Consider the following 56,603-nt stretch of genomic DNA (forward strand, 5'->3'; position numbering starts at 1 on the left):
AGCTGGCACCGTGCCTCCCGTGCGTTCGTGGTCGCGTCTCAGGCCGCGGCGATGCGCGCCGCCGTGTCGCGGATCGCCGCGACCACCGCCGCCCGCACCTGTTCGGGGTCGGAGCCCTCGTGCCGAGCGGCACTGCGCAAGCCCGTCATGCACATGCCGAGGAGCATCTCGGCCGCCTGCGGGGTCGCGGCGTCCGGCCCCCAGGCCGGGTCGCGTTCGAGGATCGTGCGCACCGCGCCGGTCATCGCCTCGGCGACCGTGGTCATCCGCGCGACCTGCCGACGCATCAGCTGCGGGAACCGCACGATGACGGCCTTGCGCTCGAGCCGCTCGTGCTCGTCGCCGAACGACGACCCGAACACCAGGAACGCCAGGTCGACGACCGCCTGCGCTGCCGGCTCCCCCGAGACGGATTCCAGGTGTGCCTGGAGGGCGGCGGGTTCGAGGTCGAGTTCGGTGTGCCCGAGGACCGCGTCCTCCTTGCTCTCGAAGTAGTTGAAGAACGTCCGCGGGGACACGTCGGCGCGGGCGGCGACCTGCTCGATCGTGGTGCCGTCGACGCCCTGCTCGAGCACCAGGGACCGAGCGGCCTCGGCGATGCGGTTGCGGGTCTCGATGCGCTTGCGGTCACGGAGACCGAGTTCTGACGGCGTCGCGGAGTCGGGCATGGCCCGACTGTAACCGGAACGTCACATGATCTACAGCAAACGCAAACTTGCAGTCGTGCACCGGACTACGGTGAACGCATGACCACTCCCGTGCTCGAGGCCCGTGACCTCGCCAGGACCTACGGCCGCGGCGCGACGCGGTTCGACGCGCTCAAGGGGGTGTCGCTGGCGGTGCACCAGGGCGAGAGCCTGGCGATCGTCGGCAAGTCCGGCTCCGGCAAGTCGACGCTCATGCACCTGCTCGCGCTGCTCGACAAGCCGTCGGCCGGACAGGTGCTGCTCGACGGCACCGACGCCGCGACGCTCGGTGCCCGCCAGGTCAACCGCACCCGGAACAGCACGTTCGGCTTCGTGTTCCAGCAGTTCTTCCTGACGCCGAAGACCTCGGTGCTCGACAACGTCGTGCTCCCGCTCAAGATCGCCGGCGTCTCCGGGGCCGAGCGGAAGCGACGGGGCATGGCGGCGCTCGACGCCCTCGGGCTGGCCGACAAGGCGAAGAACGACGCCAACGACCTGTCCGGCGGCCAGAAGCAACGCGTGGTCATCGCCCGCGCGCTGGTCGGTGAGCCCAGCGTGATCTTCGCCGACGAGCCCACCGGCAACCTCGACACGAACACCGGACAGGTGGTCGAGGACATGCTGTTCGGGCTGCAGCGCGAGCGGGGGATCACGCTCGTCGTGGTCACGCACGACGAAGAGCTCGCCGCGCGCTGCGACCGCAGCGTGAACGTCCGCGACGGCCTGATCGTCGGCGGACCCGACGACGCGGTCGACGCGTCCGCCACGCACGGAAGGCACTCCGCATGAACTTCCTCGACCTCCTGCGCACCGCGGTCTCGAACACCTTCCGCTCGAAGCTGCGCACGACCCTGACCGTCATCGCGATCTTCATCGGCGCCTTCACGATCACGCTCACCTCGGCCATCGGCACGGGCGTCAGCAACTACATCGACACCCAGGTCTCGTCGATCGGCGACACCGGTTCCCTGACCATCACGAAGGCGGTCGACACCAGCTCGACCGACAGCGGCCCGGCGAAGTACGACCCCGAGGCCTCTGGTCAGAGTGTCGACCGTGGCCCGGCGTCGTTCTCCTACCTGTCGCAGTCCGACGTCGACGCGATCGAGAAGACCGACGGCATCAAGAGCCTCCGCCCCGCGGTCGCTCTCGCGCCGAAGTACGCCGAGTACGGCGACCACGGCAAGTACGTCGTCTCGCTCACGGCCAACGCCGGCGAGCTCGACGCCGACCTGGCGAGCGGCAAGCAGCTCGACGACCAGACCGACGCCAACCAGGTGATGCTGCCGACCGACTACCTGAAGAACATGGGCCTCGGCAGCGCCTCCGCCGCCGTCGGCAAGGAACTCACGATCGCCGTCGACGACTACCAGGGCAAGGCGCACACGCTCACCGCCACGGTCGTGGGCGTGCAGAACGAGTCGCTGTTCGGCAGTGGGGCCGGGGCGAACGCCGCGCTGACCGACGCCATGCAGGCCGCGCAGGAGATCGGCAAGCCCGACTCGATCGCGACCTCCTACGCCAGCGCCACCGCGACGCTCGATCCGGGCGCCTCCGTCACCACGGTCAAGAAGTCCCTGGCCGACGACGGGTTCCTCGGCCAGACCATCCAGGACCAGCTCGGTCAGTTCCAGACCGTCATCAGCGGCATCGTCGGGGTCCTGAACGCCTTCGCCGTGATCGCGCTCATCGCCGCCGGCTTCGGCATCATCAACACCCTGCTCATGAGCGTGCAGGAGCGCACCCGCGAGATCGGCCTGATGAAGGCGATGGGCATGGGCGGCGGCAAGGTCTACACGCTGTTCTCGCTCGAGGCGGTCTTCATCGGGTTCCTCGGCAGCGCCATCGGCGCCGGGGTCGCGATCGCGCTCGGCACCGGGATCTCGAACGTCCTGGCCGGCACGCTCCTCAAGGACCTGCCGGGGCTGCAGATCATGCAGTTCGCTCCAGGGTCCGTCGCCACGATCATCCTCGTCGTGATGTTCATCGCGTTCCTGGCGGGCACCCTGCCGGCACGACGAGCCGCACGGCAGAACCCGATCGAGGCGCTCCGGTACGAGTGACAGGCAGGGCTGCCTAGTGTCGGAGCGGTGACGACGTTCGGACGCGACCTCGGTGACGGCTCCACGCTGACGCTGCGCGACCTGACGACGGTCGACCAGGTGCTCGCACTCGTGCACGCCAACACCGATCGTCTGCGGGCCGCCGAGCCCTGGGCGTGGGACCCGCAGACACGCGAGGCCATCGCCCTGCACACGGAGCGGCTGCTCGGGCAGTACGCGATGGACCGCTCGCTGCCCTGCGTCATCCGCCACGACGACCGCGTGGTCGGGGTGGCCTCGCTGACGTTCGACCCGTACCTGGGGCAGGCATCGCTCGGCTACTGGGTGGACGCCGGACAGGAGGGCCGTGGTGTCGCCCGGCGGGCCGCCACCGTGCTGATCGGCGTTGCCCGGGCCCGCGGCGTGGCCCGGGTGGAGATCCGGACGGCGGTCGACAACGTGCGGAGCCGGCGGCTCGCCGAGCGGCTCGGCTTCACCCACGAGGGCACCCTGCGTGGCGCCTTGCCGCTCGGCCCCGAGCGGGTCGACGTCGCGGTCTACGGCCTGCTCCTCTGAGGTCCGCCGCCCCCGTGCAGACGGACCGACACCGGTCGCCGGTATCGTCGGAGCATGGCCTTGTTCGGACGACGCAACCACGACGTGCGCGATCGACCCATCAGCCAGGTCGAACTGAAGCGTGCGGTCGACGAGGGCTTCCTCATCGCGAAGGCCGCCGTCACCATCGCGGTGGCCAACCGCATCATCACGAACGCCCTGCGTGACCAGGGGTACTTCGACCACGCACTCATCGCCGAGGCCACGCGCGAGGAACTCCACCGCATGGCCGAGGAACAACGGGGTGACGCCGCACGGATGCGCGACATCCGTTCCACCTCGAGCAAGCAGAAGGGCCGTTCCCGCCACCAGCACGACTACCGGCGCGGCGACGACCTGAAGCTCCGGATGCGCGAGGCCACGTACGAGCAACTCGCTGCCATGCTCGACAAGCGACGCGACGACCAGCACTTCGTCGACGGGATCGTCCTCGCCGCGCGGGCCCGCGCCTGGGACGACATCGGCACCACCGTCGTCGGACGCCTCGGCTGGGCACAGCGCCCGGCGGACGACTACGAGATCGGCCGCGACGACCGGTTGCAGCAGATGCTCGACGAGGACTTCGCCGAGTTGCTCGCCGAGCACCCCGTCGGATCGACTCCGGTCGACGCCGACGAACCGGACGACGCCGACGGTGACCAGGACGAGTCCGACCCGGCCGACCCCGACACCTCGCGCACCTGACCGACACCACACGCAGTCACGAGTCCCTAGGCTCGGGGCATGGTGGATGCGGTGGTCGTCGGAGCGGGACCGAACGGACTCGCGGCGGCGGTGACCCTGGCCCGCGCGGGCCTGTCGGTCGAGGTCGTCGAACGGAACGACACGATCGGCGGCGGTGCCCGCACGGCCGAGCTCACCCTGCCCGGGTTCCTGCACGACGTCTGCTCCGCAGTGCACCCGATGGCCCTGCAGTCCGAGTTCTTCCGGCGCTTCCGCATGGAGGACCGCATCGAGCTCCGCCTGCCCGAGGTGCAGTACGGCCACCCGCTCGACCACGGTCGCGCCGGCATCGCGTACCAGGACCTCGACCGCACCGCCGCTGAACTCGGGGTGGACGGACCGGCCTTCCGGCAGCTGATGGCGCCGCTGGCGGAGAACGCCGACCAGGTCGCGGACTTCGCGACCGACGCGCTGCTGCACGTGCCGCGGCACCCCCTGACCGTCCTGCGGTTCGGGCTGCGGGCGCTCGAGCAGGGCACCGCCGCGTGGAACCTGCGCTTCCGCGGCGAGGCCGCCCCGGCGATGGTGTCCGGCGTCGCGGCGCACTCGATCCAGCACCTGCCGTCCCTGTCCACCGCGGCGGCGGCACTGTCGCTCGGCTCGTACGCGCACGCCCGCGGCTGGCCGGTGCCGATCGGTGGCAGCCAGGCGATCGTCGACGCGCTCGCCGCCGACCTCGTCGCGCACGGCGGCCGCATCGTCACCGGACACGAGGTCCGGTCGCTCGGTGACCTCACCCCGGCGAAGGCGGTGCTGTTCGACACGAGCGTGCCCGGCATGCTCCGGATCGCGGGCAAGCAGATCCCGACCCCGAAGCGCGGCGCACTGCGACGCTTCCGGTTCGGCAACGCGGCGGCGAAGGTCGACTTCGCGCTGTCCGACCCGGTGCCGTGGACCAACGAGTCGCTGCGGAAGGCCGGGACCGTGCACATCGGCGGGACCCGGCAGGAGATCGCGGCCGCCGAACGTGCCGTCGCGAACGGGCAGCACGCCGAGCGTCCGTACGTGCTCGGCGCGGAGCCCACGGTGGTGGACCCGACCCGCGCCCCGAAGGGCAAGCACGTCTTCTGGGCCTACGCGCACGTCCCCGCGGGCTCGGACGTCGACCCGACCGAGGCCGTCACCCGTCAGATCGAGCGCTTCGCGCCGGGGTTCCGCGACACGATCCTGTCGTCGAGCTCCCGCACCGCCGTGCAGATGGGCGAGTACAACCCGAACTACGTCGGTGGCGACATCGCCGCCGGTGCCGCGAGCTTCTGGCAGCTCGTCAAGCGCCCCGTCCTGTCCAGCGACCCGTGGCGGATGGGCGGCGGCATGTACCTGTGCTCCGAGTCCGCGGCACCCGGCCCCGGCGTGCACGGCATGGCCGGCTGGCACGCGGCGAAGAGCGCGCTCCGGCACACCTTCGGACTGCCGGAGGACGTCGACCTCACCCCGGAAGGCTGAACACCATGGCGAAGAACGTCCGCATCCTGCACTGCCGTCCCGAAGCCGTCTTCGACGTGCTCGGCGACGGGTGGCTCTACACGACCTGGGTGGTCGGGGCGTCGCGTATGCGCAAGGAGGAGTCCGGGTGGCCGCATGTCGGCACGCGGCTGCACCACTCGTTCGGCGCCTGGCCGATCGTCATCGACGACGTCACGACGTCGCTGGTCTGGGAGCCGCCACACCGCATGGTCATCCAGCCCAAGGGCTGGCCCATCGGCGAGGCCCGCGTCGAGCTGACGGTCGAACCGCACCGGCACGGCAGCAAGGTCACGATCACCGAGAACGCGGTGGCCGGGCCGGGTTCGCACGTGCCGGACTTCCTCATGCAGCCGCTCATCTGGATGCGCAACCGCGAGACGCTCCGCCGCCTCGAGTGGGTGGCCGTCGGGCGCTCGGCGACCGCCTGAGACGTCCCCACGAACGGACGGGAGGCCCGTGGCGGCGCCGCCACGGGCCTCCCGTCACGGCCGTCGTGCCGCTGGCGCGTCACGCCGGAACCGGCGGGTGGGGCCCACCTCCCGTCCGCCCTGTGGGTGCGTCGACTACTCGGCGCGCGAGAACTCGCTGGCCCGCGCCACCTGGTCGTCGGTCAGGGCGACGCCCGTGTACCGCTCGAACTGACGGGCTGCCTGCAGGGCGATGGCCTCGGCGCCGGTGATGACGTGCTTGCCGGCGTCGCGGCCCGCCCGCACGAGCGGGGTCTCCGACGGGAACGCGACCACGTCGAAGACGGTGTGGGCAGCCTCGATCCGCTCCGGCGCGAAGGCGAGTGCGTCCTGCTGGTCGCCGCGCATGCCGAGCGGGGTGACGTTGACGACCAGGTCGGTCTCCCCCGCCTCACGCTCGTCGGCGACCCACTCGTAGCCGTACTGCGTCGCCAGGGCCGGGCCGGTCTGCTCGTTGCGGGCGACGACCGTCAACCGGTCGAAGCCGGCGCCTCGGAACGCCGCCGTGACGGCCTTGGCCATGCCGCCGGAGCCGCGGAGCAGCACCCGCGAAGCCGGGTCGACCCGGTGCGACCCGAGCAGTGCGGCGATCGCCTCGTAGTCGGTGTTCGACGCGGTGAGCACGCCGTCGTCGTTCACGACCGTGTTGACCGACTGGATCGCGGCGGCGGAGTCCTCGATGTGGTCGACGAGCGGGATGATCGCCTCCTTGAAGGGCATCGACACCGAGCACCCGCGGATCCCGAGCGCACGGATGCCGGCGACGGCGCCGGGCAGGTCCGTCGTGGTGAACGCCTTGTACAGGAACTCGAGACCGAGCTCGTCGTACAGGAAGTTGTGGAAACGGGTGCCGATGTTGCTCGGTCGCGCGGCCAGCGACATGCAGACCTGCATGTCCTTGTTCAGGATGGGCATGCTCTCAGTCTCGCACTGTCGCACGCTCACACTCTCCTGCTCTTGCAAGGATGGAGCGGTCCAAGCAGGCCGGGTGCGGCGCTCCGGGGTAGCGTCGGTCCCGATGACTGAGATCCCGGAGACCATGCGCGCTGTCCGCTTCGACGAGTGGGGTGACCGATCGGTCCTGCACGTCGCCGAGGTGCCCGTGCCCGACGTGACCGCCGGGCGGGTGCTCGTCCGCGTGCGCGCCGCCGGGATCAACCCCGGTGAGTCGGCGATCCGCCAGGGCGCGTTCGGCGGCGACCTGCCGTCCGGGCAGGGCACCGACTTCGCCGGCATCGTCGTCGCCGTCGGAGCCGAGGTCGACGGCGTCGACGAGGGCGAAGAGGTCATCGGCTGGTCGTGGGACCGCGCGAGCCAGGCCGAGTACGTCTCGGTGCCGGCCGTGCAGGTCGTCCAGAAGCCACGCCTGCTCGACTGGACGGTGGCGGGTGGCCTCGACGTCATCGCGACCACCGCGGCGGCGGCCGTCCGCGCGGTCGACCCGCGTGCCGGTGAGACCGTCGTGGTGTCCGGTGCCGCGGGCGGGGTCGGCGGCTTCGTCACCCAGCTGCTCGCGAACGAGGGCATCGACGTCATCGCCGTCGCGTCCGAGGTGAACCACGAGTGGCTCCGCTCCAAGCGCGCACGACCCGTCGCGTACGGCGACGGCCTGCAGGAGCGCATCACGGAACTCGCGACGAACGGTGTCGACGCCGTGATCGACACCCACGGCGCCGAGTACGTCCGGCTCGGCATCGCGCTCGGGGTGCCGGTCGACCGCATCGAGACGATCATCGCGTTCGACGAGGCCGCCGAGGTCGGGGCGAAGACCTCGGGCAGTGCGGACACGGCCGATCCGGAGATCCTCGGCGCGCTCGCACTCGAGGTCGCGAACGGCGCGATCGAGGTGCCCGTCGCCGCGACCTACCCGCTCGACCGCGTGCAGGACGCCTTCGAGGAGCTCGAGCACGGCCACACGCGCGGCAAGATCGTCCTCATCCCCTGACCCCACGACCACGCGGGTCCGGGGGTTTCCCCCACCACGCTCGGGGTGCGTCCCGGATGCGCCGGACCGGCGGCGTTGCGTAGCGTCGTCGGTATGAGCACACTCTCCCGTCCCCGCAACGGTCGTCTGCTGGCCGGTGTCTGCGCCGGTCTCGCCGACCGCTTCACCCTGTCCCGCACCCTGGTCCGGGTGATCTGGGTCATCCTGAGCCTGTTCCCCGGGCCGCTGTGGATCGCCTACGTCGTGCTGTGGTTCGTGATGCCGCCCGAGGGTGGTCGGCGGCGCTGAGCACCGGTCCGTCCGGACGGGTTAGTGTGGCGGCGTGCCGGTCTCCGTCTTCGATCTGTTCAGCGTCGGTGTCGGCCCCTCGAGCTCGCACACCGTCGGCCCGATGCGGGCCGGTGCCGAGTTCGCGAGCCTGGTGCGTGGCCTGCCCGTCGCCTCCGTGGTGGTCGACCTGTACGGGTCCCTCGCATCGACCGGGCAGGGCCACGGGACGCTCGGCGCCGTCGTCGCGGGGCTCATGGGCTCGCACCCCGAGACCGTCGACCCGGATGCCATGGCCCGCGCACTCGAGGCGCTGGAACGCGACGGCGTCCTGCGGCTCGACGGCGGAGCGAGCGTGCCGTTCCGCATCGCCGACATCGTCCTGCACCCCCTGACGATGCTGCCCCGCCACCCGAACGCCATGCGGCTGCGAGCCCGTGACGCCGCGGGTGTCGACCTGGCCGACGAGACCTACTACTCGATCGGCGGCGGGTTCATCGCGCGGGACGACGAGGCCGAACCCGCCGTGGACGCACCGGCTGCCGTCGCCGGTGCCGCGATCCCGGTCGACGACGCCGTGCCGTACCCGTTCTCGAGCGGTGCCGAGCTGCTCGCCGCCTGCGCGGATTCGGGCCTGCCGATCAGCGGCGTCGCCCTGGCGAACGAAGCCGTCACCCGGACGGACACCGAGGTCCGCTCGGGGCTGCTCGGGATCCACGGCGTGATGGAGTCGTGCGTCGACCGATCCGTCCGCCGGGGCGGGTGCCTGCCCGGCGGGCTCGACGTCCGTCGTCGCGCGGCCACCTGGCACGAGCAGCTCACCCGCGAGGACCCCGACCACGACCCGCTCTTCGCGATGGAGTGGGTGAACCTCGTCGCCATGGCGGTCAACGAGGAGAACGCCACCGGTGGCCGCGTCGTCACCGCCCCGACGAACGGTGCCGCCGGCATCATCCCCGCGGTGCTGTACTACGCGCGCACCTACGTCCCCACGGTCGCCGACGCCTCCGCGGACGAACGGGACGACGCCGTCGTGCGATTCCTGCTGACCGCCGGGGCGATCGGGTCGATCTACAAGGAACGGGCGTCGATCTCCGGCGCCGAGGTCGGCTGCCAGGGCGAGGTCGGTTCGGCAGCGTCGATGGCGGCTGCGGGGCTCGCCGAGGTCCTCGGGGGCACGCCGGAGCAGGTCGAGAACGCCGCCGAGATCGCGATGGAGCACAACCTCGGGCTGACCTGCGACCCGATCGGCGGGCTGGTGCAGATCCCGTGCATCGAGCGGAACGCGATCGCGGCGAACAAGGCGATCAACGCCGCCCGGATGGCCCTGCGTGGCGACGGGGTGCACCACGTGTCGCTCGACCAGGTCGTCGAGACGATGCGGCAGACCGGGGCGGACATGTCCTCGAAGTACAAGGAGACCGCGATGGGCGGGCTCGCGGTGAACGTCCCGCTCTGCTGAGCGTCGCGGTCGCGCGTGCTCGTCTGCTCCGCTCGCTCGTCAGGCGTGCAGGAGCGTCAGCAGCCGCGCCGTCTCGGTGGCGATGGCGTCCCGGCCCGCTGCGACGTACTTGCGCGGGTCGACGACGTCCGGCCGCTCGTCGAGCACGGTGCGGAGCGCACGGGTGAACAGGCCGTTCAGGTGCGTCGAGATGTTGATCTTCGTCATCCCCGCGTGCACGGCGCCGCGGAGTTCGTCGTCGGACAGGCCCGAGGAGCCGTGCAGCACGAGCGGCACCGGCACCGCAGCACGCAGGCGCTCGACCAGGTCACGGTCCACCGACGCCTCGCGGGTCTGCATCGCGTGCGACGTCCCCACCGCGACCGCCAGGGCATCGACGCCGGTGTCGGCCACGAACGCGGCGGCGTCGGTCGGATCGGTGCGGACGCCGGGTGCGTGCACGCCGTCCTTGCCGCCGACCTCGCCGAGCTCGGCCTCGATCGCGACCCCCGCGGCGTGACACCGAGCAGCGAGTTCCCGCGTTGCAGCCACGTTCGCGGCGAAGTCCAGGTGCGAGCCGTCGTACATGACCGAGTCGACGCCCAGGTCGACGCCGGCCGCCACCAGCTCGGGGTCCTCGATGTGGTCGAGGTGCACGAGGACCTCGACGTCGGCCGCACGTGCGACGGCCTGGGTCGCGGTCGTGATCGGTGCGAGGCCGCCGTGGTACCGGACGCAGTTCTCGCTGATCTGCAGGATCACCGGCAGCCCCGCCAGCTCGGCACCGGAGACGATCGCCTCGGCGTGCTCGAGCAGCACCACGTTGAACGCGCCGACCCCGCGGCGTGCCGTGCGGGCGGTGTCGAGCAGGCCGGTGAGGGCGAGGTCGGTGATCATGCGGAGGTCCTCGTTCGGTCGTGTGCGGGAGCAGGAGCGGGCGGGGTGGACAGGAAGCGGTCGACGTCAGCCGGGTCGACCGCGCCGGCCACCGGCTGGAGGACGGCGGCAGCCCCGTGTGCGGCGGCGGACCGCAGCGCGCGGAGCAGGGTGGCGTCGTCGGGGGCGCTGACGCTGCCCTCGGGCGTGGGGAGGCCGGCAGCGACGAGCGCACCGACGAGTCCGGCGGTGGCTGCGTCGCCGGCGCCGGTGGGGTTGCCTGAGACCCCGGGGACCGCAGGCACTTCGAGCACGTGGTCGGCGGTGTGGGCGGCGATGCCCTCGGAACCCCGGGAGACCACGACGACCGCGGCGCCGAGCCCGAGGAGTCGGAGCGCCCCCGACCGCTCGTCGTCGGCGCCGGTGGCCTCGACCAGTTCCTCGCGGTTGGGCTTGCAGACCGTCGCCCCGGCCGAAGCGGCAGCCAGCAGCGCGGTGCCCGAGCAGTCGACCACGGAGAGCACACCGCGGCGACGGGCGGCGGTGACCCAGCGGGCGACGACCGCGGGGTCGGTGTCGCGGGGCAGGGAACCCGACACCACCAGGGCCGCGGCGTGCGGGGCATCGGCGGCACCGTCGGCACCGGCGGCACCGCCGACGAGCAGTGTCTCGACCGCGGTGGTGACGGTGTCCCACTCGCCGGGGCTGAGCACGGGCCCGGGCTCCCCGAACATCGTCGGGTGCGCGGTGTCGTCCACCACCGTCACGGTCGTGCGGGTCTCGCCACGGACAGCGACGTCGGTGTGGACGAGCCCGAGGCCGTCGAGGGCGTCGGCGATCCAGTGCCCGCCGTCGCCGCCGAGGGGCAGCACGGCATGGGTCGGGACACCGGTGGCGGCGAGGACCCGGCCGACGTTCAGCCCCTTGCCGCCGGGGCGTCGCTCGACCCCGAGCACGCGCTGGGTCTCGCCGATGCGCTGTTCGGCGACCCGGTAGGTCACGTCGACGGCGGGGTTCGGGGTGACGACGAGGATCACGAGACCACCGCCGTCGGCAGGGCTCGGACGCTGCCGTGCTCCGGGTCGAGCACGAGCAGATCGGCGGGGGCGCCCACGCTGAGGGGCGCCGGTGCCCCGAGCAGGCGTGCCGCACGCGCCGCGGAAGCAGCGACGACCTCGGGCAGGTCGGTCCCCGCGTCGAGCAGGCGGCGGACGGCGTCGGCGACCGTGATCGTGCTGCCCGCCAGCGACGAACCGTCGGCGAGCACGGCGAGACCGTCGCGGACGGTCACCGCCGATCCGGCCACCGTGTACGCCCCGTCGGGGCAACCGGTCGCGGCCATGGCGTCGGAGACCAGGACCATCCGGCCCGGTGCGCTGCGCTGGACGACGTCGACGGCGACCGGGTCGAGGTGGTGGCCGTCGACGATGCACTCGAGCAGCACCCGGTCGTCGGTGAGCGCGACCCCGACCGGCCCGGGCGCGCGGTGGTGCAGCGGTGGCATCCCGTTGAACAGGTGGGTGACGAGCGAGGCGCCGGCGTCGACCGCGCGGCGGGTCTGCTCGGCGGTGGCGTCGGTGTGGCCGATGGCGACGACGACCCCGGCTCCGACGAAGCGGGCAACGGCGTCGAGGGCACCGGGCAGCTCCGGCGCGAGCGTGACGATCCGCAGGGCGCCACCCGCGGCGTCGCAGTAGGCGTCGACCTCGGCGGGGTCCGGGGCGTGCAGCAGGTCGACGCGGTGCGCCCCGCGACGGGCGGGCGCGATCCACGGCCCCTCCAGGTGGAGCCCGGCGAGCGTGCCGTCCGCGACGAGCGGTCGGAGCCGGGTGAGGGCCGCCACGGTGTCCGCGCGCTCGCCCGTGGCGATGGACCCGACCAGGGTGGTCGTGCCCCGTGACCGATGGTGCCCAGCGGCGGCACGGGCGTCCTCGGCGGAGCACCCGGCGAAGTCGTGCCCGAGTGCGCCGTGGGCGTGCAGGTCGACGAACCCGGGCACGATCGCACCGTCGACGGTGACGGCGGTGTCCGTGCGCATCGGGGACCCAGTGCCGGTCGCCAGCACAGTGTCGTCATCGCCGATGACGAGCCAGCCGTCGTGCAGGTCCGACTGGGCCGTGACGATGCGACGGGCCCGGACGAGGGCGGTCACAGCAGGACCCCGGTCTCGGTCTCGAGCAGCTCGCGTGCGAGGATCCCCGCACCGATGGCGCCGGCTGCGTCGCCGTGCCGGGCGGGGACGATGACGGGGACACGGACGCCCCGCAGACGCTCCGCGACGGCAGCGCGCAGCGGGTCGAGCAGCAGCGGTCCGGACTCGGCGAGTCCCCCGCCGACGATGATCGTGTGGTTCCCGGCGACCGCGGTGGTCCAGGCGAGCGCATCGGCCAGGACCGCGACGCAGTCGTCCCAGACCGCACGGGCGGCTGGGTCGCCCTGGCGGACCAGGAGCATGGCGGCGTGTGCGGACGGAGCAGCGGCACGACGTGCGACTCCCCCGGCGGACGCGATCTCCTCGACGCGGTGACCCGCGTGCGGGCCGGTCTGGATCCGGACCTGCCCGATCTCCCCCGCCCAGCCACCACCGGACACGACGACACCGTCGACCACCAGGGCGCTCGCGAGCCCGGTGCCGACCGGCACGAACGAGACCGACCCCCGAGACAGTGCCGGGTCGCCGGCCCGGACCTCGGCCAGGGCACCGGCTCGGACGTCGTGGCCGAAGGCGAGCGGGACGTCGATCGCCTGTCGCAGGAGCTCGGCACGGACGAGGTCACGCACCGGAACGTCTCGCCATCCCAGGTTGACGGACAGGTCGACGGTGCCGCGGGTCTCGTCGACGACGCCGGGGGTCACCAGCCCGATCGCTCCGAGCGGCGCCCGTCGCGTGGCCTGGGCAGCCAGTCCGGCGACGACCACGGCGAGGCGCTCGGCGTCCGGGTCGTCACGCGGCGTCGGTACCCGGGTCTCGTCGAGGACGAGTCCGTCGGCGGTCGTCAGACGGGTCTTGATGCCCGTGCCGCCGACGTCGACCCCGAGCACCGCGCCTGCGCCACCCATCAGGTGAGGATGACCGACCGGGTGAGCGACCGGGGGTTGTCCGGGTCGAGCCCGCGTCCCTCGGCCAGGGCGACGGCGAACCGGTGCACGACGACGAGTCCGGCGAGCGGGTCGAGGTCGTGCTGGACGAACCGGGCACCGGTGGCGGCGACCTCGGCGGCCAGGCCCTCGGGTGCCGCGCCGAGCGACCAGACGAGTCGGCCGGGCTGCGCGATCGCGATCGGGCCGTGCCGGTAGTCCATCGCCGGATAGGACTCGGCCCAGAACTGCGCGGCCTCGCGCGTCTTGAGCGCGGCTTCGAACGTCAGACCCACGGCGGGCCCACGACCGACGAACGAGACCTGCTCGGCGTCGAGCAGGTCGTCGATCGGCACCGTCAGTGCGGTCTCGGCCTGGGCTGCGAGCGCGTCGACATCGTCGCCGATGGACGCTCGCAGCAGTGCGAGCGTCGTGGTGGCGAAGCGGGTCTGGACGACCGAGCGCTCGTCGGCGAAGGGTAGTGCGACCACCTGGTCGGCGACGGCCGCGGCGGGGCTGTCGGCGACGGCGGTGACCAGCACGGTCCGCTGGGACGGCAAGGCCTGCAGCAGGTCGACGATCTCGGTCGTCGTGCCCGAGCGGCTGATCATGAGCACGCGGTCGTACTCGCGTGACGCGGGGTACTCGGACCCGGCGAAGGCGTCGGTGACGCCGAGGCCCGCCTGCTCACGGGCGACGGCGTAGCTCATGGCGATGAACCAGCTCGTCCCGCAGCCGATCACGGCCACGCGTTCGCCCGGCTGGGGGAGCGCGTCGGCGAAGGTCGGCAGGAGCGCGGCGGCTGCACGCCAGGTCTCCGGCTGCGAGGCCAGTTCAGCGCTCACGAAGGTGTCGGTCATGGGAGCCTTCCGGGTCCGGATCGATCCGGGTGATCGATGATCAGGAAGCGTAGCGAGCGATCGTGCGCAAGGGAAGGGCAAAACGTCATTTCCGATCACCGAGGGACGGCGGCGACGCCGTAGGATGACCGTCATGACCCCCCAACAGCGGCTGAACGCCCTGCTCGAACTGGTGAGCGAACGCGGCAACGTGTCGATCGCCGAGATCGGGGAGCTGCTGGGGATATCCGCCGCGACTGCCCGCCGTGACCTCGCCATGCTGGCCGACCAGCGACTCGTCACCCGCACGCACGGGGGAGCGGCCGCACTCGGTGCCGGCTACGAGCTGCCGCTGCAGTACAAGATCGCCCGGCAGGCCGAGGCCAAGACCGCGATCGCCCGTGCCGCCGCCCGGCTCGTGCAGCCCGGCGAGACCGTCGGGCTCAACGGCGGGACGACCACGACCGAGGTCGCGCGCGAACTCGGCAAGAGCGAACGGTTCATCCGCGCTGACGGCGAGTTCGGCATCACGATCGTGACGAACGCCCTGAACGTCGGGTACGAGCTGTCCGTCCGTGCCAACGTGAAGATCGTGGTCACCGGCGGCGTGGCCCGACGCCAGTCCTACGAGCTGGTCGGGCCGCTCGTCCGGGACACCCTCGACGAGTTCGCCCTCGACCTGGTGGTGCTCGGCGTCGACGGACTCACCGGGCAGTACGGCGCGACGACCATGCACGAGGGCGAGGCCGAGGTCAGCAGGCACTTCGCCTCGGTCGGTCGACGGGTCGTCGTGGTCGCCGACTCCACCAAGATCGAACGCTCCACCTTCGCCCGGATCTGCCCACTCGACCGCATCGACGTCCTGGTCACCGACCAGCCCGTGCCGGCCTCGTTCGCCGCCGACCTGGCCAGCGCCGGCGTGGAGCTCGTCGTCGCCGACTGAGCCCTCCGTGCGTCCGGCCCCGGGTGGGCCGGACGTTTCGATCGTGTAAAACCCTTCCCTGCGCGGATGCGTGAGCGATCCGTGAGCGCCTATTGTGCATTCATGAGCGATTCGGCATCATGGACGTCACATTCACGCAAGGGAGCGATGAGCATGGGCGTCGACAACGCAGGACTCCGCGTCGCGGTGATCGGGATGGGCCAGCGGTCCGCCATCGCGCGCCACGTGGCCGAGGCCACCGCCGCCGACGCGTCGCTGCAGGCCCGGGTCGTGGCCGTCGCGGACGTCACGGCGGCGGGCCGCCGGCGCGGACTCGACGAGTACCCGGATGCCCTGGTGGTCGAACACCACCTGGACCTCACCGGTCACGTCGACGCCGCCATCGTCACCACGCCGGACTGGACCCACGCCGAGATCGCGATCGACCTGCTCCGCGCGGGCATCGCCGTCTACCTCGAGAAGCCGCTCGCCATCACGGTCGAGGACGCCGACGCGGTGCTGAACACCGCGGCCCGGACCGGCACCCCGCTGTACGTCGGACACAACTTCCGGCACGCCGCCGTCGTCCGCCTGATGCGCGAGATCATCGGCCGTGGCGAGATCGGCCAGGTCAAGGCCGTCTGGTGCCGGCACTTCGTCGGCAACGGCGGTGACTACTACTTCAAGGACTGGCACGCCGACCGCAGCAAGGTGAACTCGCTCCTGCTGCAGAAGGCGAGCCACGACCTCGACGTCATCCACGCGCTCGGCGGGGGCGACACCGCCCGGGTCGTCGGGATGGGCTCGCTGTCGGTCTACGGCGACGTCACCGACCGCCGCGACCGCAGCGGTGAACTGATGGGGGACTGGTTCTCCCACGACAACTGGCCACCGCTCGCCCAGACCGGGCTGAACCCCGTCGTCGACGTCGAGGACGTCTCGATGGTGATGATGACGCTCGACAACGGCGTGCAGGCCAGCTACGAGCAGTGCCACTTCACGCCGGACTACTGGCGGAACTACACCGTCATCGGCACCGAGGGGCGCCTCGAGAACATCGGTGACACCGGTGGTGGCGTCGTGAAGGTCTGGACGCACCGCCGGGGCTGGGACACCGCGGGGGACCGCGAGTACCCGATCGACGGCGTCGAGGACGGCCACGCCGATGCCGACCTGCTCACCATGACCGAGTTCCTGCGGTCCGTCGCCCTCGGCGAACCGTCGGAGCTGTCCCCGATCGCGGCCCGCGCCGCCGTCGCCGCGGGCGCGCTGGCCACGCGCTCGCTCCGCAACGGGTCCGTCCCCATCGACGTCCCGCCCCTGCCGGCCGAGACCATCGCGCACTTCACGTCGAACGCCCTGCACTCCACCCCCTCCACCCCGCATCCCGCCCAGACCGTCGGCTCCTGACGGCCGTGCGAAAGGACACCCCGATGACCGCACACATCCCCACCCGAGGAACCGGCGTGCGCCGCGTCCTCCTCGGCGCCGTCGCCGCCCTCGGCGCGGCCGCACTCCTGGCCGGCTGCTCCTCGTCGTCCGGAGCGTCCGGCTCCGGCGGCGACTACGAAGCCGCGCCGAAGGACACCAAGGCGTCCCTGACCTACGCCGTCTGGGACGAGAACCAGGTGAAGGCGATCAAGGCCAACCTGAAGGGCTTCAACGAGGAGTACCCGGACATCAAGGTGAGCGTCGACGTCACACCGTTCGCCAACTACTGGACGAAGCTGCAGACCCAGGGGTCGAGCAACACGCTGCCCGACCTGTTCTGGATGAACGGCCCGAACTTCCAGCTGTACGCGGCCAACGGCAAGCTCGCGCCGATCACCGGCGAGGTCGAGTCCGGGGACATCGACGCGTCGAAGTACTCGAGCGCCCTCAACGACCTGTACACGTACGACGACACCCAGTACGGCGTGCCGAAGGACTTCGACACCATCGGCGTCTGGCTCAACAAGTCGCTGTTCGAGCAGGCCGGCATGGACCTGCCGTCCAAGGACTGGACCTGGGACGACTTTCAGCAGACCGGCGCCGAGCTGTCCGAGAAGCTCGAGTCGAAGGGCGCCTACGGAGCGGCCGGCGGCATGGACGGCCAGACGACCTACTACAACACGATCCTGCAGGCCGGGGGATCGGTCCTGAACGCTGACGGCACCGAGTCCGAGTACGCCACGAAGGCGTCCGAGGACGGCCTGCGGTTCTGGACCGACCTGATCGACTCGGGGGCATCGCCCTCGATCAAGCAGCTCACCGACACCACGGCCGACCAGTGGTTCACCTCGGGCAAGCTCGCGATGTACCAGGGCGGCAGCTGGTTCCGCTCCGCGCTGACCGGCACCGAGCTCGAGAAGGACGTCGTCGCCTACCCGCTGCCGAAGGGCAAGGAGCAGGCGACCGTCATCCACGGCGTCTCGAACGTCGTGTCCGAGGCCAGCAAGGACAAGGCCGCCGCCCAGGCGCTGCAGGTCTACCTCGCGGGCAAGACGGCCCAGCAGCAGCAGGGCGACATGGGCGCGGTCATCCCGGCGTACGAGGGCACGCAGGGCACCTTCACGAAGACGATGCCCGACGCCGACCTGCAGGTGTTCCTCGACGCGGTGGACTACGCGAAGCCGCTGCCGGTGTCGAAGAACACCGCGGCCTGGAACACCCTCGAGACCACCCTGCTGCCGAGCGCTTTCGACGGGTCGAAGCCCGTCGACCAGGTGGCCGAGGACCTCGCACAGAAGATGGACGCCGCCCTCGCCAAGGAAGAGTAGGACCCGCGCGTGACGATCAACACCGAGCGGCCCCCGGCCGCAGCCGCCCCCGCCCGGACGACACGTTCGTCCGGGCGGGGTGCCCCGGCTCCGCGAGGCGGCGGCGGCCGAGCACCACGACGGACCGACGGCTGGTGGCCGTGGCTCTTCGTGCTCCCGATGCTCGTCGGCGTCGGCACCTTCTACATCTGGCCGATCATCCAGACGTTCTGGTACTCGTTCACCAGCTGGGGCGTCTTTGGCGGTGCGACCTTCACCGGCGTCGCGAACTACGTCCGGCTCGTCGGTGACCCGCAGCTGTACCAGTCGCTGCTCAACACGGTGATCTACACGGCCGTCGTCCTGGCCGGGATCCCGATCGCGGTGTGGCTGGCCAGTCTGCTGAACACCCCGGGGCTGCGGTTCGCGCAGTTCTACCGGGTGCTCTTCTTCCTGCCGTACGTCGCCATGCCCGCGGCGATCGCGCTGGTCTGGCGCATCATGTACAACGGCGACTACGGCATCGTGAACTGGTTCCTCGGGAACGTCGGCATCGACGGCCCGTACTGGATCTCGACGCCCGGCTTCGCGCTGGTCGCGGTGAGCCTGGTCGGCCTCTGGTCGTCCCTCGGCTTCTCGATGATCATCCTCGGCGCCGGGCTCAAGGACATCCCGCCGGAGCTCTACGAGGCCGCCGAACTCGACGGCGCGAGCCGGTGGCGGCAGTTCCGCTCGGTGACCGTGCCGTTGCTCAGTCCGAGCATCTTCTTCGTGGTGATCGTGACGACGATCTCGAGCTTCCAGCTGTTCGACCTGCTGTACGCGATCCTCGGCAGCACCAACCCGGTGATCCCGAAGACGATGTCGCTCGTCTTCTACTTCTACAACGCCGGGTTCATCGACAACGACAAGGGCTTCGCGGCTGCGATCGCGATGGTGATCTTCCTGCTCATCGGCATCGTCACGCTCGTGCAGTTCCGCGTCCAACGGAAGTGGGTGCAGGGATGACCGCCACCGTCACACCACCCCGGGCAGCACGCCGGCCCGGCCGTCGAGGCGGCAGCCACTGGTGGATCCACGTCGTGCTGGGCATCGGCGGCTTCGCGATGGCGTTCCCGTTCCTGTGGCAGATCATCATGTCGCTGTCGACGAACGCGCAGGTGCAGTCCGTCACGCCGGTCTTCTGGCCGGGGGAGCTGCAGTGGCAGAACTACGCGCAGGTCTTCGAACGCCTGCCGTTCCTCAGCCAGCTCGGCACGTCGGTGTCCGTCACGATCATCCGCACGATCGCGCAGATCGTCCTGTGCACGCTCGCCGGGTACGCCTTCGCCCGGATGCGGTTCCGCGGCCGGGCGGCGCTGCTCGCGATCGTGCTCTCGATCCTGCTCGTGCCCTCGCAGGTCTACCTGATCTCGCAGTACCAGATCGTGCAGGGCCTCGGCTGGCTCGACACCCTGATGGGGATCGTCGCACCCGGGCTGTTCAGCGCCTTCGGCACGTTCCTGATGCGGACCGCGTTCCTGAACATGCCGCCCGAGCTCGAAGAGGCCGCGCGGATGGACGGCGCGAACCCGTTCCAGACGTTCTGGCGGATCATGCTGCCCCTGGCCCGTCCGTCGATCAGCGTGCTCGCGATCACGACCGTGCTGTGGTCGTGGAACGAGCTGCTCTGGCCGCTCGTGGTCTCCACCCGCGCCGAGGACATGCCGCTCGCCGCCGGCCTCGCGACGCTGTCGAGCGACCGCACGATCGACTACCCGGTGCTGATGGCCGCGAGCCTGATGGCGATGGCGCCGGTGCTCATCATGTTCGTCGTGCTGCAGCGTCGGGTGATGGACGGGCTCGCGTCGTCCGGTCTGAAGTGACCACCGCGACCCCCTGCCTGGAGGCCCGTCCCGCGTCCGTCGCGGTCCTCGCCGCCGCCGTGGGGTCACCGGACGACTCCGCGACGGTGGCGGCCGCAGTGGCCGCCACCGTCGCCGACGCCGGACCCGCGGAGCGGGACGCACTGCTGGTGGCGGCGCTCCGCGCCGCGGTGCCGCACGCCGCCGTCGCGCTCACGGAGCGGGGCCTCCCGCGCGCGCTCGCCGCGGCCTCCGTCGCCGACGTCGACCGCAAGCTCGCGCGCTACGGGCCGCACGGCACCGGGGTGGAGTGGCTCGTCGCCGTGGTGACCGGGCGCGTGGTGGCCGTGGGGCGCCTCCAGTTCGAACTCGGCGACCACCTGGCGGACGGCACGCCGGCCTGGGGTGTGCACGTGCCGGAGACGGGGCCGCTCGACCCGGCGGCCTGCGACCGCTCGTTCGCCGGCGCACCCGAGGTCCTGCGCGGCTTCGCGGGGCACCTCGCTGCGGACCGGTGGCAGTGCCGCTCCTGGATGCTCGACCCGGGGCTGCCCGCCGTGCTCGGTCCCGATGCCAACCTCGTGCGGTTCGCCCGGCGCTTCAGACTCGTCCCGCCGGGGGAGCACGATGCGACCGAGGGCGACGCCAGCGTCGCGAAGTTCGTCTTCGGGGTGCCGCTGGCGACCGCTCGGTCCGCGGCGCCGTCCGGTCGGTTGCGTGCGGCCGTGCTCGACCGGTGGGCTCGCGGTGGGCACTGGACCGAGCGGACCGGAACGGCGCCGGTCGCGTGACCGTCCGCAGCCGCGGCCGCGTACCGTGCACGGCATGACGAAGCCCGACCACGACCACCTCGACGACGGCGTCGACATGACGTTCGAGGAACGCCGACAGGACACGTTCCGTCGCATGTCCGGATCCGACGAGCACGACGCCGATCCGCGGGTCGAGGTCTCCCGTGCCGAGGACGGCGACGTCCGCATCGACGTCGCCGACACCGCGGCGGTCCGACCCGGCGAGTGACGCCCGTTCCGGCCCTGGTCCGCCGGGGTCGGTGGGGCACGGCATGATCGTGTCGTGCACCTCGTCCTCCGCCGCGTCGACGGCGGCGTCCTCGCGACGCCCCTGACCGACGCGGGGACCGCCGGGGGTGCGCCGGTCCGCCTGGACGAGCCGGGCCTCCCGGCCTTCGTCGCGGCCCACGGCGCACCGGGCGTGCGCTGGGTGTGGGACGACACCGCGCGCTGGTACCCGGCCGTGCTCGCCGCTGGCGGTCGGGTCGGTCGCTGCGTCGACCTGCGCCTCGGTCGTCGGGTGCTGCGCGCGGCGCTCGCTGCACGAGGATCCGCGCTCGCCGCTGCGCCGGCCGACGGCCTGGACGCCCCGGTCGCCGAAGCCCGCGTGGTCCGCCCGACGCAGGCCCAGCTCTTCGACGACGCGTTGTTCACCGCCGCCGTGCCCGACGACGAGGTCGACCCGGTGGCAGAGTTCCGCGCGCAGCTCGCCGCCGTTGCGGGGTCGAGCGCGCCCGGCGCCCTGCGCCTGCTGCTCACCGCGGAGTCAGCCGGTGCGCTCGTGGCGGCCGAGATGCTGCACGCCGGGCTGCCGTGGCGCGCCGACGTGCACGAGCGCCTGCTCGAGGACGCCCTCGGGCCGCGCGTGCCCTACGGCGTGCGGCCGCGACGGCTCGAGGAGATCGCCGCCGTCGTGCGAGAACGCCTCGACGACCCCGGTCTCAACCCGGACTCGCCCGCCGACGTGCTGAAGGCGCTCCGCCGCGTCGGCCTGATGGTCACCAGTACCCGGAAGTGGGAGCTGCAGGAGATCGAGCACCCCGTCATCGAGCCGCTGCTCGAGTACAAGCGCCTGGCGCGACTGCTCACCGCCAACGGCTGGACGTGGCTCGACGACTGGATCCGCGACGGACGGTTCCACCCGAAGTACGTCGTCGGCGGTGTCGTCACCGGTCGTTGGGCGGCCGACGGCGGGGGAGCGATGCAGCTGCCGAAGGGCATCCGCGGGGCCGTCATCGCCGACCCCGGGTGGAAGCTCGTCGTGGCCGACGCCGCACAGCTGGAGCCCCGGGTGCTCGCCGCGATGTCCGGCGACCGGGCGATGGCCGCGGCCGGCGACGGACGCGACCTGTACGACGGCGTGGTGGCCTCGGGCGCGGTCGAGACCCGGCAGCAGGCCAAGGTGGCGATGCTCGGCGCGATGTACGGGGCGACCCAGGGCGAGGGCGGTCGGCTCGTGCCGCGCCTGGTCCGGGCGTTCCCGCAGGCGCTCGACATGGTGGAGCGCGCGGCCCGTGCGGGGGAGCGCGGCGAACCGGTGACGACGCTGCTCGGGCGGACGTCACCGGTGCCCGAGGACTCGTGGTTCGAGGCCCGGAACCAGGCCTACACGGTCGAGGGGACCCCGGCCATGCAGCGTGCCGTCGAGTCCCGCGCCCGGAGCTGGGGGCGGTTCACCCGGAACTTCGTGGTGCAGGGGACCGCGGCGGAGTGGGCGCTCGCGTGGATGGGGTCCCTGCGATCGCGGCTCCTCGCGCGGTTCCCCGGTGACGTGACGGACGGGCCGCACCTGGTGTTCTTCGTGCACGACGAGATCGTGGTGCACGCCCCGGCGGAGCATGCGGACTGGGTGGCACAGCAGATCCGGGAGGCCGCCGTCGACGCCGGACGGCTGCTGTTCCAGGACTTCCCGGTGACGTTCCCGCTGTCGGTCGCGGTGGTGGGGGCGTACTCGGAGGCGAAGGACTGACGCTGCCGGGACGGCTCCCGGCGGCTTCGGGCAGGGTGGACGGATGCACACCGAACGCGGGGACGCCGCCGACCGCACCGTCGGCGAAGTCGACCTGACCCGCTGGCGCTCCCGGGTCGGCCGCGGTGTCGCCGGTGCGTGGACCGCACTCGGCAAGCGCTTCGGTGCCATGCCCGTGCTGCTGCTGACCCTCGCCGTGGGTCTCGGTGTCGCCGTCCTCGCCACGTGGATCGCCTCCGAGGTCTACGACGCCGTCCGTGAAGCCGACGACGTCGCGGTGCTCGACCGGCCCGTCCTCGACTGGGCCCTCACGCTCCGATCACCAACGGCCGACACGGTCGTCACCTGGTGGACCGACATCGCGGGCACGATCGGGATGCCGATCGTCGCGCTCGGGTTCCTGGTCGGCTTCACGATCCAGCGCCGTGCGTGGACGCCACTGGTGCTCCTCGTCGCCGCGAGCGGTGGTTCGCTGCTCATGACGATCGCGGGCAAGGACCTGATCGGTCGGGCGCGTCCGCCGCTGTCCGACGCGGTGCCGCCGTACGAGACGTCGCCGTCGTTCCCGTCGGGGCACACGCTCAACTCCACGGTGATCGTGGGCACCATCGTGTACCTGCTGCTCCTGCGGCAGTCGCGCGTCGTCACCCGGGTGCTGACGATCGTCGTGGGCACCCTCTTCGTGCTGTCGGTCGGTGCGTCGCGCGTGTTCCTTGGGCACCACTGGCTCACCGACGTGCTGGCGGCGTGGGCGCTCGGGCTGGCGTGGCTCGCGCTCGTGATCACGGCGCACCGGCTGTACCTGACGGCGATCCACCACGGTGCCGAGCCCGCGCCGGACGTCGACCGCGTCATCCACTGAGCAGAAGAAGTCGGGTGGCCGAGAGCGACCCGACATCTTCTGCTCACTCGACGGCCGCCCGGGCCGCGCCGCCGCGCTCCGGCAGAGCGCCGTCAGCCGCGACCGGTAGGTTGCCGGGCATGGAAGAACGGGTCTTCGGCGGCAGGTACCGCGTCACGGGCACGCTCGGACACGGTGGCATGGCGTCCGTGTACCGGGCGGTCGACGAGCAACTCGGTCGCGAGGTCGCGGTCAAGGTGTTCCGCATCGGCCCCGTCGACCGCGGTGAGCGCGCCCGCGCCGAGGCGGAGATCCAGACCCTCGCGACGCTCCGTGCCCCCGAGCTCGTCACGCTCTACGACGCCGCCCTCGACGACGTCGACGGCGACTCGTACCTCGTCATGGAACTCGTGCCGGGCAGCGACCTGGCGACGCGTCTGCGCGAGGGGCCGCTCGGCCCCGCGACCGCCGCCCGCCTGGGTGCGCAGGTCGCCGACGGCCTGGCTGCCGTGCACGCGCAGGGGATCGTCCACCGTGACGTGAAGCCCGCGAACGTGCTGCTCGAGAGCGACGGCCGGCACGTCAAGCTCGCCGACTTCGGGATCGCCCTGCTCCGCGACGCCTCGCGCGTGACGGGGACGGGCACCGTGATGGGCACGGCCGCGTACCTGGCACCGGAGCAGGTCCTGGCGCAGGAGATCACCGGCAAGGCCGACGTCTACTCGCTCGGACTCGTGCTGCTCGAGTGCCTGACCGGCCGCCAGCCGTTCCCGGGCAGCGCCGTCGAGTCCGCCACCGCCCGGCTCACCCGCTCACCCGAGATCGACCGACAGCTGCCGACGGCCTGGCGGACCCTCCTGCACGTGATGACGGCGCAGGACCCGGCGGAGCGCCCGACCGCCGCCGAGGCAGCCGAGCGCCTGCGTGCCCTGGGCCGCGACGAGCCCACCAACGCCACGCAGCTCCTGCCCGGTGCGCCCGGTGCGGTGACGGCCGCGGCCGCCGGCGCGGCTGGTGCCGCAGTCGGCGCCGCCGCAGCGGCGAACGCCGACGACCGGACGCGGGCGATGCCGGCGAGCGAACTACCGAACGGTGGCGCGCAGCCGGGTGACGACGCCACGCGCGTCCTCGACACCCACCGTCCGAACGCCGCTGACGACGTCTCGACGACCGTCCTCGGCGCCCAGGCGAACGGCCGCGGTGCATCGGGCCCGAGCGGGCCGACCCCGCCGCCGGTCGCGCCCCGCCCGGTCCGGGGCGACCAGCCGGAGGACCAGCCGGCGAAGAAGAAGCGCGGGCCCCTCATCGCCGCGATCATCGTGATCGTCCTGGTGCTCATCGGCATCGGTGTGGCCGTGTTCGCCCTGAACGGTGACGGTGACGGCACGCCGGCTCCGACGGACACCACCTCGACGGCTCCGACGGAGCAGCAACCGACCGAGGACCCGGGGCAGGAACAGCAGCCGAGCGAGCCGGCGGAGCAGCAGCCGTCCCAGGAGCAGCAGCCGTCGCAGCCGGCCGAGGAGCCCAGCGAGCAGCCGAGCGAACCGACCGAGCCGGAGCAGCCCACGCAGGACCCGCCCGTCGGCCCGGAGCCGAGCACCCCCGCCTCGAACCCGGTGCAGGCGCCCCAGGACGGCACCGGCGCGGTCGACACCTCGTCGGACAAGGGCCCCGGTGCCGGCCCCGGCAAGTCCGGCAGCGCCCCCGGGCAGAACAAGGACTGACACGCCGGGGTTTTCGTCCAGTTCCTGGAGCAAATAGGCTCGCACGGTGCGAGAACTGCAACGGAGCGGTGGTCCGACGACGGCCGTGGCCGCTCGGAACGGTGTCGGCTTCGGTTCCGCCGCGGGCTGGCTCGTCGAACGACCAGCGGGCGCGGCGGTGGCCGAGGCGATCGTCCCCGGCCTCGCCGGACGCACCATCGCCCCCGGCGACGAGCTGTCCTGGGTCTGGTTCCCCGAGCGGACCCTGCCCGACGGGGCGACGGAGCCGTCGGAAGCGGACCTGCCGCACTTCTGGGACGCCACGGCCTTCGCCGTCGACGTCCTCTTCACCGACGGCTCGCGGCTGCGTGAGCACGCGGGGGCCCGCGACCAGTACGGCGACGTGGTCACCCCGGGCGCGCAGGACACAGCACGCAAGCAGTGGGTGGACCAGTGGAACCGCCGAGCGGTCGACCTCACGCCGTTCGCGGGGCTGGTCGTCGACCGTCTGGAGGCCCGGCTCGGCTCCGACACGTCGGCTGCGGTCACCGACGGCGAGCGTCCGGCACTGCGCGGCTGGCTCGACGCCGTCCGGATCGGTCCCGCGCGCCCGACCCCGACGACCGCGCTCGGCCACGTCCGGACGACCCGCGGCACCCAGGCGTCGTCCCGGTTCTCCCGCGGCAACAACGCGCCGCTCGTCGGCGTCCCGCACGGCGGGGTGTTCGGCCTGCCGATGACGGACGCCTCGAGCAACCGCTGGCCGTACGCGTACCAGGAGCACGACCGGCTCGACGACCAGGGGCGGCTCCGCCCGGCGATCCAGGCCTTCGCGACGAGCCACATCCCGTCGCCGTGGATGGGCGACCGCGGGGTGTTCCAGGTGATGCCCTCGCCGCTCGACACCCCCGACGTCGACCGGGCCGCCCGCGCGCTCGGGTTCGACCACGAGGACGAGCAGGACGGCCCGCACCGCTACCGGGTCGCGCTCGACCACGGTGTGACGGCCGAGCTGACCGCAGGGGAGTTCGCCCTCGGGTTCCGGTTCACCGGTACCCGCAGCGTCGTGCTCGACCACCACGGCCGGGTGTCCGACGTCTCCGTGACGGTCACCGACGGCACCGCCGTGGTCGAGGCTCTGCTCGACGACCGCCCCGGCACCCCGCCGCACCACGTGCACCTGCGGGTCGCCGGGGTCACCGCCGACCACACGACGATCGGCGAGCACGAGCTGCGCGGCTGGCTGTCCGTGGGGGAGCCCGGCGGCACCGGCGGCCCGGTCGACGTCCTGCTCGGCATCTCGACCGTCTCGATCGAGGACGCCCGCGCGAACCTCGACGACGCCGGCTCGTTCGACGCCATGTGCTCCCGTGCCGAGGCGCTGTGGACCGAGAAGCTCGCGACGCTGTCCTTCGACGGCGCGAGCCCCGACCAGCTGACGAGCCTGTACTCGGGTCTGTACCGGCTGTTCCTCTACCCGAACCGTGCCGGGGAGACCGCCTTGACCGGCGCCCCGCGGCACCGTTCTCCGTACGGCGACGTGCTGGCGGACCCGATCCGCGACGAGCCCGGGCCGGAGATCGTCGACGGCCCGTTCACCACCACGAACGGCTTCTGGGACACCTACCGCACCGCCTGGCCGCTCCTCGGACTCCTGACCCCCGACACCGCGGGCGAGCTGGCCCAGGGCTTCGTCGAGCACCACCACGACGGCGGGTGGACCCCGCGCTGGAGCGCGCCCGGCGCCGAGGACTGCATGACCGGCACCACGAGCGACACCGTCTTCGCCGACCTCGCGGTGAAGGGCGTGCGCGGCTTCGACCTGGGCGAGGCGTACCGGAGCGCGGTGCGGAACGCGACCGTCCCGCCGCGGGACGAGCGCGTCGGACGCAAGGGGAGCCTCCCGGGTGCCTTCCGCGGCCACGTCGACACGGCGACCCACGAGGGGATGTCGTGGACCCTGGACGCGGCCATCAACGACTGGGGTCTGGCCGTCATGGCGGGCCTGCTCGCATCGCGTGCGCGGACGCCCGCCGACCTGTCCCGGTACGAGGCCGAGGCCGAGTGGTTCGCCCGCCGGTCCCTGCAGTACCGGCACGTCTTCGACTCCGAGCGCGGGTTCTTCATCGGCCGCGACCCGGACGGCTCGTGGCGCGTGGGAACCGAGTTCGACCCGCGCGACTGGGGCGACGACTACACCGAGACGAACGCGTGGGGCACCGCGTTCACGGCGCCGCACGACGGCGCCGGCATCGTCGAGCTGCACGGCGGGCCGGAGCGCTTCGACGCCGCCCTCGACGCCTTCTTCGCGACCCCCGAGACCGGCGCCCTCGCACGCTCCGGGTCGTACGGGTTCCCGATCCACGAGATGACCGAGGCCCGCGACGTGCGGATGGGCATGCTGGGGCTGTCGAACCAGCCGGCGCACCACATCCCGTTCTTCCCGATGTTCACCGGGCGCCACGACGACGCGCACCGCATCGTCCGCGAGTCGCTCGAGCGGCTGTTCGTCGGGTCCGACCTCGGCCAGGGCTACCCCGGCGACGAGGACAACGGCGAGATGAGCGCCTGGTACGTCTTCGCGACCATCGGCCTGTACCCGCTGGCGCCGTCGACCGGCACCTACGTGCTCGTACCGCCGTCGGTCCGCAGGACGGTGCTGCGGCAGCCTGGGCCCACGCCGCCGGTTCCTGACCGACGCGCCAGCGGCGGGCAGGCCGTGCCGGTGGGGAGAGGAACGGAGACGGTCATCGAGATCGCCGCCGGCTCCGCAGGCGCGTACGTGGCGTCGGTGACGGTCGACGGCTCGCCCTGGACCTCGGTCACCATCCCGCACAGCGTGGTCGTGGCCGCGTCGCGGATCGAGTTCACACTGTCCGACGAACCGCAGGGCTGGGCGTCGGACACCCGCCCCGTCTCGGCCTCCGACGTGCACGGCTACCGGGACGCCCCGGTGGACGTCCTGCCCGTCGGGGTCTCGGCGCTCACCGACGACACCGGCCGCACCGTCACGGCGCTCGCCGCCGGGGAGTCCGTGTCCTTCGACGTGTCGTGCGCCGCCGCTTCGCTGTACACGGTGACGGTGGCATCGCCGGGGTCCTACTCGTGGCAGGTCGGCCTCGACGACACCGTCACCGCGGTCGACGGCGCCGAGTTCACGTGGGCCGGCCAGACCCGGGTGTTCCGCATCATCGGCGGGGGTTCGTCGTTCACGTTCACCGCCGGCACCGACCTGGCGCTGACGCAGCTCGAACTCATCGCGGCCGACGGACAACGCTGACCACGCGTTCACCGAGCGGGAGCATGCTCCCACCATGTCGATGAGCGCACCGTTCGATCCCGAACAGCAGGGCCGGTCCATCCCCGTGGACGGCAGTGACGAGTCCGAACTCGAGATGGAGGAGGACCGCGGCGCCGACGTCGGCGACGACTCCGCCGACCCGAGCGTCTCGCCCGTCAGCCACCACGACGAGGACGAGGCCGGCGGCGGCCCGGTGTTCCGGCGTCCGCACGCCGGCGAACGGCTGCACCCGGACGACCTCTGACCGTTCCGGGGGTCCTCCGGGGATTCGTGGGCGATTGCCAAGCGGCTCGGGCATGCTCGTGCGCATGTCGATCGCGAACTCGTGGGACCCGTCCGGTGGCCGTGCAATCCCGGAGGACCAGGTCCGTCAGGACGGGCTCGAACTCGACGAGGACCCGGCGATGCTCGGGATCTCGTTCGACGTCGTGGGTGGTGCCTCCGCCGATCCCGCCGGGGTGTCCCCGGTCGACGTGAACGTTCCGACGCCGAGGTCTGCTGGTTCCGCCTCCGACGACTAGCGCGGCTTCGGTCGGATCGGCCGTGCGTCACTGTCTGACCGGTAGTATTCCGGAATGGTACCGACGGCCTCCGTGGACGAGTCCGAGCCTGGAGACGAACGTGACCCCGGCGCGTACATCCTCGGGGCGGTGACAGTCGCCGACCGCGATGCTGAGCGGTTCCGGGACTCGCTCTGCGCCATCAAGCCACGATCGGCGCGGAAGCTGCACTGGTCCGAGAGCGACGCCCGGCACCGCACCGGGATCGTCGGGATGCTGTGCGACCATCCGTTCGAAGCCATCGGGGTCGTGAGCGTGACTGACCGATCCGTCCGGAGCGAGCGCCGTCGCCGTCTTGCTCTTGAGCACTTGATCCTCGAACTCCGCGCGGGCGGTGTCGACCGAGTCGTCCTCGGATCTCGCGGGCCCTCGGACCGGAACGATCGCGCGCACCTCGACGCCCTGCGGTCACGCAAGTTGGTTCACGGGCTGGTGTTCGAGCACCTGCCAGGTGGCCGCGAGCCACTTCTCTGGGCGGCGGATGCGGTCTGCGGCGTGGTCGCGCTGGCTCGGCGAGGGGAAACGGCCTACCTCGAGCAGCTGGACCATGTGCTGAGCGTCCACGAACACCGTCGGTGAACGCGCGAATCCCCGGGCCCCGCTATACCGCAGGATCTCCCGGGGATCACTTCCGCACCCACCTCGATGGGGCGACTGGTCTCAGTGTGACATATCAGGCGGGATGGCGGAAGGGTCGGAGACCCGGTACTTGAACCCGACGTGCGAGCCGGTGAAGCCGAGACGCTCGTAGAACCGGTGCGCATCGGTCCGTGCAGCGTCCGACGTGAGTTGCACGAGCGGGGTCCCGAGGGCCGGCGCCGCGACGTCGGTGACCCAGCGCATCAGCGCACTCCCGATGCCGGCAGATCGGCGTGCACTGCTGACCCGCACCGCCTCGACGAGCAGTCGGGTGGCACCACGACGAGCCATCCCGGGGATCCGGGTGAGTTGCAGCGTCCCGACGAGCCGCCCGTCGGCGTCCTCGGCGACGAGCAGCGCGTTCGCCGGGTCGTCCACGATCGATCGGAGTGCCTCGGCGTACCGCGGTCGGTCCTCCGGCGCGGCGACGTCACCACGTGCAGCGCTGATCGGGTCGTCGGACAACAGTGCCATGAGCGCATCGAGGTCCTCGTCCACCGCGTCCCGCAGCGTCACCTCGCCGGAGCGTGTGGTCAGGCGGACAGGCAGGGCGAGGTCGTTGAGCACGATCCCACCCTGCCCGACCTGACCGGGCGGTCCCGGTTCAGGGAACGGTGTGTCCGGCCGCGGTGAAGATCCGGTACCACTCCTCGCGCGACAGCTCGACGTCCGAGCCGGCGGCCGAGTCCCGCACGCGCTGCGGGTTCGTCGTGCCGAGGACGACCTGGAAGTGCGCGGGGTGGCGGGTGATCCACGCGACCGCGATGCCGGTCGGGGTGACTCCGTGCGCGGCGGCGACCTCCTCGAGCACGTCGTTCAGCTCGGCGTACTGCTCACGGTCGCCCAGGAAGACGCCGTCGAAGAAGCCCTTCTGGAACGGCGACCAGGCCTGCAGCGTGATGTCGTTGATGCGCGAGTAGTTGAGGATGTCGTTGTCGCGGTCGACCGACTGCTCGAGGCCGCCCATGTTCGCGGTCAGGCCCTGCGAGATCACGTTGGCGTGCGTGATGCTCAGCTGCACCTGGTTGAACGCGAGCGGCTGGCGGACGTGCTTCTTGAGCAGGTCGACCTGGCCGGGGGTGTGGTTCGAGACGCCGAAGTGGTGCACCTTGCCGGCGGCGTGCAGCTCGTCGAATGCCTTCGCGACCTCTTCCGGCTCGACCAGGGCGTCGGGGCGGTGCAGCAGCAGCACGTCGACGTACTCGGTCTGCAGTGCCTCGAGCGACTCGTGCACGGACTCGAGGATGTGCTCGTACGAGAAGTCGAAGTACGCGCCCTTCGGCGTCGGCCGGATGCCGACCTTGGTCTGCAGCACGATCTCGGCGCGTTCCGCGGGCGTCAGCGTGACGGCGGCGCCGAACCGCTCCTCGCAGCCGTGCCACTCGCCGTAGACCGCGGCGTGGTCGAACATGTTCACGCCCGCATCGCGCGAGGCGCTGTAGAGCGAACGGATGCCCTCGTCGCTCATGTCGTTGATCCGCATCAGTCCGACGACGACGTCGGAGGCGGTGAGGTCTGTCTGTGGCAACTCCAGTGTCTTCACGTCGTCGATCCTGCCAGCCGGTCCCCGGCACAGGCAGGCCCTGCCAGTACCTCAGGCGCGTTCGGGCAGCAGGACGGCGAGCACCTCGGAGCCGTCCGTCCACGTCCCGGTCAGCGTCTCGCCCTCGGGCAGGGCCGTACCGACGACCCGAGCGACGACGATCGTGCCGTGGTCGGTCGCGATCGACGTCACCGCACCCGTCGTCGTCGCGTGCAACGAGGTGATCGTGGGGGAGTCGGGTTCGGAGCCGCTGCCGCTGGCCCAGGCGTCCTTCGGCCGCTGTCCGGCACCGTTGGCCAACTCGAGCTCCGCTTCGTGCCCGCCGGTGACGATCGCCCGGCGCAGCACGTCGGCGTGCACGGGATCGCCCACCGCGTCGTACACCCACCGTCGTCCGAGCACGGAGTGGTCCATTTCGGTCACCAGGAACGCGTCGGCACCCGGCAGCGGTGCGTCCCGGTAGGTCAGTGGCGCCTGCAGGACCCGGCCGCCGTCGGTGCGGACGAGCAGCACTTCGATGCCGACCTCGCCAGCGGGGTCGTCGAACCGGAACTGCCCGACGACCTCGAGCGGCGCTCCCGCGACGACGCCGCTCCACGCCTGGTCGGGGAGCCAGGCGGCGAGCGCCTCGGCCTTGGAGGGGCGGAGCGTTGCCTGCTCGATGACTGCCATGTCCTGACCGTACTGCCGCGCAGCACCGACATCCGGTCAGGGGGAGCCAGGCCCGTACGCTGGGCCGGTGCGTGACGACCTGCTGCCGATGCTCGCCTGCCCCGTGTGCGCCGAGCCCCTCGGCCGCGTCGACGGCGGCCAGGTCGGCTGCCCGAACGGTCACCGGTTCGACGAGGCGAAGCAGGGCCACCTGACCCTCCTGCCCGCGAAGCGCCGCGCACTCACCGCGGACACCCCGGAGATGGTGGACGCGCGGCTGCGGTTCCTGGGGCGCGGCCACTACGCGCCCGTCGAGCGGGCGCTCGCCGCGATCGTCGCGGACGCCACCGCGCCCGGCATCGTGCTCGACGTCGGTTCCGGCCCGGGGACCTACCTGGCGCATGCGCTGCGCGCGGCGGACGGGAGGCTCGGGGTCGCGCTCGACCTGTCGGCCGTCGCGATCCGGCGTGCGGCACGCGCCCACGAGCGCGCGGGGGCCGTCGTCGGTGACGTGACCGAGCGCCTCCCGGTCGTCGACGGCGCTGCCGCCGTCCTGCTCGACGTCTTCGCACCCCGCAACCAGACCGAGTACGCCCGCGTCCTGCACGCCGACGGCGTGCTCGTGGTGGTGACCCCGCGGACCGGCCACCTGGCGGAGCTCGCCGAGGCGACGATCAGCGTGGACCCGGAGAAGGAGCGCCGACTGCACGACTCCCTGACGCCGTCGTTCGCGCTGCGGTCCTCCGAGGACCTGATGTGGTCCATGGAGCTGTCGGCGGAGGACGTCCACGACGTCGTGCACATGGGGCCGAGCCACCACCACGTCTCGGCGGAGCAGGTGTTCGCGCCGACGAGCGTGACCGCGACCGTGACGGTCAGCACCTGGAGCCGCTCGGGCTGATCCTCCGACCGGGTCAGCGCTCGCCCACGTCCCGCGGACTGTCCTGTTCGGCCCGCCGACGGGCGGTGTGGGCTCGCCCGCGCACACGGTCGACGGCCATCCCGATCCGGGCGAGCAGGAGGACGACGCCCAGGCTCCCGGCTCCGATCGGCGTCACGAACAGCCCGAGGTCGATGCCGGGCATCCGCCACCAGTCGATCGACCACGCGGCGACGAGCGCGAACCCGAGCAGGAGCGCGCCCGTCCACCACCACCGCCCGGGGACCCGGACGGTGCCGAGACCGGCGAGCACGAGGAGCGCCCAGCACCCCTCCGGCGCGAAGGACCGCGGGTCGCTCGTGCCGCAGGTGGACACCGCGCACTCCCACTCGACCTGGTCGGCCACGCCCGCGTACCAGTGGAACAGCAGCGCGGCAGCGACGACGGCGACGAGTGCGACCGGCGGCCCGATCCAGCGCCACACGCTGCCGAACCGGGAGCGGCGTCGGCGGGCGGCCACCCATCCGTGGCCGAGCTCGTAACCGGGCATCGGGCGGAACTCGGGCATGCCAGCACGCTATCGGCGGCCGGATTCCGTGGGGAAGTGGTTCACAAACGTCCGAGCGTCGGTGCGGGGCGGGACCATCCGGGCCGCACCGCCGCGTTACTCGGTCGGGGCCGCGACGTCGAGCTGCCAGACCACGCCGAAGCGGTCGCGCAGCTGCCCGGCCAACGGTGCCCAGGCCGAGGGTTCCAGGGGCTGCCGTACTTCGGCGCCCTCGGACAGTGCCGCCCAGTACCGCTCGATCTCGGCCGTGTCGTCGCCGTGCACGAACACGTAGAAGGCGTTCGATCCCTGGTCGTAGGGCTGCCCGGGCCAGACGTCGAAGGCCATGACGCGGAAGCCGGCGGCCGTGGAGACCTGCCCGAAGACGATGCGGTCCGCCCAGTCCGGGTCGTCCAGGGCGCCCATCTGGCCGTAGGTGGCGGCGGTGACCTCGCCGCCGAAGACCGATGCGTAGAAGTCGAGCGCCGCGCGGGCGTCGCCGTCGAAGTTGAGGTGGGTTGTCGTTTCGATGCTCATGGGACGAGGATCTCGGGCAATGCGGTCAGATCCTGTCCGCTTCTCGGACGAAGATGGACGCCATGGCCGGACCCTCCGCACGGATGCTCACGCTGCTCTCCCTGCTCCAGGTGCACCGCGACTGGCCGGGGGACGAGCTGGCCGGGCGGCTCGAGGTCAGTCCCCGTACGGTCCGCCGCGACGTCGATCGACTCCGTGGGCTCGGGTACCGGGTCGAGGCGCTCCGCGGACCGGCCGGCGGCTACCGGCTCGAGGCCGGCTCCGACCTGCCCCCGCTGCTCTTCGACGACGACCAGGCGGTGGCGATCGCCCTGGCGCTCGCCGTGGCACCGGCATCGGGGGCGGACGTCGCCGAGTCGGCGGCCCGCGCCCTGGCGACCGTCCGGCAGGTGATGCCCGCGCGACTGCGGTCCCGGGTCGACGCGGTGCAGGCCGTGACCGCGACGAGCCGGACCACCACCGACCCGGAGGTCCTGGTGGCGGTGAGCGAGGCCGTCCACCTGCAGGAGGTCTTCCGCTTCGGGTACGGCGACGACGAGACCCCGCACCGGGTGGAACCGCACGCCGTCGTCGCCCGGAACGGTCGCTGGTACCTGCTCGACTGGGATGCCGCCCGCGACGAATGGCGCACGCACCGCATCGACCGGATCACGCCGCGGATGCGCACCCGCGTCCCCTTCACGCCACGTCCGATCCCCGGTGGCGATGCGGCCGCGTTCGTGTCCGCGCGGTTCAAGGGCGCGGCGGTCGACGACGTGTGGCCGTGCACCGGGTCGGTGACCACGACGGCGGGCGATGCGCGGCGGATCGCGCCGTACCTGCCCGAGGACGCCGTGGTCGAGCAGCTCGAGGGCGACCGGGTCAGCGTCACCCTCGGATCGTGGTCGTGGGACGGGCTCGCCGGCGTGGTCGCGGGTCTTGCGGTCGACTTCGTCGTCGTGGGTCCGGACGAGCTCGTCGAGGCCGTGGCCGACCTCGTCGACCGGTTGCGCGTCAGTCGCCCGTGATGGATCCGCCGAAGAACATCGCCACCGGCGCGAGCACGACGAACGCGATGCACCCGATGGTCAACGCCGCCCGGCTCCGGCCACCACCGCGGAACCACCCCGTCGCGGCGAGCACGAGCGCCGCGACGGCCACGAGCCACGGCACGACGGACAACGGTGCCGCCCAGAACCACAGCAGCATCTGTCGCCGTTCGCCGAAGATCCACAGCGGCGCGAACACCGTCCCCCAGAGCACACCGAACCCGACGCCGGCGACCGCCAGCAGTCCGGCCGCCACGACGGACGCCGTCGTACCGGGACGGGCGGGGACCACGGGGATCGTCACGTCTCGATCGTAGGACGCCGGAACGCGTTAGGAGCGTGCATGCGTCCGCCAGGCCGGCGTCAGGGATCCGTTAGGAGCGGAACGGAGGCCCGGCGCAGGATCCAGCATCGGTTCGGCACCACAAGTGGTGCCGGTCCGCGTCACCCGGCGCGGACACCGCAGACCTTCTGGAGTCCCTCGTGTTCGACGTGTTCGTCGTCGCCGGTGTCCTCGCCGTGTTCGGCGTGGTGGCACTGATCGCCAAGGGGGTGGAACGGCTGTGATCGGCATCACCATCGCGGCCGCCGTCCTCGGCATCGCCGCTGTCGTGTACCTCGTCTGGGCGCTCGTGCGTCCGGAGCGCTTCTAGTGGGCGCCGCGGACCTCTGGGCGGGCATCGCCCAGGTCGCCACCCTCGTCCTGCTGCTCGTCGTCGCGTACCGCCCGCTCGGCGACTGGATGGCGAAGGTCTTCACACCCGTCCGGCACAACCGGGTCGAGCGCGGGGTCTACCGGCTGATCGGCGTCGATCCGGACGCCGAGCAGTCCTGGCCCGTGTACCTGCGCGGGGTGCTGCTGTTCAGCGTCGCCGGGCTCCTGCTCGTCTACCTGCTGCAGCGCATCCAGGTCGTCCTGCCCGGCGACCTCGGGCTGCCCGCCGTCGGACCCTCGCTCGCGTTCAACACCGCGGCGTCGTTCGTGTCGAACACGAACTGGCAGTCGTACTCGCCCGAGGTCACCCTCGGCTACTCGGTACAGATGGCCGGCCTGGCGGTGCAGAACTTCCTGTCCGCGGCCGTCGGTCTCTCGGTCGCCGTGGCCCTGGTGCGTGGGTTCGCCCGTCGCAAGTCCGGCACGCTCGGCAACGTGTGGGTGGACGTCGTCCGCGGTCTCGGCCGACTGCTGCTGCCCGGCGCGTTCGTCTTCGCGATCATCCTCGTCGCCGGCGGGGTCGTCCAGTCGTGGGGGAGCGGTACCGACGTCACCACGCTCATCGGTGGCACGCAGCACATCCCCGACGGGTTCGTCGCCTCGCAGGAGGCGATCAAGGAACTCGGCACGAACGGTGGCGGCTACTTCAACGCCAACTCGGCGCACCCGTTCGAGAACCCGCAGGCGTGGACGAACCTCGTCGAGATCTTCCTGATGCTCGTCATCCCGTTCTCGCTCCCGCGCACGTTCGGGCGACTGGTCGGCGACGACCGTCAGGGCTACGCGATCCTCGCCGTGATGGGCGCGATCTTCCTCGTGTCGCTGTCGGTCATGTCGATCGCCGAGCTCGGCGGCGGCGGCGTCGCCACACACGCTGCCGGGGCCGCGATGGAGGGCAAGGAGAGCCGCTTCGGCATCCTCGGTTCGACGCTCTTCTCGACCGCGACCACCTCGACGTCCACCGGTGCGGTCAACGCGATGCACGACAGCTACACCCCGATCGGCGGGATGATGGCGCTCGTCAACATGATGCTCGGCGAGGTCACCCCCGGCGGCGTCGGCTCCGGCCTGTACGGCATGCTCGTGCTCGCCGTCATCACGGTGTTCATCGGCGGCCTGCTCGTCGGCCGAACCCCGGAGTACCTCGGCAAGAAGATCCGCGCCAAGGAGATGACCTTCGCGGCGCTGTACATCCTCGTCACGCCGACGCTCGTGCTCCTGGCCACCGGGCTCTCGCTCGTGATCCCCGGGGTCCGCGAACAGGTGCTCGGGACGTCGATCTTCAACCCCGGCAACCACGGGCTGACCGAGCTGCTCTACGCCTTCACCTCGGGCGCGAACAACAACGGCTCGGCCTTCGGCGGACTCACCGCGAACACCACGTGGATGAACTCCTCGCTCGGCGTCGTGATGCTGCTCGGCCGCTTCGTGCCGATGGTGTTCGTCCTGGCGCTCGCCGGATCCCTCGCGGCGCAGGACCGGGTGCCGGAGACCGCCGGCACCCTGCCCACCCACCGCCCGCTCTTCATCGTGCTGCTCGGCGGCGTCGCCGTCATCGTCACCGCACTCACCTACTTCCCGGTGCTCGCACTGGGTCCGCTCGCAGAAGGACTGTCATGACCACCGTGACCTCCGAGCACGAGGCGACCACCGCCTCCAGGCCGGCCATCCGCTCGTCCGCATTCGGACCCCGCCAGCTGGTGGCGGGCCTCCCGGGCGCCCTGCGGAAACTCGATCCGCGACTCATGTGGCGGAACCCCGTCATGTTCATCGTCGAGGTCGGCGCGGCGCTGACGACGGCAGCCGCCGTCGTCGAGCCGTCCGCCTTCACGATCGCCATCGCCGTCTGGCTCTGGCTCACCGTCGTCTTCGCCAACCTGGCGGAGTCGGTGGCCGAGGGCCGCGGCAAGGCCCAGGCCGACACCCTGCGGAAGACCCGCTCGACCACGAGTGCCCGCCGGGTGCTCGGGTACGCGACGTCCGACGCGGCCGCGACCGGCAACGCGACCGAGGAGGTCGCTTCCGTCGACCTGGCCAAGGGCGACGTGGTCCTGGTCGTCGCGGGCGAGGTCATCCCGGGCGACGGTGACGTCATCGACGGCATCGCGTCGGTCGACGAGTCGGCCGTCACGGGTGAGTCGGCACCGGTCATCCGCGAGTCCGGCGGCGACCGCAGCGCCGTCACCGGCGGCACCCGCGTGCTGTCCGACCGGATCGTGGTGCGCATCACCTCGACCCCGGGCGAGACCTTCATCGACCGGATGATCCGTCTGGTCGAGGGTGCGGCACGGCAGAAGACGCCGAACGAGATCGCGCTGAACATCCTGCTCGCCTCGCTGTCGATCGTCTTCGTGATCGTCTGCCTGACGATGCAGCCCATCGCGGGGCTCGTCGGTGCGACGGTCAGCGTGCCGGTGCTCATCGCCCTGCTCGTCTGCCTCATCCCGACCACCATCGGGGCCCTGCTCTCCGCGATCGGCATCGCCGGCATGGACCGACTCGTGCAGCACAACGTGCTCGCGATGTCGGGCCGCGCGGTCGAGGCCGCCGGTGACATCACGACGCTGCTGCTCGACAAGACCGGCACGATCACCTACGGCAACCGCCGGGCATCCCGCGTGGTGCCCGTGCCGGGCGTGACGACCGCCGACCTGCTCGAAGCTGCAGCGCTGTCGAGTGCCGCGGACAGCACCCCGGAAGGACGCTCGATCGTCGACCTGGCGCGCGAGGACGGCGCCGCCGTGGGCCTGCCCGGCGGGGCCGTCGAGGTGCCGTTCACGGCGCAGACGCGCATGTCCGGTCTCGACCTGCCCGACGGATCGCAGATCCGGAAGGGCGCCGCTGCGGCTGTGCTCGCCTGGGCGGACACCACCGAAGCCGGTGTTGCTTCGGCCATCGACGCGACCGTCGCGGAGATCTCCGACCAGGGCGGCACCCCGCTCGTCGTCGGCCGTCGGTCGTCGACCGGTGCGGTCACGCTGCTCGGCGTCGTGCACCTGAAGGACGTCGTCAAGGACGGCATGGCATCACGGTTCGCCGAGCTCCGGTCGATGGGCATCCGCACGGTGATGATCACCGGTGACAACCCCCGCACCGCGGCAGCCATCGCCCACGAGGCCGGCGTCGACGACTTCCTCGCCGAGGCCACCCCGGAGGACAAGCTCGCGTACATCAAGCGCGAGCAGGAGGGCGGCAACCTCGTCGCCATGACCGGCGACGGAACCAACGACGCCCCGGCCCTGGCCCAGGCGGACGTCGGCGTCGCGATGAACACCGGTACGACGGCGGCGAAGGAGGCGGGCAACATGGTCGACCTCGACTCCGACCCGACCAAGCTCATCGACGTCGTCCGCATCGGCAAGCAGCTGCTCATCACCCGCGGTGCCCTGACCACCTTCTCCATCGCCAACGACGTCGCGAAGTACTTCGCGATCATCCCGGCGATGTTCCAGGCCGCGTTCCCGGGCCTCGCGGCGCTCAACATCATGGGGCTGCACAGCCCGTCGTCCGCGATCCTGTCGGCGGTCGTCTTCAACGCGCTCGTCATCGTGGCGCTCATCCCGCTGTCCCTGCGTGGCGTCAAGTACCGCGCAGCCGCAGCGTCGTCGATCCTCGGCCGCAACCTGCTCGTCTACGGGCTGGGCGGCGTGGTCGTCCCCTTCATCGGCATCAAACTGATCGACCTCGTGGTCGGTCTCATCCCGGGGTTCTAGTCATGGCATCTGCACGTTCCACCTTCCGTTCCGCCGGTGTGGCGATCCGCCTCACCCTCGTCGCCACCGTCGTCCTCGGCGTCGGGTACCCGCTCGCCGTCTGGGGCGTCGGGCAGGCGGCGTTCCACGACCAGGCCAACGGCTCGATGGTCACGGACTCGTCCGGCAAGGTCGTCGGTTCCTCGTTGATCGGGCAGTCGTTCACCGGCAAGCAGGCCGACCGCTGGTTCCAGTCGCGGCCGTCCGCCGCCGGGGACGGCTACGACGCGGGGGCGTCCTCCGGCTCGAACCTCGGGCCGAACAACGCCGACCTGCTCAAGGCCGTCGAGGAGCGTCGTACCGCCCTGGCGAAGGCCGACGGGGTCCCCGCCGCACAGGTGCCGGCCGACGCCGTGACCGCCTCGGGCTCGGGGCTCGACCCGGACATCAGCCCGGAGTACGCACGCCAGCAGGTGGCGCGCGTGGCATCGGCACGGGGGTTGTCCGTCGCCACCGTGCGGCAGCTCGTGCAGTCGCACACCGAGTCGCGGCAGCTCGGGTTCCTCGGTGAGCCCGTGGTGAACGTGCTCGCGCTGAACCTGGCGCTGGCGAAGGCGTCCTGAGCGTGGGCGACCCCTCCGCAAGACACCGGTGCTCGCGCGTCGAACACCCGCAGACCGCGGTGCGACAGGTGAACACCGGTGTTTTGCGGAGACCGACCCCCGCACGCGAGAGGATGAGCACGTGAAGCGCGGGAAGCTGCGGGTCCTGCTCGGTGCAGCGCCCGGTGTCGGCAAGACCTACACGATGCTCGAAGAGGGGCGTCGGCTGCTCGACGAGGGTCGCGACGTGGTCGTCGCCGTCGTCGAGACGCACGAGCGCGCCGCCACCGCGGCCCTGGTGAACGGGCTCGAGGTGGTGCCCCGCCGCACCGTCTCGCACCGCGGCGTCGACCTGGACGACCTCGACCTCGACGCCGTCATCGCCCGGGCACCCGAGGTCGCGCTCGTCGACGAACTGGCCCACACGAACGCCCCCGGCAGCCCGAACGAGAAGCGCTGGCAGGACGTCGAAGCGCTGCGGGACGCCGGCATCGACGTCATCTCGACGGTGAACGTGCAGCACATGCAGTCCCTCGGCGACGTGGTCCGCGAGATCACCGGCACCGTGCAGCGCGAGACCGTCCCCGACGCCGTGGTGCGTGCGGCCGACCAGATCGAGGTCGTCGACCTGGCCCCGGCAGCGCTGCGCGAACGGCTCTCCGACGGGCTCGTGTACCCGGCGGCCCGGATCGACGCCGCGCTGTCGAACTACTTCCGCCTCGGCAACCTCACCGCCCTGCGCGAGATCGCCCTGCTCTGGCTCGCGGACGAGGTCGACGACGCGCTCAAGGCCTACCGCGCCGAGCACGGCATCGAACACCGCTGGGAGACCCGGGAGCGCGTGCTCGTCGCCCTGACCGGCGGCCCCGAGGGCGAGACCCTGCTGCGCCGCGGCGCCCGCATCGCCGCCCGCAGCGCCGGCGGCGAGCTCGCCGCCGTCCACGTGACCACGAACGACGGCCTGCGGGTGCGGCACCCCGGCGCGCTCGGCAAGCAGCGGACCCTGCTCGAGCAACTCGGTGGGACGTACCACCAGGTCGTCGGCGACGACGTACCGAGCACCCTGGTGCGGTTCGCACGGTCGATCGACGCCACCCAGATCGTGATCGGGGTCAGCCGCCGCAGCCGGCTCGCGGCCGCCATGACCGGTCCGGGCATCGGCAACACCGTCATCCGGGAGTCCGGCGACATCGACGTGCACGTCGTCACGCACGAGCGGGCCGGCGGCGGGATCACCCTGCCGAAGCTCGGGGGCAGTCTGTCCCGCGGACGCGTGATCGCCGGGTTCGTGCTGTCGGTCCTGGTCGGCCCGCTGCTCACCTGGGTGCTGTCGATCGGCAGCGACCCGGACGCCATCACCGTCGACGTGCTGGCGTACCAGCTGCTCGTGCTCGTCGTGGCGCTCGTGGGCGGGATGTGGCCGGCGGTGTTCGCGGCCGTGCTGTCCGGGCTGAGTCTCGACTACTTCTTCGTGCAACCCCTCTACATGGTGACGGTCCAGCAGCCGTGGCACCTGTTCGCGCTGGTCATGTACGTCATCAGCGCGGTGCTGGTCAGCTTCGTGGTCGACCGGTCCGCCCGCCGGTCACGTGCCGCCCGTCGGGCCTCGGCCGAGTCCGGGCTCCTGATGGGCATCGCCGGCAGTGTGCTCCGTGGTGACGACGCCCTGCAGGCGCTGCTCGACCGCACCCGTGAGGCCTTCGGCTTCGCCGGCGTCCGGATCCGCCAGGGCGACGAGGTGCCGGCGACCTCCGGCGAGTTCGGTGCGACGCCGGACGCGTCGACGACGCTCGCTTCCGGCGCCGTGCTCGAGTTCGCCGGCGCACCCGACGACCCGACCCAGCGCCGCCTGCTGCGGGTCGTCGAGCAGCAGCTCGACGCCGCCGTCGAGCACCGCGAGCTGACCCGCACGGCCGTCGGCGCCGAACGCATCGCCGCCGCCGACCGGGTCCGGAGCGCACTGCTCGCGGCCGTCGGCCACGACGTGCGCCGACCGATCGCAGCGGCCTCCGCCGCCGTGCAGACGCTGCGTGCGCCCGACATCGACCTGTCCGGACCCGACCGGGAGGCGCTGCTCGCGACCGCCGACGAGAGCCTCGGTCAGCTGGCGGTGCTGTTGGCAGACCTGTTGGACGTCAGCCGCGTGCAGGCCGGTGTCCTCGCGGTCACCCCGGCGTCGATCGCACTCGAGACGGTGGTCGCCCCCGCACTCGACGAGCTCGAGCTCGGCCCCGACGACGTCGACCTCGACCTGCCCGCCGACCTGCCGCCGGTGCTCGCCGACCCCGTCCTGCTGCAGCGCGTCGTCGTGAACCTGCTCGCCAACGCCGCCCGGTACGCCCCGGATGGCACCCACGTCCGGGTCGCCGCCAGCGCCTTCGCCGGCGTGGTCGAACTCCGCGTCGCCGACCACGGCCCCGGGATCCCCGCGGACCGCCGCGACGAGGTGTTCCAGCCGTTCCAGCGGCTCGGCGACACCGACAACGAGACCGGCCTCGGGCTCGGCCTGGCTCTGGCACGCGGGTTCACCGAGGGCATGGGCGGCACGATCGAGGTCGACGACACCCCGGGCGGTGGCCTCACCGTCGTGGTGCGGCTGCCGATCGCCGGGCACGTGGGAGTGGAGATCCGATGAAGGTCCTGATCGCTGACGACGACGCGCAGCTCGTCCGTGCGCTGTCGGTGACGCTCTCGGCGCGAGGGTACGACGTCGTCACGGCTCGGGACGGGCGCGAGGCGATCGACGCCGTCATCACCGAGCGCCCCGACCTGGTGCTCCTCGACCTCGGCATGCCCCGACTCGACGGCATCGGGGTGCTCGAGGGCGTCCGGGCCTGGTCGCAGGTGCCCGTCCTGGTGCTCTCCGGCCGGACCGACTCGTCCGACAAGGTCGACGCGCTCGACGCCGGTGCCGACGACTACGTGACGAAGCCGTTCCAGATGGACGAGCTCCTCGCCCGGCTGCGGGCACTCGGACGACGCCGGGTGGTGGCGACGGAGGAGACCCCGACGATCGCGATCGGACCGCTGCTCGTGGACCTCGTCGCGAAGCAGGTCACCCCGGCCGAGGGTCCGGCGATCCGCCTGACGCCCACCGAGTGGCGCCTGCTCGAGGTCCTGGTCACGAACCCCGACCGGCTGATGACCCGCGAGATGCTGTTGACCGAGGTCTGGGGGCCGACGCACGGCAACGACTCCGGGTACCTGCGCCTCTACATGGCCCAGCTGCGGCGGAAGCTCGAGCCCGACCCCGCGCACCCGCGCTTCCTGGTGACGGAGTCCGGAATGGGGTACCGCTTCGCCCCCGGAGCGTAGGAACCCGGTACGCGTCGCGGTCCCGACGGTTCACGCCCGGGAGCTGAACGCCGCGAGCTCCGCCCGGGTCCGGGCGCCGTGCTTCCGGAGCAGGTTCGCCACGTGGTACTTCACGGTGTTGACACTGATGCCGAGCCCCTCGGCGATCTCCCGGTTGCCGACACCGGTCGCCACGAGCCGCAGCACGTCGCGCTCCCGCGGGGTCAGATCGCCGTCGTCGACCGCGTCCACCTCGGTCGGCCGTGGGTCGAGCGGCAGGGAGATGTCGAGCACCGATCCCCACCCCGGGGTGCTCGCGACCTGCACCCGCCCGTCGAGCGTGACGACCCGCTCGGCGATCGGTCGCATGGCGTCGTCCTGCACGTCGAGCGTGCCGGAGCCGTCGTCGCGGAGCTGCATGAGCAGGTTCCGGCCGTCGCAGTCCCACTGGATGCGCACCCGCTTCGCCGCACCGTCGTCGACCAGGGCGAGCACCGCGGTCCGCACGATCGCCCGGGCCGCGTGGGCGACGTCACCCGGCAACGCACGCCCGGTGGCCGGCGGCTCGACGAACTGCACGTCGAGGTCCCCGAAGCGCACGAGCGGCCGCAGATCGGCGCGCAGCCGCGAGAACGCACCGGTGACGGGTTCGAGCAGGGTGCTCCGCTGCTGATCGGTCACGGTGCGCAGGTCGACGAGGGCGGCCGAGGCGATCTCGACGGCCTCGGCCCGGGCGGCCGCGTCGGTGACCCGCGACGACCGGAGCACGGCGAGGACGGATTCGAGGGTGAGGGCGTGCCGGTCCGCCTGCTCGGCGACGGTGCGGGCGTGCTCGGCGGCCGCGAGCCGGATGGCGGAGCCGCCCCGGGCCTCCAGGGTGTCGACCGATGCGTCCATGGAGGCGACCGTACCCGTCCCACCCGAGCGGACGGGCCCACCCGATGGGATGGGACCCCTGCCGGGGCGGGTAGCGGCGCGCAGGGTCTGCTGACGGAAGGATCGTCGTCATGGCAGCAACCACCGTCTCCGCAGCGCTCGACCTGGTCGTCCGCGAGGTCGGCGACCTGGCGGCCCGCCTCGACGACGCTCCCGCACAGCGTGCACTCGACCTGATCGAGGGCGCCGACCGGGTGTTCGTCCACGGCGCCGGTCGCTCCGGCCTCGCCCTCCGCATGACCGCGATGCGTCTCATGCACCTGGGGCTCGACGCGCACGTCGTGGGCGAGGTCACCACCCCGGCCATCCGGCAGGGTGACCTGCTCCTCGTCGCGAGCGGTTCCGGGACGACCACCGGCATCGTGCAGGCCGCACGCACCGCGCACGAGGTCGGGGCATCCGTCGTGGCGCTCTCGACCACCGACGACTCCCCGCTCTCCGAGCTGGCGGACGTCACGATCGTGCTGCCCGCCGCGACGAAGACCGACCGCTCCGGCACCGCCTCGGCCCAGTACGCCGGTGGCCTCTTCGAACAGGCTGTCGCCCTGGTGGGCGACGCCGTGTTCCACGCCCTGTGGGCCCGAGGCGGGCAGTCCGCCGACGACCTCTGGCCCCGTCACGCCAACCTCGAATGAAAGGCACACCCATGCAGCTCCAGTTCGCCATGGACACCCTGACCACCGAAGCCGCCCTCGAGCTCGCCGCCGCGGCCGCGCCGCACGTCGACGTCCTCGAGCTCGGCACGCCCCTGATCAAGAGCGCCGGCCTGTCCGCCGTCACCGCGATCAAGGAAGCGCACCCCGACAAGATCGTGTTCGCCGACCTCAAGACCATGGACGCCGGTGAGCTCGAGGCCGACATCGCCTTCTCGGCCGGTGCCGACCTGGTCACCGTCCTCGGTGTCGCCGGCGACTCGACGATCGTCGGCGCCGTCAAGGCCGCGAAGAAGCACGGCAAGGGCATCGTCGTCGACCTGATCGGCGTCTCCGACAAGGCCGCCCGTGCCCGCGAGGTCGTCGCACTCGGCGCCGAGTTCGTCGAGGTCCACGCCGGGCTCGACGAGCAGGCGGAAGAGGGCTTCACCTTCTCGACCCTGCTCGACGCCGGCAAGGACTCGGGCGTCCCGTTCTCGATCGCGGGCGGCGTGAACGCGTCCTCGGTCGCCTCGGTGCAGGATGCCGGTGCCCGCATCGCCGTCGCCGGCAGCGCGATCTACAGCGCCTCGGACGTCGGCGCAGCCGCCGCCGAGATCCGCGCCGCCATCAAGGCGTAGTCCCGGTCGCCCTTCCCGGGCGACGGCCGACGAGTGAGCAGAAGACGTCGGGTGCGACCACCGCACCCGACGTCTTCTGCGCACTGGATGCGGGACCCTGCCGGTCCCGCCCTGCCGGTCCCGCCCTGCCGGTCGCACCCCGCTCCGCGGTACCGTCGGGACGTGGGGATCGAACTGCGCCGCGTGACCGCCGACGACTGGGAAGCGTGGCGACCCGTGCGCCTCCGCGCCCTCGCCGACGCCCCGCACGCCTTCGGCTCGACGCTGCAGGACTGGGTGGACGCCCCCGAGCACCGGTGGCGCACCCGCCTGTCGATCCCGGGAGCGCTCGACCTGCTCGCGGTCGACACCGATGCCGACGGACCCGGCGCGGTCGTCGGGATGGCCAGCGGCGTCCCGCCCACCGACCCGGACGGCCCCGCCGAGCTCATCTCGATGTGGGTCGCCCCGGCAGCGCGCGGCCGCGGCATCGCCCGTGCACTCATCGACGCCATCGCCACGTGGGCGGCTGCTACCGGAGCCACCGAACTCGAACTCTCGGTGCTGCCCGACAACGCCGTCGCCCGTCGCGCCTACGAGCACGTCGGCTTCAGCGCACGCGACGAACCCGGCGATCCGTTGCCGGACGGCCGGACCGAGGTCCTGATGCGCCGTACGGTGGCCACATGAACCGAGCGCTGCGCTGGACCACCTGGATCGTCGCCGTCGTCGTCCTGCTCGCGGTGGTGTTCCTCGTGTGGGCGCACATCGTCATGCAGGGCACGCGCAGTGCCGCCCTGCAGGTCTGGCGTGACGACCGGATCGCGGTGCGGGACGCCGGTGACTCGGTGGTGATGACCCCGACCGGCCAGGCCGACGGGGTCGGGATCGTGTTCATCCCCGGTGCGAAGGTGGATCCCTACGCCTACATGGCGACGTTCCGGCAGGTGGTCGCCAACGGCACGACGGTCGTCATCACGAAGCCGACGCTCAACCTGGCGTTCTTCGACACCCGGCCGCTCGCCACGTTCGAGGCCCACGCCCCCTCGGTCACGCGCTGGGCCGTCGGCGGGCACTCCCTCGGCGGGGTCCGTGCGTGCCAGCTCGCCCAGGACGCCGACGGTCTGCTGCTCTTCGGCAGCTACTGCGCGAACGACATCAGCCGCTCGTACATCGACGTGCTGAGCGTCTCCGGTTCGCGTGACGGCCTGTCGACGCCGGCCAAGGTCGACGCCGCGCGGGACAAGCTGCCGTCGACCGCCACCATGACCGAGATCCAGGGGTCGAACCACGCCGACTTCGGTGCCTACGGCGACCAGCCGGGCGACCGGACGGCGACCATCAGCCGTGCTGATGCCCGGCAGCAGATCTCGGACGCGGTCGAGGCCTGGGTGCGCGACCTGCGCTGACTCCGCGCGCCGACCGGCGGACGCACCACGGGCCTCCAGACGGTCTGCCTGGAGGCCCGTGGTGCGACGTCAGTGGATCACGCCCGCCTCGTGGTCGCGTCCGGAACGGCGCCCGGTGAACCGGGCGATGAAGTAGAGCACCACGCCGACGGCGAGCAGGATCGCGGCGTAGAGCCAGACCTGCCCGCTCTGCTGCGTGAGCAGCAGGACGCACGACAGCACCCCGAGCACCGGGACGAAGGTCCAGACCCGGAAGTGGTCGTGCTCGACGTGGTCGCGGCGGAGCACCAGGACGGCGACGTTCGTGCTGATGAACACGAAGAGCAGCAGGAGCACGACGGTCTCGGCCAGCACGCCCACGTCACCCACCAGGGTCAGGAGCATCGCGACGACCGTCGTGGCGACGATCGCGGTCCACGGGGTCTTCCGGTTCGGCAGGACCTTCGCGAGCAGGGCGGGCAGGAGCCGCTGCTCGGCCATGCCGTAGGTCACGCGGCTCGCCATGATCATCGTGAGCAGCGCGCCGTTCGCGACGGCGACCAGGGCGATGAGGCTGAAGACCCAGTCGGGGATCGGGACGCCGGTGGCGGAGACGACCGCGAGCAGCGGGCCGCTGGACTCGGACAGCTCGGACGCGGGCAGGGCGATCGCGCTGGCGAGGGCGACGAGGACGTAGACGACGCCGGCCGTGGCGAGGGCGCCGAACAGGGCCTTCGGGTAGACGCGGCGGGGGTCGCGGACCTCTTCGGCGATGTTGGCGGACGTCTCGAAGCCGACGAACGAGTAGTAGGCGACGATCGCGGCGCTCAGCGTCGCCAGGGCCGGGTTCGCCTCGGACGGGAACGCGCCGATGCGCGAGACGTCGCCGCCGCCCCCGCCGATCATCACGGCCACGACGACGACCACGATGACGAGGCCGGAGACCTCGATGACCGTCATCACGACGTTGCTCCTGAGCGAGTCGGAGATGCCGCGGGCGTTCAGGCAGGCGATCAGGGCGAGGAAGACGATCGCGGTGGGCACCGGAGGCAGGTCGACGAAGGTGCCGAGGTAGTCGCCGGCGAAGGCGAGCGACAACCCGGCGGCGCTCGTGACACCGGCGGCGAGCATGCTGAAGCCGACCAGGAACGAGACGATCGGCGTCTTGTAGGCCCGTTCGGCGAAGACCGCGGCACCGCCCGCCTTCGGGTACTTCGTCACGAGTTCGGCGTACGACCCCGCGGTGAGCAGGGCCAGCAGGAGCGCGAGCACCAACGGTGCCCAGAGCGCTCCGCCGACGTCCTCCGCCAGGGTCCCCATCAACGCGTAGATGCCGGCGCCGAGCACGTCGCCCAGGATGAAGAGGAACAGCAGCGGGCCGGTGATCGCCTGGCGGAGCTTCGACTGCGAGCCGTCGTGGGGTGCGGCGGTGGTGTCGCTGGTCATGGAGGTGCCTTTCGTCCGGGTCAGCGTGCCGGGGTGTGTCTCGGAGGCTTCACAGGTGCGCCGCGGAGGGGGTTCCCCCTGCACAGTGCAGCCCCTGGTGAACTCTCTCCACAGCGTGCGGCGCGTCGGGACCCGGCACCTGGAGCGGTCCTAGACTCGTCGGGAGCCACACGTCCACCACCAGTCCCCGGAGGACCGCAGATGACGACGCAGGACCAGCGCACGCCCGCTCGACTCAGTGACCAGCGAGCGCTCCTGTTCGACCTCGACGGCGTGCTCACCCCCACCGCCGACGTGCACATGCGGGCCTGGAGCCGGCTCTTCACGCCGTACCTCGAAGCGCACGGGGTCGCGCCGTACACCGAGCAGGACTACTTCACGTACATCGACGGCAAGCCCCGGTACGACGGCGTGCGCTCGCTGCTCGAGTCGCGTGGCATCGACCTGCCGCAGGGCACCCCGGACGAAGCGCCCGACACCGACACGGTGTGCGGGCTCGGCAACCGGAAGAACGCGGAGTTCACGGCCGAGCTCGACGAGCACGGTGTCGAGCCCTACCCGGGCTCGCTGCGGTTCCTGACCGCCGCGATCGACGCCGGTCTGTCCGTCGCGGTCGTCTCGAGCTCGGCGAACGCCACCTCGGTGCTCCGGACGGCGGGCATCCTCGACCGGTTCCCTGTGGTCGTCGACGGGCTCGTCGCGCGCCAGGACGGCCTGACCGGCAAGCCGGCGCCCGACACCTACCTCGACGCGGCAACGCGGTTCGGGCTCACCGCCGCCGAGTGCGTCGTGGTGGAAGACGCGACGAGCGGGGTCGAAGCCGGCCGCAACGGTTCGTTCGGTCTGGTCATCGGTGTCGACCGCGGTGCCGGGGCGGACGCCCTGCGCGAGCACGGTGCCGACGTCGTGGTGTCCGACCTCGCCGAACTCCTCGACGACCTGCCCGCACCGGTCGCCAGCACCAGCACGACGTAGGCCACCCGGCCGGGCGCTCCCTGCCTGCCCGCCGCACCGACGTACCCATCTCCCTCCCTTCCCACGGAGCAGCATGAACCCCATCACCTCGGACCCCCTCGACCGCGTCCGCTACCCGATCGACGAGTGGGCCCTCGTCGAGACCGAGTACACCCCCGACGAGCAGGGCGTCGCCGAGACGAACTTCGCTGTCGGCAACGGGTACCTCGGCCTGCGCGGCAACCTCGACGAAGGCCGTGGCGGCGTGCAGTACGGCACGTACGTCAACGGCTTCCACGAGACCTGGCCGATCCGGCACGCGGAAGACGCCTTCGGCTTCGCGAAGACCGGGCAGACGATCATCAACGCGCCCGACGCCAAGGTCATCCGCCTCTACGTCGACGACGAGCCCCTGGTGCTGGCCGAGGCCGACATCCTGCGGCACACCCGCCGGTTGGAGTTCCGTGGCGGGTACCTGTTCCGCGAGACCGAGTGGTCGACGCCGTCCGGCAAGCGGGTCCTCATCCGGTCGCGCCGGCTCGTGTCGTTCACCGACCGGCACCTCGCCGTCATCGACTACGAGGTCACCGTGCTCGACGCAGACGCCTCGATCCTGCTGTCCAGCCAGATCCTCAACCGCCAGGACGTGCAGGACGAGTACCACGCCGGCATGCGGGCCGCGGCGAACGCCTTCGACCCCCGCAAGGCCGAGTCGTTCACCGAGCGGGTGCTCGTGCCGAAGGTCAAGCGCAGCACCGGTGACCGTTCGGTCCTCGGGTACCAGGCGTCCAGCTCCGGCATGACGATCTGCGTCGGCGTCGAGCACCACATCGAGACCGAGAACAGCTGGGACGAGTCGTCGTCGATCGAGGACGACCTGGCGAAGCACGTCTACCGGGTGCAGGCCCGCGCCGGTCAGCCCATCCGCCTCGTGAAGCACGTGGTCTACCACACCTCGCGCGGCGTGCCCGTGCGTGAGCTCGCCGACCGGTGCGAGCGCACGCTCGACCGCGCACACGCCGAGAACGTCGACGAGACCTTCGCGAAGCAGCGCGAGTGGCTCGACGACTACTGGGCACGCAGCGACGTCGAGATCACCGGCCAGCCCGCGATCCAGCAGGCCGTGCGGTGGAACCTCTTCCAGCTCGCGCAGGCCACGGCCCGCACCGACGGCCACGGCATCGCCGCGAAGGGCGTCACCGGCTCCGGCTACGGCGGCCACTACTTCTGGGACATGGAGATCTACGTCCTGCCGTTCCTGTCGTACACGGCGCCGATCGTTGCCCGGAACGCCCTGCGCTTCCGCTACAACATGCTCGACGCGGCACGGGCGCGAGCCCGCGAGCTGAACCAGCGCGGGGCGCTGTTCCCGTGGCGGACCATCAACGGCGAGGAGTCCAGCGCGTACTACGCCGCCGGCACCGCGCAGTACCACATCGACGCCGACATCGCCCATGCACTCATGCAGTACGTGCGGGCATCGGGCGACCGTGAGTTCCTGAAGCGCGGCGCCATCGACGTGCTCGTGGAGACCGCCCGACTCTGGGCCGACCTCGGGTTCTGGCGGTCCAACGGCGACAAGAAGTTCCACATCGACGGCGTGACCGGACCGGACGAGTACACGACCGTCGTCGACGACAACCTCTACACGAACGTGATGGCGCGTGCGAACCTGTGGTTCGCCGTCAACGCCTGCCGCGAGCTCGCCGCCGACGACGCCGAAGAGTACGACCGCATGGTGCGCCGGACCGGCCTGCGCCCCGACGAGCTCGTCGAGTGGGAGCACGCCGCCGAGTCGATGGAGATCCCCTTCGACCCGCACCGCGGCATCCACCCGCAGGACGCCCAGTTCCTCGACAAGGAACTCTGGGACCTCGAGAACACCCCCGACTCCAAGCGCCCGCTGCTGCTCCACTACCACCCGCTGGTGATCTACCGGTTCCAGGTGCTCAAGCAGGCCGACGTCGTGCTCGCACTGTTCCTGCAGGGGCACGAGTTCACGGCGGCCGAGAAGCGTCGCGACTTCGACTACTACGACGCACTCACCACCGGTGACTCCACGCTGTCGGCGGTCGTGCAGTCGATCATGGCGGCCGAGGTCGGCTACCACGACCTCGCCGACCAGTACTTCCAGACCGCGCTCTACGTCGACCTGGCGGACCTGCACGGCAACACCTCGGACGGCGTGCACATCGCGTCGACCGGTGGCATCTGGGGTGCGCTGGTCAACGGCTTCGGCGGCATGCGCGACCACGGTGGCCGGATGACCTTCAACCCGCGGCTGCCGAAGCACTGGGACCGTCTGTCCTACCGCCTGACGGTGCGCGGCTCGCGCGTGCGGATCGACCTGGAGCAGGACACCATGACGCTCACGGTCGAGACCGGTGCGGGCTTCACCGTGTGGGTGCACAACCAGCAGTGGGACATCGAGGCGGGGGAGCCCACCGTGGTGCCGCTGCCGCACCACGGGCCGCGGATGTCCGGGCACGCTCCGACCACGAGCGACATCCAGGGCACGCTGCGTGCCGACGGCTCGGTGATCACCGCGTCGATCCCGACGATCTCGCTCGAGCGCGACTTCGACCTCGACGAGACGACCGCCTGACACCGGTTCCTCCGCCCGCGGTCACACGTCGCCCCGGTCCCGCCTCGCGGTGCCGGGGTGACGTGCGCGGCGCGTGCTCCCGGCACCTCCGAACGCGTTCAGTCGCCCCCGGGCACCGTGGTCTGCCGTGCCCTTCGGGTCGATGGCGTCTCCCCGGGCACGGTTCGTGCAACGAGAGGAGACATCATGGGCAACCGGTTCGAGGGCAAGGTCGCGATCGTCACGGGCGCGGGTTCGGGCATCGGCGCAGCGACGGCGCGCGCGTTCGTCGACGAGGGTGCGTCCGTCGTGCTGACCGACAGCGTCGAGGAGAAGGTCCGCACGGTGGGAGACTCCCTGCCGACCGACCGTGTCGTCTCCCTGCACGCCGACGTGGCGAGCCCGGAGGACTGGGAGACCGTCGTCTCCGCGGCGATCGACCGCTTCGACCGGCTCGACGTCCTGGTGAACAACGCCGGGACCTTCAGCTCGGGCGACATCACCGACATCAGCACGGCCGAGTGGCGCCGCGTCATCGAGACCGACCTGTCCGGGGTGTTCTACGGCACCCGGGCAGCGTTGCCGTTCCTGCGCGAGACGAAGGGTTCGATCGTCAACACGTCGTCGGTCTCCGGTGAGGACGCCGACTGGCGGATGAGCCCGTACAACGCGGCGAAGGGCGGCGTCACGAACTTCACGAAGGCGGCCGCGCTCGACAACGGGCAGTTCGGCGTCCGCGTGAACGCCGTCGCTCCGGGACTCATCTGGACCGACCTGACCCAGGAGCAGGCCGAGGACGAGGCCCTGCAGTCGAAGTTCGAGGAGCGGATCGCGCTCGGCCGTGGGGGTCGCTCCGCCGAGGTCGCCGAGGCGATCCTGTTCCTGGCCAGCGACGCTGCGTCGTTCATCACGGGCGCGGTCCTGCCGGTGGACGGCGGCACCATGGCGAGCAACGGGCAGCCTCCGCAGGCCTGAGCCTCCGCCGCGTCGGCGGAGACTCGGCCCGGCGGACACTTCGGGCGGTCAGGAACGCCCGGATCGTCCGCGGGAGCGAGTCTCGGCCCGCTTCGAGTGCACGAGCGTCACAGGAGCTTCCGCAGGGTGTTCGTGTTGCGGGTCGTCGTCGTGCGCTTGAAGCGTGCGGCGCCGGCCCGCTTGGCGAACACCGTGTCGGTGCTCGACCCCTTCGGGCACGACCAGTAGACGACGCCGTTCCCACGGGCGACCTGCTCGACCGCGTCGTCGAACTCGAGGTCGGCCACCAGGGCGTCGAGCGCTGCATCCTCGGACCCGAACACGACGTAGTCGTGCCGATCGTCGTCACGCGCGAAGGGGAACCCGTCGACGACAGCGGCGAGGGCGTCGTGCCGGACGAGCACGATCCATGCGTCGTACCCGAACCGGTCGCGCAGCCCCTGCTCGATCGACGTCTTGAGCCGTCCGGCGGGCACGTCGGCTGCGAACACGACGTTGCCCGAGGCGAGCACGGTGCGCACGTCGTCGAACCCGAGCCCCCGGAAGAGTTCCGCGAGTTCGGCGCTCCGGATCGTGACGCCGTTCACGTTGACCCCGCGCAGCAGCGCCACCCACCTGTCCATGTCCGGACGGTAGCGGTCCGAGCCGTTCACGTCCACGTCCGGGCCACGCCCCAACCAGAGCCCTGCGGAACGATGTCGACCACCAGCGCCTCACCGTCGTCGTCGCTGGTCGCCTGGAACCGCCAGCCCACGGTGCGCTCGGGTGCGTGCGTGATCGCGGTCGGCAGTTCGGCGCGCGTCACGGTCAGCCGCGTGGGGGTGTCGCTCACCCGCCAACGCCGTCCGGCCCACACCAGCCGGGTCGGCGTGCCCTCGGACCACCACACCGTGGCGGCCGTTTCGGTGATCATCATCGGGTCTCCTTGTTCGAACGTGTGTTCGAATGGTAGGTGTCGACCTCTGACGTCGCAACCACCGGCAGTGGACCTCGGCGGGTCGTGCACGAACCTCTCGAACGACGCAGCAACCCTCGTGTAGACGGGACCCATGACGAACGACGCACAGGGCCCCGACGCACAGCACCAGGTTCCCGAGGGGGTGTCCGAGGCCACGGTCGAGGCGCTCGGCAGCCTGTCCGCCGCGGTCGAGGTCATCGAGCACGCCCGTGGCCTGCTCTACGGGTTCCACCGCCTGACCGGCACCGCCGACCTGAACCTCGGTGAAGCGGTCGAGCAGCTCCGGAAGGCCGGACACACCGAACTCGCCGAGCGCATCGACACCGAACTCGTGGGCCGCAACGTCATCGCGGGCCGCTGGACGTTCCAGATCGTCGAGGACTACGACGACGGCTACTACGCCCTCGCCAAGGAGCTCGAGCGCACCGCGCGGGACGAGCTCGTGCAGGGCCGCCGCCACCTGTTCGAGGCGGGCATGAAGGAAGACCGACGCACCCAGGACCAGCGCCACCACGAGGCGACGCCGAGCGACCTGCCGGATTGAGCACGGGCCTCCAGGCCGACGCGGCCGACGCGGCCGACGGAAGACGCCGGCGTCTTGCGGAAGACGCCGGCGTCATCCGGACACGCCGCGGAAACGTCGAGACGCCGCCGGATTCGGCGGCGTCTCGATGACACGACGGCGTCTTGCGCCGGACCCCGATCAGCAAGGCCCAGCAGCAAGGCCCAGCAGCAAGCCTCAACCGACGCCGAGCATCGTCTCCAGCGGCCCCCGCGCGAAGTACAGCAGGAAGCCCGCGGCGACGACGTAGAGCAGCCACGAGACGTCGCGGCCACGGCCGGACAGCAGCTTGATGAGCACCCAGCTGATGAAGCCGGCGCCGATGCCGTTCGCGATCGAGTAGGTCAGCGGCATGACGACGATCGTCAGGAAGGCGGGCAGGGCCGAGCCGAAGTCCGACCACGAGATGTCCGCGACCTGCGCGACCATGAGCGCACCGACGACGACGAGCCCGGCGGCGGCGACCTCGAGCGGGACGACCTGGGTGAGCGGCGTGAGGAACATCGACGCCAGGAACAGCAGCCCGGTGACGACCGAGGCCATGCCCGTGCGGGCACCCTCGCCGATGCCGGAGGCCGAGTCGATGAAGACGGTGTTCGACGACACCGACGCGCCACCACCGGCGATCGCGCCGACGCCCTCGACGACGAGCGCCGACTTCAGGCGGGGGAACGTGCCGTCCGGCTTCGCGACACCGGCGGCCTTGGCCAGCCCCGTCATGGTGCCCATCGCGTCGAAGAAGTTCGTGAACACGAGGGTGAAGACGAGCATCGACGCGGCGAGCGGGCCGATGCGGGTGAAGGCGCCGACGACGTCGGCGTGGCCGACGAGCGACAGGTCCGGCACGGCGAACAGTGCGCTCGGCAGACCGGGGGCGTTGAGGTTCCAGCCGGTCTTCGAGTCGACCGAGGTCGGCACCTGGAAGATCGCCTGCAGGATGATCGCGATGATCGTGGTCGCGACGATGCCGATGAGCAGCGCACCCTTGACCCGGCGGGCCATGAGCGTGCCGATGATGATCAGGCCGATCAGGAACACGACGGTCGGCAGCGCCCCGACGGAACCGTCCTCACCGAGCTGCAGCGGTGGCGACGGGTTCCCGGAGGACCGCACGAAGCCGGAGTCGACGAGCCCGATGAACGCGATGAACAGGCCGATGCCGACGGTGATCGCGGCTTTCAGCTGAGCCGGGACGGCGGTGAAGATCATCGTCCGGATGCCCGTCAACGCGAGGATCACGATGATCACGCCGTTGATGACGACCAGGCCCATCGCCTCGGCCCAGGTGACCTGGTGCACGACGCTGACAGCGAGGAACGAGTTGATCCCGAGCCCCGCGGCGATGCCGAACGGCAGGTTCGCGATGATGCCCATCGCGATGGTCATGACGCCGGCGACGAGGCCGGTCGCCGCCGCCACCTGAGCGTTCTCGAGCCACCCGCCGTTGACGTCCTTCGCGGCCTGGTCGGCGCTGAACCCACCGAGGATGAGGGGGTTCAGGATCACGATGTAGGCCATCGTGACGAACGAGACGAGGCCACCGCGGACCTCGCGGGGGATCGACGATCCGCGTTGCGTGATGGAGAAGAATCGATCGAGGCCGGTCGCGAAGCGGTTCCGGGGCGTGGTGTCGGTCTGCGGGGCGCTCACCACGAGAGTTTAAAGGACGCTGGGTTTCGGGCGTGTCACACCGGTCTCACAGGTTCCGGCGGCCGGGAGGCCCGTCCCACGCGGGTCGCGCACGTCGCGCTGGGTGTCTGCCCGCGTTCTCCGGCCAGGGCTGGTGTTGGATGAGCGGGTGACGTCACACATGGACCGCGCCCGTGTGGAGGCCGCCGTCCGCGAGCTGCTGCTCGCCATCGGCGAGGACCCCGACCGCCCGGAACTCACCCGCACCCCCGCCCGGGTCGCCGACTCGTACTCCGAGTTCTTCTCCGGGATCGGCACCGATGCGGTCGCGATCGCCCGGGACGGCACCGTGCACGCCGAGGACGGCGAACGCGGTCGGCTCGTCATCGTCCGCGACGTGAAGTTCCGATCCGTCTGCGAGCACCACCTGCTGCCATTCCTCGGGGTCGCGCACCTGGCGTACGCCCCGGGGGAACGGCTCATCGGCCTCGGCACGCTGGCACGGGTGCTCGACGCGGTGGCCTCCCGCCCGCAGCTGCAGGAGCGGCTCGGTGAACAGGTCACCGCGACCATCGCCGAGGGCCTCGGCGCCGAGGGTGTCCTGGTGGTCCTCGACGCGCAGCACCAGTGCGTGACGACGCGTGGGGAGCGCCAGACCGGTTCGACGACGGTG

58 protein-coding genes (1 of these 58 only partly in view) are annotated in these 56,603 nt (G+C 71.7%); 40 read left to right on the forward strand and 18 right to left on the reverse strand.

Annotation, left to right across the window (positions count from 1 at the left end):
- Positions 1-38 precede the first annotated feature (38 nt).
- Positions 39-668, reverse strand: a complete 630-nt coding sequence (locus H489_RS38520) for a TetR/AcrR family transcriptional regulator (RefSeq protein ID WP_017887902.1) — start codon at positions 666-668, stop codon at positions 39-41.
- Between the two features lie 78 nt (positions 669-746).
- Between H489_RS38520 and H489_RS31940 the strand changes: the two genes are divergently transcribed.
- The 6 genes from H489_RS31940 to H489_RS31965 are packed head-to-tail and all read left to right on the forward strand — an operon-like array spanning position 747 to position 5,961.
- Complete coding sequence (locus H489_RS31940; RefSeq protein ID WP_031260145.1) at positions 747-1,475, forward strand: ABC transporter ATP-binding protein; 729 nt, start codon at positions 747-749, stop codon at positions 1,473-1,475.
- The gene (locus tag H489_RS31945; protein ID WP_017887904.1) at positions 1,472-2,749 is read left to right on the forward strand and encodes an ABC transporter permease; all 1,278 of its coding nucleotides are present in this window, start codon (positions 1,472-1,474) and stop codon (positions 2,747-2,749) included. The genes H489_RS31940 and H489_RS31945 overlap by 4 nt, the downstream gene beginning before the upstream one ends.
- Before the next feature lie 27 nt (positions 2,750-2,776).
- On the forward strand, positions 2,777-3,304 hold the full coding sequence (locus H489_RS36995; protein ID WP_017887905.1) for a GNAT family N-acetyltransferase: 528 nt from the start codon (positions 2,777-2,779) through the stop codon (positions 3,302-3,304).
- A gap of 54 nt (positions 3,305-3,358) precedes the next feature.
- A complete protein-coding gene (locus tag H489_RS31955) occupies positions 3,359-4,027 on the forward strand; it encodes a hypothetical protein (RefSeq protein ID WP_017887906.1) in 669 nt (222 codons plus the stop codon).
- A 39-nt stretch (positions 4,028-4,066) separates the two neighbouring features.
- Positions 4,067-5,512 carry a phytoene desaturase family protein gene (locus H489_RS31960; RefSeq protein ID WP_017887907.1) on the forward strand — a complete coding sequence of 482 codons (1,446 nt, stop codon included), beginning with the start codon at positions 4,067-4,069 and terminating at the stop codon, positions 5,510-5,512.
- A gap of 5 nt (positions 5,513-5,517) precedes the next feature.
- Positions 5,518-5,961, forward strand: a complete 444-nt coding sequence (locus tag H489_RS31965) for an SRPBCC family protein (RefSeq protein ID WP_017887908.1) — start codon at positions 5,518-5,520, stop codon at positions 5,959-5,961.
- 135 nt (positions 5,962-6,096) lie between these two features.
- Here H489_RS31965 and H489_RS31970 read toward each other — a convergent pair whose 3' ends face one another.
- Positions 6,097-6,915, reverse strand: a complete 819-nt coding sequence (locus H489_RS31970) for a shikimate 5-dehydrogenase (RefSeq protein WP_017887909.1) — start codon at positions 6,913-6,915, stop codon at positions 6,097-6,099.
- A 103-nt stretch (positions 6,916-7,018) separates the two neighbouring features.
- Here H489_RS31970 and H489_RS31975 point away from each other — a divergent pair, with 103 nt between their 5' ends.
- From H489_RS31975 to H489_RS31985, 3 genes are all read left to right on the forward strand, one after another.
- Positions 7,019-7,945 carry an NADP-dependent oxidoreductase gene (locus H489_RS31975; protein WP_031260148.1) on the forward strand — a complete coding sequence of 309 codons (927 nt, stop codon included), beginning with the start codon at positions 7,019-7,021 and terminating at the stop codon, positions 7,943-7,945.
- 93 nt (positions 7,946-8,038) lie between these two features.
- The gene (locus tag H489_RS31980; RefSeq protein WP_017887911.1) at positions 8,039-8,233 is read left to right on the forward strand and encodes a PspC domain-containing protein; all 195 of its coding nucleotides are present in this window, start codon (positions 8,039-8,041) and stop codon (positions 8,231-8,233) included.
- Between the two features lie 34 nt (positions 8,234-8,267).
- Entirely contained in the window at positions 8,268-9,674 is a 1,407-nt protein-coding gene (locus tag H489_RS31985; protein WP_017887912.1) for an L-serine ammonia-lyase, read from the forward strand.
- 39 nt (positions 9,675-9,713) lie between these two features.
- Here H489_RS31985 and H489_RS31990 read toward each other — a convergent pair whose 3' ends face one another.
- Genes H489_RS31990 through H489_RS32010 form a run of 5 tightly spaced genes read right to left on the reverse strand, consistent with a single transcriptional unit; the run spans position 9,714 to position 14,467 of the window.
- Positions 9,714-10,550 carry a class II fructose-bisphosphate aldolase gene (locus H489_RS31990; protein ID WP_017887913.1) on the reverse strand — a complete coding sequence of 279 codons (837 nt, stop codon included), beginning with the start codon at positions 10,548-10,550 and terminating at the stop codon, positions 9,714-9,716.
- Positions 10,547-11,566: a 1-phosphofructokinase family hexose kinase gene (locus H489_RS31995; RefSeq protein WP_017887914.1), complete on the reverse strand. Its 1,020-nt coding sequence runs from the start codon at positions 11,564-11,566 to the stop codon at positions 10,547-10,549. Before H489_RS31995 ends, H489_RS31990 begins: the two co-directional genes overlap by 4 nt.
- On the reverse strand, positions 11,563-12,681 hold the full coding sequence (gene nagA / locus H489_RS32000; RefSeq protein WP_017887915.1) for an N-acetylglucosamine-6-phosphate deacetylase: 1,119 nt from the start codon (positions 12,679-12,681) through the stop codon (positions 11,563-11,565). Before nagA ends, H489_RS31995 begins: the two co-directional genes overlap by 4 nt.
- Positions 12,678-13,589, reverse strand: a complete 912-nt coding sequence (locus tag H489_RS32005) for an ROK family protein (RefSeq protein WP_017887916.1) — start codon at positions 13,587-13,589, stop codon at positions 12,678-12,680. Before H489_RS32005 ends, nagA begins: the two co-directional genes overlap by 4 nt.
- Entirely contained in the window at positions 13,589-14,467 is an 879-nt protein-coding gene (locus H489_RS32010; RefSeq protein WP_017887917.1) for an SIS domain-containing protein, read from the reverse strand. The genes H489_RS32005 and H489_RS32010 overlap by 1 nt, the downstream gene beginning before the upstream one ends.
- Before the next feature lie 133 nt (positions 14,468-14,600).
- On the opposite strand from H489_RS32010, the gene H489_RS32015 reads away from it, so the two are divergent.
- The 14 genes from H489_RS32015 to H489_RS32070 all read left to right on the forward strand — a co-directional run bounded on the left by H489_RS32015 (position 14,601) and on the right by H489_RS32070 (position 29,697).
- Positions 14,601-15,389: a DeoR/GlpR family DNA-binding transcription regulator gene (locus H489_RS32015; protein WP_031260150.1), complete on the forward strand. Its 789-nt coding sequence runs from the start codon at positions 14,601-14,603 to the stop codon at positions 15,387-15,389.
- Between the two features lie 147 nt (positions 15,390-15,536).
- Positions 15,537-16,778, forward strand: a complete 1,242-nt coding sequence (locus H489_RS32020) for a Gfo/Idh/MocA family protein (RefSeq protein WP_017887919.1) — start codon at positions 15,537-15,539, stop codon at positions 16,776-16,778.
- A 23-nt stretch (positions 16,779-16,801) separates the two neighbouring features.
- Entirely contained in the window at positions 16,802-18,127 is a 1,326-nt protein-coding gene (locus tag H489_RS32025) for an ABC transporter substrate-binding protein (protein WP_017887920.1), read from the forward strand.
- Positions 18,128-18,136: 9 nt separating this feature from the next.
- Positions 18,137-19,114 (forward strand): carbohydrate ABC transporter permease, encoded by a 978-nt coding sequence (locus tag H489_RS32030; RefSeq protein WP_017887921.1) that lies wholly within the window; start codon positions 18,137-18,139, stop codon positions 19,112-19,114.
- Entirely contained in the window at positions 19,111-19,971 is an 861-nt protein-coding gene (locus H489_RS32035; protein WP_031260151.1) for a carbohydrate ABC transporter permease, read from the forward strand. Before H489_RS32030 ends, H489_RS32035 begins: the two co-directional genes overlap by 4 nt.
- Entirely contained in the window at positions 19,968-20,741 is a 774-nt protein-coding gene (locus H489_RS0119595; RefSeq protein ID WP_017887923.1) for a hypothetical protein, read from the forward strand. Before H489_RS32035 ends, H489_RS0119595 begins: the two co-directional genes overlap by 4 nt.
- A 34-nt stretch (positions 20,742-20,775) precedes the next feature.
- A complete protein-coding gene (locus tag H489_RS32040) occupies positions 20,776-20,970 on the forward strand; it encodes a hypothetical protein (protein WP_017887924.1) in 195 nt (64 codons plus the stop codon).
- A gap of 54 nt (positions 20,971-21,024) precedes the next feature.
- Positions 21,025-22,710 carry a bifunctional 3'-5' exonuclease/DNA polymerase gene (locus H489_RS32045; RefSeq protein WP_017887925.1) on the forward strand — a complete coding sequence of 562 codons (1,686 nt, stop codon included), beginning with the start codon at positions 21,025-21,027 and terminating at the stop codon, positions 22,708-22,710.
- Between the two features lie 43 nt (positions 22,711-22,753).
- Complete coding sequence (locus H489_RS32050; protein WP_017887926.1) at positions 22,754-23,572, forward strand: phosphatase PAP2 family protein; 819 nt, start codon at positions 22,754-22,756, stop codon at positions 23,570-23,572.
- A gap of 119 nt (positions 23,573-23,691) precedes the next feature.
- Positions 23,692-25,278, forward strand: coding sequence for a serine/threonine-protein kinase (locus H489_RS37000; protein WP_017887927.1), 1,587 nt, complete (start codon positions 23,692-23,694; stop codon positions 25,276-25,278).
- A 46-nt stretch (positions 25,279-25,324) separates the two neighbouring features.
- Positions 25,325-28,537 (forward strand): GH92 family glycosyl hydrolase, encoded by a 3,213-nt coding sequence (locus H489_RS32055; RefSeq protein WP_152427301.1) that lies wholly within the window; start codon positions 25,325-25,327, stop codon positions 28,535-28,537.
- A gap of 34 nt (positions 28,538-28,571) precedes the next feature.
- A complete protein-coding gene (locus tag H489_RS32060) occupies positions 28,572-28,802 on the forward strand; it encodes a hypothetical protein (RefSeq protein WP_017887929.1) in 231 nt (76 codons plus the stop codon).
- Positions 28,803-28,866: 64 nt separating this feature from the next.
- Complete coding sequence (locus tag H489_RS32065; RefSeq protein ID WP_139179591.1) at positions 28,867-29,079, forward strand: hypothetical protein; 213 nt, start codon at positions 28,867-28,869, stop codon at positions 29,077-29,079.
- Positions 29,080-29,151: 72 nt separating this feature from the next.
- Positions 29,152-29,697, forward strand: coding sequence for a hypothetical protein (locus H489_RS32070; protein WP_017887931.1), 546 nt, complete (start codon positions 29,152-29,154; stop codon positions 29,695-29,697).
- 81 nt (positions 29,698-29,778) lie between these two features.
- Here H489_RS32070 and H489_RS32075 read toward each other — a convergent pair whose 3' ends face one another.
- From H489_RS32075 to H489_RS32085, 3 genes are read right to left on the reverse strand one after another with little or no spacing between them, the layout of a single operon-like run.
- The gene (locus H489_RS32075; RefSeq protein WP_017887932.1) at positions 29,779-30,324 is read right to left on the reverse strand and encodes a GNAT family N-acetyltransferase; all 546 of its coding nucleotides are present in this window, start codon (positions 30,322-30,324) and stop codon (positions 29,779-29,781) included.
- 37 nt (positions 30,325-30,361) lie between these two features.
- The gene (locus H489_RS32080) at positions 30,362-31,300 is read right to left on the reverse strand and encodes an aldo/keto reductase (protein ID WP_017887933.1); all 939 of its coding nucleotides are present in this window, start codon (positions 31,298-31,300) and stop codon (positions 30,362-30,364) included.
- A gap of 51 nt (positions 31,301-31,351) precedes the next feature.
- Entirely contained in the window at positions 31,352-31,972 is a 621-nt protein-coding gene (locus tag H489_RS32085) for a CG0192-related protein (protein WP_017887934.1), read from the reverse strand.
- Between the two features lie 67 nt (positions 31,973-32,039).
- Between H489_RS32085 and H489_RS32090 the strand changes: the two genes are divergently transcribed.
- Entirely contained in the window at positions 32,040-32,852 is an 813-nt protein-coding gene (locus H489_RS32090; RefSeq protein WP_017887935.1) for a putative RNA methyltransferase, read from the forward strand.
- A gap of 13 nt (positions 32,853-32,865) precedes the next feature.
- Here the strand turns inward: H489_RS32090 and H489_RS32095 are convergent, their stop codons facing one another.
- Together H489_RS32095 and H489_RS32100 are read right to left on the reverse strand one after the other, a co-directional pair.
- Complete coding sequence (locus H489_RS32095; protein WP_017887936.1) at positions 32,866-33,399, reverse strand: hypothetical protein; 534 nt, start codon at positions 33,397-33,399, stop codon at positions 32,866-32,868.
- Positions 33,400-33,495: 96 nt separating this feature from the next.
- Positions 33,496-33,915 (reverse strand): VOC family protein, encoded by a 420-nt coding sequence (locus tag H489_RS32100; RefSeq protein ID WP_017887937.1) that lies wholly within the window; start codon positions 33,913-33,915, stop codon positions 33,496-33,498.
- 62 nt (positions 33,916-33,977) lie between these two features.
- Between H489_RS32100 and H489_RS32105 the strand changes: the two genes are divergently transcribed.
- Positions 33,978-34,922: a helix-turn-helix transcriptional regulator gene (locus H489_RS32105; RefSeq protein WP_017887938.1), complete on the forward strand. Its 945-nt coding sequence runs from the start codon at positions 33,978-33,980 to the stop codon at positions 34,920-34,922.
- Here the strand turns inward: H489_RS32105 and H489_RS32110 are convergent.
- On the reverse strand, positions 34,909-35,247 hold the full coding sequence (locus tag H489_RS32110; protein WP_017887939.1) for a hypothetical protein: 339 nt from the start codon (positions 35,245-35,247) through the stop codon (positions 34,909-34,911). The two genes, H489_RS32105 and H489_RS32110, sit on opposite strands and share 14 nt — an antisense overlap.
- A 259-nt stretch (positions 35,248-35,506) precedes the next feature.
- Between H489_RS32110 and H489_RS32115 the strand changes: the two genes are divergently transcribed.
- From H489_RS32115 to H489_RS32140, 6 genes are all read left to right on the forward strand, one after another.
- Complete coding sequence (locus H489_RS32115; protein WP_017887940.1) at positions 35,507-35,596, forward strand: potassium-transporting ATPase subunit F; 90 nt, start codon at positions 35,507-35,509, stop codon at positions 35,594-35,596.
- The gene (gene kdpA, locus H489_RS32120; protein ID WP_017887941.1) at positions 35,596-37,278 is read left to right on the forward strand and encodes a potassium-transporting ATPase subunit KdpA; all 1,683 of its coding nucleotides are present in this window, start codon (positions 35,596-35,598) and stop codon (positions 37,276-37,278) included. The genes H489_RS32115 and kdpA overlap by 1 nt, the downstream gene beginning before the upstream one ends.
- Positions 37,275-39,371, forward strand: a complete 2,097-nt coding sequence (kdpB, locus tag H489_RS32125; protein WP_017887942.1) for a potassium-transporting ATPase subunit KdpB — start codon at positions 37,275-37,277, stop codon at positions 39,369-39,371. Before kdpA ends, kdpB begins: the two co-directional genes overlap by 4 nt.
- A gap of 2 nt (positions 39,372-39,373) precedes the next feature.
- A complete protein-coding gene (kdpC, locus tag H489_RS32130; protein WP_017887943.1) occupies positions 39,374-39,973 on the forward strand; it encodes a K(+)-transporting ATPase subunit C in 600 nt (199 codons plus the stop codon).
- Between the two features lie 121 nt (positions 39,974-40,094).
- Entirely contained in the window at positions 40,095-42,587 is a 2,493-nt protein-coding gene (locus H489_RS32135) for an ATP-binding protein (RefSeq protein WP_017887944.1), read from the forward strand.
- On the forward strand, positions 42,584-43,267 hold the full coding sequence (locus H489_RS32140) for a response regulator (RefSeq protein ID WP_017887945.1): 684 nt from the start codon (positions 42,584-42,586) through the stop codon (positions 43,265-43,267). Before H489_RS32135 ends, H489_RS32140 begins: the two co-directional genes overlap by 4 nt.
- Before the next feature lie 30 nt (positions 43,268-43,297).
- On the opposite strand, the gene H489_RS32145 is transcribed toward H489_RS32140, so the two are convergent.
- Positions 43,298-44,143 (reverse strand): helix-turn-helix transcriptional regulator, encoded by an 846-nt coding sequence (locus H489_RS32145; protein WP_017887946.1) that lies wholly within the window; start codon positions 44,141-44,143, stop codon positions 43,298-43,300.
- A 110-nt stretch (positions 44,144-44,253) separates the two neighbouring features.
- On the opposite strand from H489_RS32145, the gene hxlB reads away from it, so the two are divergent.
- The 4 genes from hxlB (at position 44,254) to H489_RS32165 (ending at position 46,843) form a co-directional block, all read left to right on the forward strand.
- Entirely contained in the window at positions 44,254-44,817 is a 564-nt protein-coding gene (gene hxlB, locus H489_RS32150; RefSeq protein ID WP_017887947.1) for a 6-phospho-3-hexuloisomerase, read from the forward strand.
- Between the two features lie 11 nt (positions 44,818-44,828).
- Complete coding sequence (hxlA, locus tag H489_RS32155) at positions 44,829-45,455, forward strand: 3-hexulose-6-phosphate synthase (RefSeq protein ID WP_017887948.1); 627 nt, start codon at positions 44,829-44,831, stop codon at positions 45,453-45,455.
- Positions 45,456-45,617: 162 nt separating this feature from the next.
- Complete coding sequence (locus H489_RS32160) at positions 45,618-46,124, forward strand: GNAT family N-acetyltransferase (protein ID WP_017887949.1); 507 nt, start codon at positions 45,618-45,620, stop codon at positions 46,122-46,124.
- Positions 46,121-46,843, forward strand: coding sequence for an alpha/beta hydrolase (locus H489_RS32165; protein WP_017887950.1), 723 nt, complete (start codon positions 46,121-46,123; stop codon positions 46,841-46,843). Before H489_RS32160 ends, H489_RS32165 begins: the two co-directional genes overlap by 4 nt.
- 69 nt (positions 46,844-46,912) lie before the next feature.
- Here the strand turns inward: H489_RS32165 and H489_RS32170 are convergent, their stop codons facing one another.
- Positions 46,913-48,268, reverse strand: coding sequence for an APC family permease (locus tag H489_RS32170; protein ID WP_017887951.1), 1,356 nt, complete (start codon positions 48,266-48,268; stop codon positions 46,913-46,915).
- A 201-nt stretch (positions 48,269-48,469) separates the two neighbouring features.
- Between H489_RS32170 and H489_RS32175 the strand changes: the two genes are divergently transcribed.
- The 3 genes from H489_RS32175 to H489_RS32185 all read left to right on the forward strand — a co-directional run bounded on the left by H489_RS32175 (position 48,470) and on the right by H489_RS32185 (position 52,781).
- Positions 48,470-49,243 carry an HAD family hydrolase gene (locus H489_RS32175; RefSeq protein WP_017887952.1) on the forward strand — a complete coding sequence of 258 codons (774 nt, stop codon included), beginning with the start codon at positions 48,470-48,472 and terminating at the stop codon, positions 49,241-49,243.
- Between the two features lie 73 nt (positions 49,244-49,316).
- Positions 49,317-51,827 (forward strand): glycoside hydrolase family 65 protein, encoded by a 2,511-nt coding sequence (locus tag H489_RS32180; protein WP_017887953.1) that lies wholly within the window; start codon positions 49,317-49,319, stop codon positions 51,825-51,827.
- A 186-nt stretch (positions 51,828-52,013) separates the two neighbouring features.
- The gene (locus tag H489_RS32185; RefSeq protein ID WP_017887954.1) at positions 52,014-52,781 is read left to right on the forward strand and encodes an SDR family NAD(P)-dependent oxidoreductase; all 768 of its coding nucleotides are present in this window, start codon (positions 52,014-52,016) and stop codon (positions 52,779-52,781) included.
- A gap of 107 nt (positions 52,782-52,888) precedes the next feature.
- Here the strand turns inward: H489_RS32185 and H489_RS32190 are convergent, their stop codons facing one another.
- Both H489_RS32190 and H489_RS32195 read right to left on the reverse strand, forming a co-directional pair.
- Complete coding sequence (locus H489_RS32190; RefSeq protein ID WP_031260160.1) at positions 52,889-53,404, reverse strand: DUF1697 domain-containing protein; 516 nt, start codon at positions 53,402-53,404, stop codon at positions 52,889-52,891.
- 26 nt (positions 53,405-53,430) lie between these two features.
- The gene (locus H489_RS32195) at positions 53,431-53,697 is read right to left on the reverse strand and encodes a hypothetical protein (protein ID WP_017887956.1); all 267 of its coding nucleotides are present in this window, start codon (positions 53,695-53,697) and stop codon (positions 53,431-53,433) included.
- Positions 53,698-53,830: 133 nt separating this feature from the next.
- On the opposite strand from H489_RS32195, the gene H489_RS32200 reads away from it, so the two are divergent.
- Positions 53,831-54,283, forward strand: a complete 453-nt coding sequence (locus H489_RS32200) for a hypothetical protein (RefSeq protein ID WP_017887957.1) — start codon at positions 53,831-53,833, stop codon at positions 54,281-54,283.
- Between the two features lie 195 nt (positions 54,284-54,478).
- Here H489_RS32200 and H489_RS32205 read toward each other — a convergent pair whose 3' ends face one another.
- Positions 54,479-55,954 carry an NCS2 family permease gene (locus H489_RS32205; RefSeq protein WP_017887958.1) on the reverse strand — a complete coding sequence of 492 codons (1,476 nt, stop codon included), beginning with the start codon at positions 55,952-55,954 and terminating at the stop codon, positions 54,479-54,481.
- 157 nt (positions 55,955-56,111) lie between these two features.
- Here H489_RS32205 and folE point away from each other — a divergent pair, with 157 nt between their 5' ends.
- Positions 56,112-56,603, forward strand: the 5' portion of a protein-coding gene (gene folE / locus H489_RS32210; RefSeq protein WP_017887959.1) for a GTP cyclohydrolase I. Its footprint extends 120 nt past the window's final position; the window shows 492 of its 612 coding nt (coding positions 1-492); it begins with the start codon at positions 56,112-56,114; its stop codon lies beyond the right edge, outside the window.

Source organism: Curtobacterium flaccumfaciens UCD-AKU (assembly GCF_000349565.1).
Classification (GTDB): domain Bacteria; phylum Actinomycetota; class Actinomycetes; order Actinomycetales; family Microbacteriaceae; genus Curtobacterium; species Curtobacterium poinsettiae.

Bases quoted from the DNA above. Each gene is read 5' to 3' on its own strand.
- H489_RS32175 (WP_017887952.1), top strand. From the start codon at position 48,470: ATGACGACGCAGGACCAGCGCACGCCCGCTCGACTCAGTGACCAGCGA.
- H489_RS32140 (WP_017887945.1), top strand. From the start codon at position 42,584: ATGAAGGTCCTGATCGCTGACGACGACGCGCAGCTCGTCCGTGCGCTG.
- H489_RS32020 (WP_017887919.1), top strand. From the start codon at position 15,537: ATGAGCATGGGCGTCGACAACGCAGGACTCCGCGTCGCGGTGATCGGG.
- H489_RS32180 (WP_017887953.1), top strand. From the start codon at position 49,317: ATGAACCCCATCACCTCGGACCCCCTCGACCGCGTCCGCTACCCGATC.
- hxlB (WP_017887947.1), top strand. From the start codon at position 44,254: ATGGCAGCAACCACCGTCTCCGCAGCGCTCGACCTGGTCGTCCGCGAG.
- H489_RS37000 (WP_017887927.1), top strand. From the start codon at position 23,692: ATGGAAGAACGGGTCTTCGGCGGCAGGTACCGCGTCACGGGCACGCTC.
- H489_RS32050 (WP_017887926.1), top strand. From the start codon at position 22,754: ATGCACACCGAACGCGGGGACGCCGCCGACCGCACCGTCGGCGAAGTC.
- H489_RS32100 (WP_017887937.1), bottom strand. From the start codon at position 33,915: ATGAGCATCGAAACGACAACCCACCTCAACTTCGACGGCGACGCCCGC.
- H489_RS31990 (WP_017887913.1), bottom strand. From the start codon at position 10,550: ATGATCACCGACCTCGCCCTCACCGGCCTGCTCGACACCGCCCGCACG.
- H489_RS32105 (WP_017887938.1), top strand. From the start codon at position 33,978: ATGGCCGGACCCTCCGCACGGATGCTCACGCTGCTCTCCCTGCTCCAG.
- H489_RS32035 (WP_031260151.1), top strand. From the start codon at position 19,111: ATGACCGCCACCGTCACACCACCCCGGGCAGCACGCCGGCCCGGCCGT.
- H489_RS32025 (WP_017887920.1), top strand. From the start codon at position 16,802: ATGACCGCACACATCCCCACCCGAGGAACCGGCGTGCGCCGCGTCCTC.
- H489_RS32195 (WP_017887956.1), bottom strand. From the start codon at position 53,697: ATGATGATCACCGAAACGGCCGCCACGGTGTGGTGGTCCGAGGGCACG.
- H489_RS31980 (WP_017887911.1), top strand. From the start codon at position 8,039: ATGAGCACACTCTCCCGTCCCCGCAACGGTCGTCTGCTGGCCGGTGTC.
- H489_RS32200 (WP_017887957.1), top strand. From the start codon at position 53,831: ATGACGAACGACGCACAGGGCCCCGACGCACAGCACCAGGTTCCCGAG.
- H489_RS31975 (WP_031260148.1), top strand. From the start codon at position 7,019: ATGACTGAGATCCCGGAGACCATGCGCGCTGTCCGCTTCGACGAGTGG.
- H489_RS32095 (WP_017887936.1), bottom strand. From the start codon at position 33,399: ATGCCCGAGTTCCGCCCGATGCCCGGTTACGAGCTCGGCCACGGATGG.
- H489_RS31960 (WP_017887907.1), top strand. From the start codon at position 4,067: ATGGTGGATGCGGTGGTCGTCGGAGCGGGACCGAACGGACTCGCGGCG.
- H489_RS32185 (WP_017887954.1), top strand. From the start codon at position 52,014: ATGGGCAACCGGTTCGAGGGCAAGGTCGCGATCGTCACGGGCGCGGGT.
- H489_RS31965 (WP_017887908.1), top strand. From the start codon at position 5,518: ATGGCGAAGAACGTCCGCATCCTGCACTGCCGTCCCGAAGCCGTCTTC.
- H489_RS32170 (WP_017887951.1), bottom strand. From the start codon at position 48,268: ATGACCAGCGACACCACCGCCGCACCCCACGACGGCTCGCAGTCGAAG.
- H489_RS32165 (WP_017887950.1), top strand. From the start codon at position 46,121: ATGAACCGAGCGCTGCGCTGGACCACCTGGATCGTCGCCGTCGTCGTC.
- hxlA (WP_017887948.1), top strand. From the start codon at position 44,829: ATGCAGCTCCAGTTCGCCATGGACACCCTGACCACCGAAGCCGCCCTC.
- H489_RS31945 (WP_017887904.1), top strand. From the start codon at position 1,472: ATGAACTTCCTCGACCTCCTGCGCACCGCGGTCTCGAACACCTTCCGC.
- H489_RS32190 (WP_031260160.1), bottom strand. From the start codon at position 53,404: ATGGACAGGTGGGTGGCGCTGCTGCGCGGGGTCAACGTGAACGGCGTC.
- H489_RS32065 (WP_139179591.1), top strand. From the start codon at position 28,867: ATGTCGATCGCGAACTCGTGGGACCCGTCCGGTGGCCGTGCAATCCCG.
- H489_RS32005 (WP_017887916.1), bottom strand. From the start codon at position 13,589: ATGGGTGGCGCAGGCGCGGTGCTCGGGGTCGACGTCGGCGGCACGGGC.
- H489_RS31970 (WP_017887909.1), bottom strand. From the start codon at position 6,915: ATGCCCATCCTGAACAAGGACATGCAGGTCTGCATGTCGCTGGCCGCG.
- H489_RS32015 (WP_031260150.1), top strand. From the start codon at position 14,601: ATGACCCCCCAACAGCGGCTGAACGCCCTGCTCGAACTGGTGAGCGAA.
- H489_RS32085 (WP_017887934.1), bottom strand. From the start codon at position 31,972: ATGGCAGTCATCGAGCAGGCAACGCTCCGCCCCTCCAAGGCCGAGGCG.
- H489_RS32145 (WP_017887946.1), bottom strand. From the start codon at position 44,143: ATGGACGCATCGGTCGACACCCTGGAGGCCCGGGGCGGCTCCGCCATC.
- H489_RS31940 (WP_031260145.1), top strand. From the start codon at position 747: ATGACCACTCCCGTGCTCGAGGCCCGTGACCTCGCCAGGACCTACGGC.
- H489_RS31955 (WP_017887906.1), top strand. From the start codon at position 3,359: ATGGCCTTGTTCGGACGACGCAACCACGACGTGCGCGATCGACCCATC.
- kdpC (WP_017887943.1), top strand. From the start codon at position 39,374: ATGGCATCTGCACGTTCCACCTTCCGTTCCGCCGGTGTGGCGATCCGC.
- kdpB (WP_017887942.1), top strand. From the start codon at position 37,275: ATGACCACCGTGACCTCCGAGCACGAGGCGACCACCGCCTCCAGGCCG.
- H489_RS32060 (WP_017887929.1), top strand. From the start codon at position 28,572: ATGTCGATGAGCGCACCGTTCGATCCCGAACAGCAGGGCCGGTCCATC.
- H489_RS32010 (WP_017887917.1), bottom strand. From the start codon at position 14,467: ATGACCGACACCTTCGTGAGCGCTGAACTGGCCTCGCAGCCGGAGACC.
- H489_RS38520 (WP_017887902.1), bottom strand. From the start codon at position 668: ATGCCCGACTCCGCGACGCCGTCAGAACTCGGTCTCCGTGACCGCAAG.
- H489_RS32040 (WP_017887924.1), top strand. From the start codon at position 20,776: ATGACGAAGCCCGACCACGACCACCTCGACGACGGCGTCGACATGACG.